53 protein-coding genes (1 of these 53 cut by a window edge) are annotated in these 57,007 nt (G+C 70.8%); 42 read left to right on the top strand and 11 right to left on the bottom strand.

Features of this window, described 5'->3' with window-relative positions; genetic code table 11:
- The 3 genes in view from IEY81_RS09485 to IEY81_RS09475 are tightly spaced (at most 15 nt apart) and all read left to right on the top strand, a layout consistent with a single transcriptional unit that may run on beyond the window.
- Positions 1–79, top strand: the end of a protein-coding gene (locus IEY81_RS09485; RefSeq protein WP_189118235.1) for a quaternary amine ABC transporter ATP-binding protein. It extends 1,181 nt beyond the left edge of the window; the window shows 79 of its 1,260 coding nt (coding positions 1,182–1,260); its start codon lies beyond the left edge, outside the window; its stop codon occupies positions 77–79.
- Positions 72–980 carry an ABC transporter permease gene (locus IEY81_RS09480; protein WP_189118234.1) on the top strand — a complete coding sequence of 303 codons (909 nt, stop codon included), beginning with the start codon at positions 72–74 and terminating at the stop codon, positions 978–980. Before IEY81_RS09485 ends, IEY81_RS09480 begins: the two co-directional genes overlap by 8 nt.
- A 15-nt stretch (positions 981–995) precedes the next feature.
- A complete protein-coding gene (locus tag IEY81_RS09475) occupies positions 996–1,943 on the top strand; it encodes a TauD/TfdA dioxygenase family protein (RefSeq protein WP_189118233.1) in 948 nt (315 codons plus the stop codon).
- Positions 1,944–1,965: 22 nt separating this feature from the next.
- On the opposite strand, the gene IEY81_RS09470 is transcribed toward IEY81_RS09475, so the two are convergent.
- Both IEY81_RS09470 and IEY81_RS09465 read right to left on the bottom strand, forming a co-directional pair.
- On the bottom strand, positions 1,966–2,514 hold the full coding sequence (locus tag IEY81_RS09470) for a uridine kinase family protein (RefSeq protein ID WP_229787607.1): 549 nt from the start codon (positions 2,512–2,514) through the stop codon (positions 1,966–1,968).
- A gap of 1 nt (position 2,515) precedes the next feature.
- Positions 2,516–3,007 carry a cellulose synthase gene (locus IEY81_RS09465; RefSeq protein WP_189118232.1) on the bottom strand — a complete coding sequence of 164 codons (492 nt, stop codon included), beginning with the start codon at positions 3,005–3,007 and terminating at the stop codon, positions 2,516–2,518.
- Between the two features lie 76 nt (positions 3,008–3,083).
- On the opposite strand from IEY81_RS09465, the gene IEY81_RS09460 reads away from it, so the two are divergent.
- From IEY81_RS09460 to pheT, 11 genes are all read left to right on the top strand, one after another.
- Positions 3,084–3,578: an SseB family protein gene (locus IEY81_RS09460; protein WP_229787605.1), complete on the top strand. Its 495-nt coding sequence runs from the start codon at positions 3,084–3,086 to the stop codon at positions 3,576–3,578.
- A gap of 330 nt (positions 3,579–3,908) precedes the next feature.
- A complete protein-coding gene (gene infC, locus IEY81_RS09455; RefSeq protein WP_189118393.1) occupies positions 3,909–4,592 on the top strand; it encodes a translation initiation factor IF-3 in 684 nt (227 codons plus the stop codon).
- Between the two features lie 74 nt (positions 4,593–4,666).
- Positions 4,667–4,879 (top strand): large ribosomal subunit protein bL35, encoded by a 213-nt coding sequence (locus IEY81_RS09450; protein ID WP_008359371.1) that lies wholly within the window; start codon positions 4,667–4,669, stop codon positions 4,877–4,879.
- A 47-nt stretch (positions 4,880–4,926) separates the two neighbouring features.
- Positions 4,927–5,310 carry a 50S ribosomal protein L20 gene (gene rplT, locus IEY81_RS09445; RefSeq protein ID WP_045550240.1) on the top strand — a complete coding sequence of 128 codons (384 nt, stop codon included), beginning with the start codon at positions 4,927–4,929 and terminating at the stop codon, positions 5,308–5,310.
- Between the two features lie 5 nt (positions 5,311–5,315).
- Complete coding sequence (locus IEY81_RS09440) at positions 5,316–6,101, top strand: TrmH family RNA methyltransferase (protein ID WP_229787603.1); 786 nt, start codon at positions 5,316–5,318, stop codon at positions 6,099–6,101.
- 203 nt (positions 6,102–6,304) lie between these two features.
- Positions 6,305–7,348: a MerR family transcriptional regulator gene (locus tag IEY81_RS09435; protein ID WP_189118230.1), complete on the top strand. Its 1,044-nt coding sequence runs from the start codon at positions 6,305–6,307 to the stop codon at positions 7,346–7,348.
- Position 7,349: 1 nt separating this feature from the next.
- The gene (locus IEY81_RS09430) at positions 7,350–8,537 is read left to right on the top strand and encodes an MFS transporter (protein ID WP_189118229.1); all 1,188 of its coding nucleotides are present in this window, start codon (positions 7,350–7,352) and stop codon (positions 8,535–8,537) included.
- Between the two features lie 104 nt (positions 8,538–8,641).
- Positions 8,642–9,844, top strand: coding sequence for an oxygenase MpaB family protein (locus IEY81_RS09425; protein WP_189118228.1), 1,203 nt, complete (start codon positions 8,642–8,644; stop codon positions 9,842–9,844).
- A 55-nt stretch (positions 9,845–9,899) separates the two neighbouring features.
- The gene (locus IEY81_RS09420; RefSeq protein WP_189118227.1) at positions 9,900–10,943 is read left to right on the top strand and encodes a sensor histidine kinase; all 1,044 of its coding nucleotides are present in this window, start codon (positions 9,900–9,902) and stop codon (positions 10,941–10,943) included.
- 116 nt (positions 10,944–11,059) lie between these two features.
- Complete coding sequence (gene pheS / locus IEY81_RS09415) at positions 11,060–12,166, top strand: phenylalanine--tRNA ligase subunit alpha (RefSeq protein WP_189118226.1); 1,107 nt, start codon at positions 11,060–11,062, stop codon at positions 12,164–12,166.
- 49 nt (positions 12,167–12,215) lie between these two features.
- The gene (gene pheT / locus IEY81_RS09410) at positions 12,216–14,705 is read left to right on the top strand and encodes a phenylalanine--tRNA ligase subunit beta (protein WP_189118225.1); all 2,490 of its coding nucleotides are present in this window, start codon (positions 12,216–12,218) and stop codon (positions 14,703–14,705) included.
- An 82-nt stretch (positions 14,706–14,787) separates the two neighbouring features.
- On the opposite strand, the gene IEY81_RS09405 is transcribed toward pheT, so the two are convergent.
- Positions 14,788–16,992 carry an acyltransferase family protein gene (locus IEY81_RS09405; protein ID WP_189118224.1) on the bottom strand — a complete coding sequence of 735 codons (2,205 nt, stop codon included), beginning with the start codon at positions 16,990–16,992 and terminating at the stop codon, positions 14,788–14,790.
- A gap of 87 nt (positions 16,993–17,079) precedes the next feature.
- Positions 17,080–18,102 carry a threonine aldolase family protein gene (locus tag IEY81_RS09400; RefSeq protein WP_189118223.1) on the bottom strand — a complete coding sequence of 341 codons (1,023 nt, stop codon included), beginning with the start codon at positions 18,100–18,102 and terminating at the stop codon, positions 17,080–17,082.
- A 208-nt stretch (positions 18,103–18,310) separates the two neighbouring features.
- On the opposite strand from IEY81_RS09400, the gene IEY81_RS09395 reads away from it, so the two are divergent.
- A complete protein-coding gene (locus IEY81_RS09395) occupies positions 18,311–21,310 on the top strand; it encodes an ATP-binding protein (RefSeq protein ID WP_229787601.1) in 3,000 nt (999 codons plus the stop codon).
- Here IEY81_RS09395 and IEY81_RS09390 read toward each other — a convergent pair.
- From IEY81_RS09390 to IEY81_RS09375, 4 genes are all read right to left on the bottom strand, one after another.
- Positions 21,292–22,110 carry an ABC transporter permease gene (locus tag IEY81_RS09390; RefSeq protein WP_189118221.1) on the bottom strand — a complete coding sequence of 273 codons (819 nt, stop codon included), beginning with the start codon at positions 22,108–22,110 and terminating at the stop codon, positions 21,292–21,294. The genes IEY81_RS09395 and IEY81_RS09390 overlap by 19 nt on opposite strands.
- A gap of 1 nt (position 22,111) precedes the next feature.
- Positions 22,112–23,122, bottom strand: coding sequence for an ATP-binding cassette domain-containing protein (locus tag IEY81_RS09385; RefSeq protein WP_189118220.1), 1,011 nt, complete (start codon positions 23,120–23,122; stop codon positions 22,112–22,114).
- An 87-nt stretch (positions 23,123–23,209) separates the two neighbouring features.
- Positions 23,210–23,764 (bottom strand): LOG family protein, encoded by a 555-nt coding sequence (locus tag IEY81_RS09380; RefSeq protein ID WP_189118219.1) that lies wholly within the window; start codon positions 23,762–23,764, stop codon positions 23,210–23,212.
- Between the two features lie 10 nt (positions 23,765–23,774).
- Complete coding sequence (locus IEY81_RS09375; RefSeq protein WP_189118218.1) at positions 23,775–24,602, bottom strand: maleylpyruvate isomerase family mycothiol-dependent enzyme; 828 nt, start codon at positions 24,600–24,602, stop codon at positions 23,775–23,777.
- A gap of 122 nt (positions 24,603–24,724) precedes the next feature.
- Between IEY81_RS09375 and argC the strand changes: the two genes are divergently transcribed.
- The 10 genes from argC to IEY81_RS09325 all read left to right on the top strand — a co-directional run bounded on the left by argC (position 24,725) and on the right by IEY81_RS09325 (position 33,694).
- Entirely contained in the window at positions 24,725–25,762 is a 1,038-nt protein-coding gene (argC, locus tag IEY81_RS09370) for an N-acetyl-gamma-glutamyl-phosphate reductase (RefSeq protein WP_189118217.1), read from the top strand.
- Between the two features lie 79 nt (positions 25,763–25,841).
- On the top strand, positions 25,842–26,786 hold the full coding sequence (gene argB / locus IEY81_RS09365; RefSeq protein WP_373292224.1) for an acetylglutamate kinase: 945 nt from the start codon (positions 25,842–25,844) through the stop codon (positions 26,784–26,786).
- Entirely contained in the window at positions 26,783–27,958 is a 1,176-nt protein-coding gene (locus IEY81_RS09360) for an acetylornithine transaminase (protein ID WP_189118216.1), read from the top strand. The genes argB and IEY81_RS09360 overlap by 4 nt, the downstream gene beginning before the upstream one ends.
- Entirely contained in the window at positions 27,955–28,878 is a 924-nt protein-coding gene (gene argF, locus IEY81_RS09355; RefSeq protein WP_189118215.1) for an ornithine carbamoyltransferase, read from the top strand. The genes IEY81_RS09360 and argF overlap by 4 nt, the downstream gene beginning before the upstream one ends.
- On the top strand, positions 28,875–29,402 hold the full coding sequence (locus tag IEY81_RS09350) for an arginine repressor (RefSeq protein ID WP_189118214.1): 528 nt from the start codon (positions 28,875–28,877) through the stop codon (positions 29,400–29,402). Before argF ends, IEY81_RS09350 begins: the two co-directional genes overlap by 4 nt.
- Before the next feature lie 24 nt (positions 29,403–29,426).
- Positions 29,427–30,863, top strand: coding sequence for an argininosuccinate synthase (argG, locus tag IEY81_RS09345; protein WP_189118213.1), 1,437 nt, complete (start codon positions 29,427–29,429; stop codon positions 30,861–30,863).
- On the top strand, positions 30,863–32,287 hold the full coding sequence (argH, locus tag IEY81_RS09340) for an argininosuccinate lyase (RefSeq protein ID WP_189118212.1): 1,425 nt from the start codon (positions 30,863–30,865) through the stop codon (positions 32,285–32,287). The genes argG and argH overlap by 1 nt, the downstream gene beginning before the upstream one ends.
- A complete protein-coding gene (locus IEY81_RS09335; RefSeq protein ID WP_189118211.1) occupies positions 32,287–32,868 on the top strand; it encodes a DNA-3-methyladenine glycosylase in 582 nt (193 codons plus the stop codon). Before argH ends, IEY81_RS09335 begins: the two co-directional genes overlap by 1 nt.
- A gap of 77 nt (positions 32,869–32,945) precedes the next feature.
- Positions 32,946–33,158, top strand: a complete 213-nt coding sequence (locus IEY81_RS09330) for a hypothetical protein (RefSeq protein WP_229787599.1) — start codon at positions 32,946–32,948, stop codon at positions 33,156–33,158.
- A 113-nt stretch (positions 33,159–33,271) separates the two neighbouring features.
- Positions 33,272–33,694, top strand: coding sequence for a single-stranded DNA-binding protein (locus IEY81_RS09325; protein WP_189118209.1), 423 nt, complete (start codon positions 33,272–33,274; stop codon positions 33,692–33,694).
- On the opposite strand, the gene IEY81_RS09320 is transcribed toward IEY81_RS09325, so the two are convergent.
- A complete protein-coding gene (locus IEY81_RS09320) occupies positions 33,691–34,851 on the bottom strand; it encodes a DUF1015 family protein (RefSeq protein ID WP_189118208.1) in 1,161 nt (386 codons plus the stop codon). The genes IEY81_RS09325 and IEY81_RS09320 overlap by 4 nt on opposite strands.
- Before the next feature lie 64 nt (positions 34,852–34,915).
- Here IEY81_RS09320 and IEY81_RS09315 point away from each other — a divergent pair, with 64 nt between their 5' ends.
- The 7 genes from IEY81_RS09315 (at position 34,916) to pyrG (ending at position 43,728) form a co-directional block, all read left to right on the top strand.
- Positions 34,916–35,965, top strand: a complete 1,050-nt coding sequence (locus IEY81_RS09315) for an HAD-IIA family hydrolase (protein ID WP_189118207.1) — start codon at positions 34,916–34,918, stop codon at positions 35,963–35,965.
- Positions 35,962–36,270 (top strand): hypothetical protein, encoded by a 309-nt coding sequence (locus IEY81_RS09310; protein WP_189118206.1) that lies wholly within the window; start codon positions 35,962–35,964, stop codon positions 36,268–36,270. Before IEY81_RS09315 ends, IEY81_RS09310 begins: the two co-directional genes overlap by 4 nt.
- An 11-nt stretch (positions 36,271–36,281) precedes the next feature.
- Positions 36,282–37,145, top strand: coding sequence for a TlyA family RNA methyltransferase (locus IEY81_RS09305; RefSeq protein ID WP_189118205.1), 864 nt, complete (start codon positions 36,282–36,284; stop codon positions 37,143–37,145).
- Positions 37,142–38,137: an NAD kinase gene (locus IEY81_RS09300; RefSeq protein WP_189118204.1), complete on the top strand. Its 996-nt coding sequence runs from the start codon at positions 37,142–37,144 to the stop codon at positions 38,135–38,137. Before IEY81_RS09305 ends, IEY81_RS09300 begins: the two co-directional genes overlap by 4 nt.
- A complete protein-coding gene (gene recN, locus IEY81_RS09295; protein ID WP_189118203.1) occupies positions 38,130–39,893 on the top strand; it encodes a DNA repair protein RecN in 1,764 nt (587 codons plus the stop codon). The genes IEY81_RS09300 and recN overlap by 8 nt, the downstream gene beginning before the upstream one ends.
- Before the next feature lie 182 nt (positions 39,894–40,075).
- On the top strand, positions 40,076–42,001 hold the full coding sequence (steA, locus tag IEY81_RS09290; protein WP_189118202.1) for a putative cytokinetic ring protein SteA: 1,926 nt from the start codon (positions 40,076–40,078) through the stop codon (positions 41,999–42,001).
- A gap of 14 nt (positions 42,002–42,015) precedes the next feature.
- Positions 42,016–43,728 carry a CTP synthase gene (pyrG, locus tag IEY81_RS09285; RefSeq protein WP_189118201.1) on the top strand — a complete coding sequence of 571 codons (1,713 nt, stop codon included), beginning with the start codon at positions 42,016–42,018 and terminating at the stop codon, positions 43,726–43,728.
- Between the two features lie 96 nt (positions 43,729–43,824).
- On the opposite strand, the gene IEY81_RS09280 is transcribed toward pyrG, so the two are convergent.
- On the bottom strand, positions 43,825–44,295 hold the full coding sequence (locus IEY81_RS09280; protein WP_189118200.1) for an SRPBCC family protein: 471 nt from the start codon (positions 44,293–44,295) through the stop codon (positions 43,825–43,827).
- 64 nt (positions 44,296–44,359) lie between these two features.
- Positions 44,360–46,798 carry an aminopeptidase N gene (gene pepN / locus IEY81_RS09275; RefSeq protein WP_189118199.1) on the bottom strand — a complete coding sequence of 813 codons (2,439 nt, stop codon included), beginning with the start codon at positions 46,796–46,798 and terminating at the stop codon, positions 44,360–44,362.
- A gap of 22 nt (positions 46,799–46,820) precedes the next feature.
- On the opposite strand from pepN, the gene IEY81_RS09270 reads away from it, so the two are divergent.
- The 10 genes from IEY81_RS09270 to IEY81_RS09225 all read left to right on the top strand — a co-directional run bounded on the left by IEY81_RS09270 (position 46,821) and on the right by IEY81_RS09225 (position 56,483).
- Entirely contained in the window at positions 46,821–47,447 is a 627-nt protein-coding gene (locus IEY81_RS09270) for an NUDIX domain-containing protein (protein WP_189118198.1), read from the top strand.
- A 142-nt stretch (positions 47,448–47,589) separates the two neighbouring features.
- Entirely contained in the window at positions 47,590–48,705 is a 1,116-nt protein-coding gene (gene ald / locus IEY81_RS09265) for an alanine dehydrogenase (protein ID WP_189118197.1), read from the top strand.
- A 136-nt stretch (positions 48,706–48,841) separates the two neighbouring features.
- Positions 48,842–49,738, top strand: a complete 897-nt coding sequence (xerD, locus tag IEY81_RS09260) for a site-specific tyrosine recombinase XerD (RefSeq protein ID WP_189118390.1) — start codon at positions 48,842–48,844, stop codon at positions 49,736–49,738.
- On the top strand, positions 49,735–52,344 hold the full coding sequence (locus IEY81_RS09255) for a DEAD/DEAH box helicase (RefSeq protein WP_189118196.1): 2,610 nt from the start codon (positions 49,735–49,737) through the stop codon (positions 52,342–52,344). Before xerD ends, IEY81_RS09255 begins: the two co-directional genes overlap by 4 nt.
- A 30-nt stretch (positions 52,345–52,374) precedes the next feature.
- Entirely contained in the window at positions 52,375–52,521 is a 147-nt protein-coding gene (locus IEY81_RS09250) for a hypothetical protein (protein ID WP_189118195.1), read from the top strand.
- 259 nt (positions 52,522–52,780) lie between these two features.
- Positions 52,781–53,773, top strand: coding sequence for a ParA family protein (locus IEY81_RS09245; RefSeq protein ID WP_189118194.1), 993 nt, complete (start codon positions 52,781–52,783; stop codon positions 53,771–53,773).
- Complete coding sequence (locus tag IEY81_RS09240; protein ID WP_189118193.1) at positions 53,755–54,120, top strand: hypothetical protein; 366 nt, start codon at positions 53,755–53,757, stop codon at positions 54,118–54,120. The genes IEY81_RS09245 and IEY81_RS09240 overlap by 19 nt, the downstream gene beginning before the upstream one ends.
- 17 nt (positions 54,121–54,137) lie before the next feature.
- Entirely contained in the window at positions 54,138–55,028 is an 891-nt protein-coding gene (locus IEY81_RS09235; protein WP_189118192.1) for a segregation and condensation protein A, read from the top strand.
- Entirely contained in the window at positions 55,021–55,719 is a 699-nt protein-coding gene (gene scpB / locus IEY81_RS09230) for an SMC-Scp complex subunit ScpB (protein WP_189118191.1), read from the top strand. Before IEY81_RS09235 ends, scpB begins: the two co-directional genes overlap by 8 nt.
- A complete protein-coding gene (locus IEY81_RS09225) occupies positions 55,716–56,483 on the top strand; it encodes a pseudouridine synthase (RefSeq protein WP_189118190.1) in 768 nt (255 codons plus the stop codon). Before scpB ends, IEY81_RS09225 begins: the two co-directional genes overlap by 4 nt.
- Positions 56,484–57,007: the final 524 nt, after the last annotated feature.

Here is a 57,007-nt window from a genome sequence, read left to right as displayed (position 1 = left end):
CGGGGTGGTGCCGCGCGGGGTGATCCTCTCGACGCTCTCCACGGTCGACGAGGAGGACCAGGAGGTGGCCCATGCCTGACCTTCACATCGGTGACATCGGTGAGGACGTCATCAACTTCCTCACCGACAACCTCGGACCGTTCTTCGACGGCATCAAGGAGGGCCTCAACTTCCTCCTCCGGATGGTCTACAACGTGCTCGGTGGGCTGCCGCCCCTCGCGATGATCATCGTGCTCGCCGTGATTGCGCTGCTGGTCACCCGCAAGCTCGTGCTGACCGTGGTGCTGACCCTCGGGCTGCTTCTGATCGAGTCGATGGATCTCTGGTACGAGACCATGCAGACCACCACCTCGGTGCTGGTCGCGACCTTCGTCGCGCTGGTGATCGGCATCCCGCTGGGCATCTGGTCGGCGTTCTCGCCACCGCTGCGGGCGGCCCTGCGGCCCGTGCTCGACCTGATGCAGACCCTGCCGGTCTTCGTCTACCTGCTGCCGACGATCCTCTTCTTCGGTGTCGGCGACGCGCCGGGCCTGGTCGCCACGATCGTCTTCGCGCTGCCGCCGGCGGTACGCCTCACCCAGCTCGGCATCAACCAGGTCGACGCCGAGACCGTCGAGGCGGCCACCGCCTTCGGCGCCGGCCGCTGGGAGATCCTGCGCGAGGTGCAGCTCCCGCTGGCCAAGGACTCGATCATGACCGGCGTCAACCAGGTGATCATGCTGGCTCTGTCGATGGTCGTCGTGGCCGGTCTGGTCGGCGGCTCCGGCCTCGGTGGAGTCGTCGTCAACGCCGTCCAGGGCCTGCAGATCGGTGCGTCGATCGAGGGCGGTCTCGCCGTCGTCGTCATCGCGATCTACCTCGACCGCGTCTCGGCCGCCCTCGGCGGCCAGCGTGGCCTGGTGCCGTCCTGGTGGCCGAGGTTCGGCCGCCGCGACGGTGCCGACGACAACGCCCCCGAGCCCGAGCTCACCGCCGCCTGAGGAGGAGAACCAACCGTGACCATCACCGAGCTGCACCGCCCCGCCGACGTCGTCGAGACGCCGTCGGGTTTGCGGGTCCGCCGCGCCGGCGCCCGGATCGGCGCCGTCATCGAGGGCCTGCGCCTGGCCGATGCCGACGACACCCAGATCCAGGACGTACGCAACGCCCTGCTGCGCCACAAGGTGCTCTTCTTCCGGGGCCAGGACGGGCTCACCGACGAAGAGCAGAGCGCCTTCGCGGCCCGGTTCGGCGAGCTGACGACCGCCCACCCGACGGTCAACACCGGCTCGGGACGGGTGCTGCGGGTCACCGCCAACGCCGGCATGGCGGCCAACGCCTGGCACACCGACGTCACCTTCGTCGACCGGGTCCCGGCGATCTCGGTGCTGCGCGCGGTCACCCTGCCGCCTTACGGCGGCACCACCATCTGGGCCAACACCGCGGCCGCCTACGACCGCCTGCCCGCGCCGCTGAAGGCGCTGGCCGACGAGCTGTGGGCGGTGCACACCAACTCCTACGACTACGCCCAGCGCGACGAGGAGCACGACCAGCCGGACGCCAACTACTCCCGTGACGACTTCGCCTCGGTCCACTTCGAGACCCGCCACCCGGTCGTCCGCGTCCACCCGGAGACGGGGGAGCGGTCGCTGGTGCTCGGCTCGTTCGTGAAGGAGTTCGAAGGCCTGACCTCCACCGAGTCGATCCACCTGTTCAACATGTTCCAGGACCGGATCACCAAGCTGGAGAACACCTCGCGCTGGGCCTGGCGGCCCGGCGACGTGGCGATGTGGGACAACCGTGCCACCCAGCACTACGCGGTCGCCGACTTCGACCACCACCCGCGCGAGATGCGCCGGGTCACGGTCGCCGGTGACGTACCGGTCTCGGTCGACGGGCGCCGCTCGGAGGTCCTCGCCGGCGATGCCCGCGCCTACAGCAGGCTGGACGAGCTGATCTCCTGACTCCGCTGGTCGAGCCGCGCGGCTAGGTCATCACCACGATGTCGGCGCGCGCCTGCGTACCGTTCGTCGCGAAGTGCTCGGCCTCGGCGGCGGCCCATGCGTCCCAGTGGGGCGCGAAGGTGTCGCCGTCGCGGCCGAGGCCACGCTCCTTGCGCTGGTCCGCGGGAGCGTCGACCCAGGCCAGCGCGGTGCGGAGGTCGTCGTACGCGGCAGCGCCGCTGCCGACGCCCTCGATGACCAGCAGGGGAGCGGGCGGGACCAGGACCTCCTCGGCGTAGTCGCCGCGGTGCCAGTCGTAGCGCCGGTAGGAGCCGGCCGCGCCGCTGGCGAGCGGGGGCAGGATCGTGTGGAACTGGGCGATGCCGGCCTCGAGGCCGTCCCAGCCTGCGTAGAGGTCGTCCATGTGGACCACCGGCGCCTGGGTCATCTCGGCCAGGGTGGTGGCCAGGGTGGTCTTTCCGGAGCCGGCCGGTCCGTCGATGCAGATCAGCCGGCCCGGGCCGAGGGTGGCCGGGCGGCTCATCGCGATCATCAGCAGGTCGGCGGCGGGCTGATCGGCTGGAGCGCTCAAGTCAGGAGATGCCGTACTTCTTCAGGATGTCGTTCACGTCGGCCATGTCCTCGTCATCGTCGTCGATCACCGGACCCTGCGAGGTCTTCTGCGCCGGGGCGCCGACGGCGGCGGGGCCAGCGCCGGGACCAGCGCCGGGACCGGTGGCTGAACCGGGCTCTCGGCGAGCCTCCCTGCGCGCGGCCCGGGTGGGCCGCTCCTTCCTGGGCAGGACACGGGAGAGGAAGATCAGCACGATCGCCAGCGCGGCGAGGCCGAAGCCGGCCCAGACCATCGGGCTGAAGACCAGCCGCGCGGCCCAGTCGGCGAGCGCGTCCACGATGCGGCTGCCCGCGCGCAGGATGCCGGTCAGGTAGGCGGCCGGGGCGAGCAGTGTCCAGCCGAGCGCCCGCACGCCGGATCCGAGGCCGCGCCTTCGGAACGCGACCCAGGTCCAGATCGCCCCCAGAACGGTGAGGGCGGCTGCTAGTGCGAGGTAGGCGCCTTGGTCCATGCCCCCAGTCTTCCACCGTCACGGTCGTCTGACACCCGGACTGTCCCCGATGTCTGCCCTGAGGTTCAATGGAGGAGTGAACGACAAGCGACTCCTCGGCACGGCATTCCCCGGAGACACCGGCGAGACCAGTGCGGAGGTCGCGACCGTGATGAGGTCGTACGCAGCGGGCCAGGCGACCCACGCCGACGTGCTCACCACGCTGTCGGCCACACGGGTGCTGGTCCCGGTCGTCGCCGTGCTCGGCGAGGTCGAGGTCGACGAGGCCGGTCTGGCCCACGACAAGACCTCCGACATGGCCACCGTCCTGCTCACCGGTGCCGACGGCCGCCAGGCGCTGCTCGGGTTCACCGGCACCGCGCCGCTGCAGGCCTGGCAGGCCGACGCCCGCCCGGTGCCGGTCTCGCTGCGCGACGCCGCTCAGGCCGCGGTCCACGACGGCGCCGACGCCCTCGTCTTCGACCTCGCCGGTCCGGTGCCGTTCGCGATCGAGGGCGACGACCTCCACAAGGTGGCCGAGGGCTGGCAGCTGGCGACCGTGGGGCCGCGTACCGCCTGGGTCAAGCCCTGAGTCCACGATTGGGACAGCGCGGAATGTTGCAGTAGTGTTCCGTGTTGACCGATCAGCCGACGTACGCGTCGGTCTGATCCGACAAGCGGAGATCACGAAAGCGTTCTCCCACCCGCATCGACCGCCCAGCAACACAGGTCGTCGGGTCCGGTCCCGAAGACTTGCCTGTGCAATGGATTCGGTGGTGCGAGCCCATGCACGGGCGAGCGTCTGACTGGCTTCCGCTTGTGACTATCCAGCGGAAGCCTTTTTTGGTTTCCGGACCGCTCGTGCACGCGGCCCGGAGGGCAAGATCCAGCGCCTCCGCAGCCACCTACCACTGGAGGACACATCAGCACTGAGCTTCGTATCAACGACCGGATCCGGGTTCCCGAGGTCCGCCTCGTTGGTCCCAACGGAGAGACGGTCGGCATCGTGCCGACCCCTGACGCGCTGCGCCTGGCCCAGGAGGCCGACCTCGACCTCGTCGAGATCGCCCCGCAGGGCAAGCCGCCGGTCTGCAAGCTCATGGACTACGGGAAGTTCAAGTACGAGAACGCCCAGAAGGCCCGTGAAGCCCGTCGAAACCAGACGAACGTGATCATCAAGGAGATGAAGCTTCGTCCGAAGATCGACAAGCACGACTACGAGACCAAGAAGGGTCACGTCGTGCGGTTCCTCAACGCCGGGGACAAGGTCAAGATCACGATCATGTTCCGCGGTCGTGAGCAGCACCGTCCCGAGCTCGGCTTCCGCCTGCTCCAGCAGCTGGCCGACGACGTCCAGGAGCTGGGCTTCGTCGAGTCCGCGCCCAAGCAGGACGGCCGCAACATGACCATGGTCCTCGGCCCTCACAAGAAGAAGGCCGACGCCAAGATCGAGGCGAAGACGGCCAAGGAGGAGAAGGCCGCCGAGCGTGCTGCCGACGAGGCCGCCGAGAAGGCCGAGCGCACCGCCGCCAACGCCGCCCGTCCGGCTTCGACCCCCAAGGTCAAGCGCCGCTCGGAGAACCTCGACCCCGACATCGACGTCTGAGCCTCCGGGCCTGACAACAGACTTCCGCCGCCGCGGCGCCCCGTGACCGGCCGGACGACGAGAGAGAGAAGAACATGCCGAAGAACAAGACCCACTCCGGTTCCAAGAAGCGCTTCAAGGTGACCGGTTCCGGGAAGATCCAGCGCCTGCAGGCCGGCCGGAAGTCCGGCGCTGCGTTCGCCTCCGCCCCGACCACCGGCTCGCGCAAGAAGCACCGCCGCAACGCCGGTCTGGTGGAGCTCGCCCCCGCCGACGTCAAGCGCGCGAAGAAGCTGCTCGGTCGCTGAGCACTGGTCACCCCGAACTTTCCCCATAGCATTCAAGGAGCACTGAAATGGCACGCGTCAAGCGCGCAGTGAACGCTGCGAAGAAGCGTCGCACCACCCTCGAGCGGGCTTCCGGTTACCGGGGCCAGCGCTCGCGCCTCTACCGCAAGGCGAAGGAGCAGGTCACCCACTCGCTGGTCTACTCCTACAACGACCGCCGCAAGAACAAGGGCAACTTCCGTCGCCTCTGGATCCAGCGGATCAACGCGGCCGCGCGCGCCGAGGGCATGACCTACAACCGCTTCATCCAGGGTCTCAACCTGGCCGGCATCGAGGTCGACCGCAAGATCCTCGCCGAGCTCGCCGTCAATGACGTGGCTGCGTTCAACGCGCTCGTCGCGCAGGCCAAGGCCGCTCTGCCGGAGGACGTCAACGCCCCGGCGAACGCCTGAGTCATATGACGCCTCTCTCCGCGGCCAACAGCCGCGTCAAGGAGGCTCGCAAGTTGAGCCGCCGCTCGGCCCGTGCCGAGCGGCGGCTCTTCCTTGCCGACGGGCCGAAGGCGGTCGAAGGCGCCCTCGGCGTCGCCGGCTGCGTGCAGGAGATCTTCGCGACCCTCACGGGTGCCGAGACGTACGCCTCGCTGCTGGCCGACCAGCCCGTCACCCTGGTCGACGACCGCGCCATGGCGGGCCTGTCCGACTCGGTCACTCCCGCTGGGGTGGTGGCACTGTGCCGGTTCCTGGACGTGTCGCTGGACGACATCGTTGGTCCGCTCGTGGTGATCTGCGCCGACGTACGCGACCCCGGCAACGCCGGCACCGTCATCCGCTGCGCGGACGCCGCCGGAGCCTCCGGGGTGGTCCTCGCCGGCGACTCCGTCGACCTCTACAACCCCAAGACCGTCCGCGCCTCGGTCGGCTCCGCCTTCCACCTGCCGATCGCCCTCGAGCGCGACCCGCTGGTGGCGATCAAGGCCGCCAAGTCGGCCGGCCTGAAGGTCCTGGCCGCCGACATGCACGGCACCGCCGACCTCTTCACCGCCGACGCCCTCCTCGCCGGGCCCACCGCCTGGCTGATGGGCAACGAGGCCTGGGGCCTGCCCCCAGAGCTCTCCGCGGCCGCCGACGAGATCGTCAGCATCCCCATCTTCGGCCGCGCCGAGTCCCTGAACCTCTCCACCGCCGCCGCCCTCTGCCTCTACGCCAGCGCCAAAGCCCACCACCGAGACGTCAAGATCTGACGCCGAGAGGTCAGAGATCGACGTCGAGAGGTCAGAGATCGACGTCGAGGCGTCGGTTCTCGACATCGAGAGGTCAGTCGGCGACTGACCTCTCGATGCCAATTTCCGACCACTCGCCGTCGATTTCTGACGTCTCGGGGTCAGAATCTGACTTCTCGGCGGGGGTTGACCTTCGGCTCGCTTGAAGGGGGAGGGTTTCGGGCATGGATGAGCCACTCTTGACGATCGGGGCGTTTGCGCGGGCTGTGGGGCTGACGGCGAGCGCGCTGCGTCATTACGACGAGTGCGGGCTGCTGGTGCCTGCGGAGGTCGACGCCGGGACCGGATATCGCTACTACACCCCTGAGCTGGCCGACCGCGCGCGGCTGATCGTGGGGATGCGGGAGGCGGGGGTGCCGATCGAGACGATGCGAGTCGTGCTCGACTCCGCGGTGCCGGAGGCTCGGGCAGCGCTGACGACCTTTCTCGAGGACCAGAGCGCGCGCACGGCGCGGGCCGAGGAGGCCGTGCGCGGCGTGCTGGCCGCCGTCGACGCGGGCCCCGCCGCGAGGCCGGCGACGGTCGAGCTGCTTGGTCCGGTGCTGGCCGCGTCGATCCGACAGGTGCGACATGCCGCCGAGTCCGACCCAGCCTCCGAGCTGGCCTCGGTGCTGATCGACGTCGGCGACGGCGGCGTGGACGTGGTGGCGACCAACCGCTACTGGATGGCGGTACGCACGCTGCCGGCCACGACCGAGGGGGACGGCGCCCGGGCGGTGCTCTCCGTCCCGGACGCCACCGCGCTGGCCGACCGGCTCGACGCGATCCCCATCGCGGAGCTGCACCTCGCCGACGGCACCCTCACGCTCGCCGGGCAGGAGCTCGGCCGCGACATCACCTACCCGGCCCACCGGCTGGTGCTCGCCGGCCTGGAGCCGGCGGTGACCCATGCGGTGCTCGCCAAGGCCGATCTCGTCTCCGGCCTCGATGCCGCGGGCTATGCCGAGGTCGACCTCTTCCTCGCCGAGAAGACCCGGCTGCGCTCACCGCACACCGCCGAGCAGAGCAGCGTACGCGGCGTGGTGACCGGCCCGACGGTGCAGCTCAGGCTCGGCACCGCTCTCTTCGGCCGCGCCCTGGCCGCGTGCTTGGGCGACGAGGTGCAGCTCGCGGTGACCGCGCCGGAGCGGCCGGTGGTGGTGACCTCGCCCTATCAGCCAGGGTTCACTGCGCTGGTCATGCCGGTGCGCCACGACCCGGCGGCCTGAGGTGCGTGCCGGGGGCTTTCGTCGCTGGCTGGCGGCCTCGACCGCCTCGGTCTTCGGTGACTCGGTGACCTTCTTCGCGGTCGGCTGGGCGGCGGCGGGCTTCGGTGCCGACGCGGCCAGCCTGGTGCTGACCATCGAGGGCATCCCGCTCGCCGTGCTGGTGCTCGCCGGGGGAGTGCTGGCGGACCGGGTCGGGATCCGCCGCACGATGGCGGCCTGCGACGCCGCGATGGTGCTGGTCATGGCGGCGTTCGCGGTCGGCGCGATCGACGGTGCCGGACTGTGGATGCTGGTCGCGGTCGGCGCCCTCTCCGGCACCATCCAGGCCCTGCGACGGCCGGCGGAGAGCGTCTTCCCGAGGCTCTTCGGCAGCGACGACCTCGACCGGCGGATGGCGATGGTCGGCTCGGCCCACCAGGTCGCTCGCACGGCCGGCCCTGCGGTCGGCGGTTTCCTGATCGGTCACGGCGGTCTGCCGTTGACCGCCGGGCTGGATGCCGCGACCTTCGCCGTCGTGCTGCTCGCGCTGCTCCTCGTCCGCCCGCCGCACGAGCCGGTCCCCAAGCCCGCGCAGGGCTCGGTCTGGCGCAGCCTGGCCGACGGGGCGAGGGAGGCGGCGAGGACGCCCGGCGTCGTGCCGGTACTGGTCGCGGTCAGCGGCCTCGCGATGACGGTGCTCCCGCTGGTCATGCTCGCCCTCCCGCTCGCCGGCCGCGAGCGTGGCTGGACCGCCGCCGAGATCGGTCTGGTCTCGGGCGCCTGGGTGGGCGGCGGACTGGTGACGACCCTTGTGGTCGCCCGGTGGGGAGCCCCGCCCGCGCGGGTCGCGGTCGCCGGGCCGGCGTTGGCTGCCGGCGGTGCGGTCCTGCTGGCGCTGCGTACCGAGATCTGGGCGGGCGTCGTGGCGATCGCCCTTGTCGGCGTCGGCACCACGATGCTCACCACCTACCTCTTCCCGGCCTACGTCGCCCGCACCCCACCGGAGATGCTCGCCCGGTTCTCGAGCCTGACCCAGCTGGCCCAGACCGGCCCGATCCTGATCGCGACACCGCTGCTCGGAGCGGCGGCAGCGGTCGACGTACGGCTGGCTCTCGCGGTCGTCGCCGTGCTCCTGCTGGCCACCGTCCCGGCGGCCGTGCGGGTGGCCCGGGTCCCTCAGCCCGGCGAGCTCGTCGACATCAGCGGGTAACGGACAGCGCGCGCGGTCGATACCCCGAGGGGTCTGATACACGGAGACAAAACCTGTTTCACTCGTGATGCGGAAGCTCTCCAGGCGTTGCGAAGGAGCACGGCATGACGAACGTGAGCAGACGGCGGTTGCTGGCCTCGGGCGGTGCGGCTGCGGCCGCGGGCGCGACCCTCCCGCTGTGGACCTGGGCACCGAGCGCGTCGGACGCGGGCACGGGCAAAGGTCTGGACCCGGAGTACGTCTGGGACGTCCTCGCCGACCCGGTCATCGAGCGTCTCTACGGCGAGGGGACCGACAAGGTCGCCGAGGTCAACGAGATCCTCAGGGGCTGGACCACCAACGACCAGCCGCTGCCCGAGGGCCTGCCGGGCTATCTGGCCGACTTCATCGAGGAGGCGCGTGCCCTCCCGGCCTGGGCCGACCAGGGCAAGCTGAAGCTGGCGGGCACCTTCAACGAGGAGAGGTACGGCTTCTTCCTCGCGCTCCTCTACACCCTCGGCAGCGGCCTGATCAGCTGCGCGATCAAGCGCGAGGCCTGGTCGGTCTACTACTCCTACGGCGGCTCGGACATGCGCGACCGGATCGCCAAGACGACCGTGCTCGGCTACGACGTGATGGACGCCCAGGGCTGGACCGCCACCGGCCGGCTGATGGTCGACTCTGTGAAAACTCGCATGGTTCACGCCGCCGTACGCCACCTGCTGCCGCAGTCGCCGCACTGGCCCCACGTCGGCGCGGGCCAGGAGATCCCGATCAGCCAGGCCGACATCCTGGTCACCTTCCACAGCCTCGGCACCTGGGTGATGAAGAAGTTCACCGAGTGGGACATCGCGCCGAGCAAGGAGCTCGCCGACGCGTTCCTGCACGCGTGGAACGTCGACCTCCACCTGCTGGGGGTGCAGGACGAGTACCTGCCGAAGGACTGGGCCGCGGCGTACGCGCAGTACGACCAGGTGATGGGGCCGGCGACGGGTGCGACCCGCGAGGGCGCCGAGCTCGGCCAGGCGCTGCTCGACTCGGTCATCGGCGAGGGCAACCCGCTGCTGCGCCACGAGCTCGAGTCGCTGGGCCGCTACGTCATCGGCGACGCGTACGCCGACATGATCGACTTCGACAAGGACCCGGTGCTCGCACAGGTCTGGGCGGGCGCGGTGCCGCTGCTGGTCAGGTCCTACCAGGGCACGGTGCCGAACATCCCGATCATCTCCAACCTGCTCCCGGAGGCGGTGCACACATTCATCAAGATCTACTTCTCGCCCGGCGACCCGGCGCCGATCACCCTGCCGTTGAGCAACCGGCCGGAGTAGGGCGCTCGGACCCACAACACCTGCCGAGCCGACGATGTCGGTCTAGGGTGTCGGCGTGGACGCCCGTGAACTCGCCGATGCCCTGCCCGACGGCGTCGTCGTCGCCGACGGGGACGGCACCGTCGTCCTGGTCTCCGCCCTGGCCGGGCGGATGCTCGGCGTCGACCCAGAGGCCGGTGTCGGGCGGCCGCTCGGCGACGTACTCAGGCTGAGCAACACCGAGGGACGGAGCTGGGCGCAGGCCAACCGGCCCTACGACACGCTCCCGACGGTCACCGGCACGCCCGAGCAGGCCTGGCTGCTGCCCGACGGCACCGAGGTGCTGGTCGTCTCCACGATCCGGCGCCCCCACCTGGGCGCGAAGGTCGACCAGGTCTCCATCTCGCTGCGCTCGGGCCGCGGCCGCAAGCGTCTCGACCGCGAACGCTCCGACCTGGTCGCCACCGTCGCCCACGAGCTGCGCTCGCCGCTCACCGGCGTGAAGGGCTTCGTCCAGGCGCTGCTGAACCGCTGGGACCGGCTCAACGACGACCAGAAGAAGCTGATGCTGAAGACGGTCGCCTCCGACTCCGACCGGCTCTCCCGCCTCATCGCCGAGCTTCTCGACGTGGCCCGCATCGACACCGGCCGCCTCCAGCTCTACCCGCGCGCAAGCGACGCCGCCGTGCTGGTCACCCGGGTGGTCGAGTCGGTGCGCTCGGCGACCTCGCGGCCGATCGAGCTCGACCTCGCGCCCGGCGCCGAGGAGCTGGAGATCCACGCCGACCCCGACAAGTTCACCCAGGTCGTCACCAACCTCGTCGAGAACGCCGTACGCCACGGCGACGGTGTGGTCACTGTCAGCCTCGGGGTGCGTCCCGAGGACGCCGACCAGGTCCTGCTCGTCGTCGAGGACCACGGCGAAGGCATCCCCACCGAGCTGCGCCAGCGCGTGTTCACGAAGTTCTGGAAGCACGGCGCCCGCGGAGGATCGGGACTGGGCCTCTACATCGTCGGCGGGCTCACCCGAGCCCACGGCGGGGCGGTCACGATCGACGACGCCGAAGGCGGCGGCGCCCGGATCGAGGTCGCCTGGCCGATGAACCCGCCGGCCTCCTGAGCCGATCCCAGCGGTCCAGATCTGGGCCGGATGCGTTCATCGGGTGTCCGGTTCGCGCGAGGGGGCCCGGGATTCCTAGACTGTCGCTCACACACTCGATGCGACGAAAGCCAGTGATGTCCGGTCCCAACACCGACTATGACCCGGTAGAGGTCACCCCCTTGAAGGCTGAGGAGGTCGAGGCTGCGCGCGAGGCTGCGCTGGCGGCGATCGACGCAGCCACCAGCCTCGAGGAGCTCAAGCAGGCACGGCTCGACCACGCCGGCGACCGTTCGCCGCTGGCCCTGGCCAACCGTGAGATCGGCGCGCTGCCGCCGGCCGCGCGCAAGGAGGCCGGCCAGCGCGTCGGCAAGGCGCGCGGTGCGGTCACCCAGGCGCTCGCGGCCCGCCAGAAGGTGCTCGAGGCCGAGCACGAGGCGCGGATGCTGGTCGAGGAGACCGTCGACGTGACGCTCCCGACCGACCGCGTCCCGGCCGGCGGGCGCCACCCGCTGACCACCGGCGCCGACTACATCGCCGACATCTTCGTGGCGATGGGCTGGGAGGTCGCCGAGGGTCCGCTCATCGAGGCCGAGTGGCTCAACTTCGACGCCCTCAACCTCGGCCCGGACCACCCGGCCCGCACGATGCAGGACACCTTCTGGACCGAGCCGGCGGAGAACCACGTCGTGCTGCGTACGCACACCAGCCCGGTGCAGGCGCGCACGATGCTGACCCGTGAGGCACCGATCTACGTCGTCTGCCCGGGGCGGGTCTTCCGCACCGACGAGTACGACGCCACCCACTCGCCGATGTTCCACCAGGTCGAGGGCCTCGCCATCGACACCGACATCTCGATGGCCAACCTCAAGGGCACCCTGGACCACTTCGCCACGCAGATGTTCGGCGAGGGCATCGTGACACGGTTCCGCCCGTCGTACTTCCCCTTCACCGAGCCGTCGGCCGAGGTCGACCTGACCTGCTTCGTGTGCCGTGGCGCGCAGGTGATCGATGGCGTGATGTGCCGCACCTGCAAGGGCGAGGGCTGGATCGAGTGGGGCGGCTGCGGGATCGTGAACCCGCGCGTCCTCGTCGCCTGCGGCGTCGACCCGGAGAAATACAGCGGCTTCGCGTTCGGCATGGGCATCGACCGCACGCTGATGTTCCGCACCGGCCTGTCCGACCTGCGCACCCTCTTCGAGGGTGACGTCCGGCTTACTACTGCTTTCGGGAGTGAACTGTGACCACCCCATTCAAATGCTCCCTTCGGTCCGCTTCGAACGGGGACCCCGCATGAAGGCGCCCCTCTCCTGGATCAAGGAGTACGTCGACCTGCCCGCCGAGCTCGGCATCGAGGAGATCACCGAGCGGCTGACCATGCTCGGCCTCAAGCTGGAGGCCATCGAGACCTCCGGCGCCGGCATCGAGGGTCCGCTCGTGGTGGGCCAGGTGCTCACCGCGGAGAAGGAGCCCCAGAAGAACGGCAAGGTCATCAACTGGTGCTCCGTCGACGTCGGCGACGCCAACGGCACCGGCGAGCCGCAGGGCATCGTCTGCGGTGCCCACAACTTCGGCCCCGGCGACAAGGTCGTGGTGATCCTGCCCGGCGGCGTGCTGCCCGGCGACTTCCGGATCTCCGCGCGCAAGACCTACGGCCACATGTCGGCCGGGATGATCTGCTCCGCCCGCGAGCTGGGCCTGGGGGAGGAGGCCGACGGCATCATCGTGCTGCCGGCCGACGCGCCCGCCCCCGGCACCGACGCCCGCGAGGTGCTCGGGCTCGGCGAGGAGATCATCGAGTTCGAGATCAACCCTGACCGTGCCTACGCGCTGTCCATGCGCGGCATCGCGCGCGACGCGGCGCTGGGCTTCGACGTACCGTTCCACGACCCCGCGCAGATCGACGCACCCCTGGCCGACGGGTCGGGCTACCCGGTCCGCCTCGACGACGAGGGCTGCGACTACTTCGTCACCCGCGTGATCAGCGGGTTCGACCCGACCGCGCCGACGCCGGAGTTCATCAAGAAGCGGCTCGCGGCCACCGGCGTACGCTCCATCTCGCTCGCCGTCGACGTCTCCAACTACGTGATGATGGAGCTCGGCCAGCCGACTCACTGCTACGACAAGGCCAAGCTGTCCGGCGACATCGTCGTGCGGCGGGCGCAGGAGGGCGAGAAGATCACCACGCTCGACGACGTCGTCCGGGTGCTGTCGGAGGAGGATCTGCTGATCACCGACGACTCCGGCCCGATCGGCATCGCCGGCGTGATGGGCGGGGCGTCCACGGAGATCTCCGAGACGACGACCGAGATCGTCGTCGAGGCGGCCCACTTCGACCCGACCACCGTCTTCCGCTCCCAGAAGCGCCACAAGCTCCCCTCGGAGGCGTCCAAGCGCTTCGAGCGGGGGGTCGACCCGCTGCTGCCGCCGGCTGCGGCCGAGCGGGTCGTCGAGCTGCTCGTCGAGCACGGCGGCGGTCAGGCTGTCGGGGTCACCGAGGTCGGTCCGACCGCCTCGCCGGAGACCCGGCGTCCGCTGACCACGATCACGATCCCGGTCGACCTGCCGGCGCGCATCATCGGGCTCGACATCGACCGGGCGACGGTCGTGAAGTCGCTCGAGCTGGTCGGCTGCGATGTCACCGTCTCCGGCGAGTCGCTGACCGCGACCGTCCCGACCTACCGCGTCGACCTCACCGACCCCTACGACCTGGTCGAAGAGGTCGCCCGGATCGTCGGCTACGACAAGGTGCCCTCGGTGCTGCCGCGCCGCGCCACCGGCAGTGGCCTGACCCGTGCCCAGCAGCTGCGCCGCCGGATCGGGCGTGCGCTGGCCGGTGCCGGCCTGGTCGAGGTCGTCGACTTCCCGTTCGTGGGAGAGGCCGACTTCACCTCGCTCGGCCTGCCGGCCGACGACCCGCGCCGCAACACGGTCAAGCTGGCCAACCCGCTCAGCAGCGAGGAGCCCGGCTACACCACGACCCTGCTCCCCGGCCTGCTGAAGGTCGCCGCCCGCAACGTCTCCCGAGGTCAGGACGGGGTCGCTCTCTTCGAGACCGCGACCGTCGCCTTCCCGGTCGACCAGGCGGCGCCGATCTACGGTGTCGACCGCCGCCCGACGACCGAGGAGCTCGAGAAGCTGCTCGCCGCGATCCCGCGACAGCCGCTCCACCTCGCCGTCGTGCTGGCGGGGGAGCGTACGCGGGGTGGCTGGTGGGGTGCCGCCGAGACTGCTTCGTGGGCCGACGCCATCGACGTCGTCCGCCGCCTGGGCTCCGAGCTGGGCGTGCCGGTCGAGGTCGCCTCGGCCTCGCGGGCGCCGTGGCACCCGGGCCGCTGCGCGGTGGTCTCGGTCGACGGCGTCGAGCTCGGCCACGCCGGTGAGCTCCACCCCAACGTCTGCAAGGCGTTCGGGCTGCCTGCCCGCTCGGCTGCGGTCGAGATCGACCTCGACCTGCTGATCTCGAAGGTGCCCGCCACCGCGGCCGGCCCGGTCTTCTCGACCATGCCGGTCGCCAAGGAGGACGTCGCGCTGACCGTCCCCGTCGACGTCACCGTCGCGGCCGTCGAGGCGGCGCTGCGCGAGGGTGCCGGCGAGCTCCTGGAGACGGTGCGGCTCTTTGACGTCTACGAGGGCGACCAGGTCGGCGAGGGCAAGAAGTCGCTCGCCTTCGCGCTCCGCTTCCGGGCTCCCGACCGCACGCTCAAGGCCGAGGAGACCGCCGCCGCCCGCGACGCCGCGGTCGCGCGGGCCGCCGAGCTGACCGGGGCCGTCCAGCGCTGAGGATCCCGACCAGGGTCTGAGACCGGACCGGGGAGGCGCTCGCACCAGCTGCGAGCGACCTCCCCGGTCTGCGTACTGCCTGCTACTCGCGGTCGCGGATGCCCAGCTCGCGAGCCAGCGGCTCAGTGAGCCGAGGTGCGTACTGCCGCGACATGTGGGTGCCGTCGTAGTGGGTGATGGTGTCGCCCACGACGGCGGGGCAGGAGCCGTCCCAGCAGAAGTAGGAGTTCATGTCGACCGCGTCGACGCCGACCTCCTTCGCCGCATCCACCTGGACGTCGATCGCCGTCTCGCGGGACTCGACCGGCTTCATCACGCAGTCGCCCAGGGTCGCGCCGGGGCGGGAGAGACAGGTGCCGGCGTTGGCGTCGAAGCCCTGGATGTCGCGGATCAGGACCGTACGCTTCGTGTGCCTGTCGACCCGCTTCAGGAAGTCGGTGTAGGCCGGGCGCATCAGCTCGTTGATCTCGTCCTTCTCGCCGACCCAGCGGTCGTCCTCGTCGAAGACACCCTTGATCGGGGGAGCGGTGGAGACGACGGTGAGGTCGGCGTCGAGCCGCTTGTACTCCTTGAAGGCCCACCGGTTGAAGTCGTCGCACTCGGTGTAGGGGTCGTGCTCGTCGCCGCCACGGTCGGTGGTGATCGAGGCGGAGACACAGCGGTTCTTGACCAGGAAGTAGACCTTGAAGCCGTGCTTCTTGCCGATCCGGTTCAGCGTCGGCACCCAGTGGAGCGCGTGGGAGTTGCCGAAGACCACCATCGTCTTCTTGCCGTCCGGGTCGCCGTCGACGCACAGGTCCCGAACGGTGTCGTCGGTGTAGTCGCACTTCGTGCGACGCGGTTTGAGCTTGTCGAGCTCGGTCAGCGCCGGGCGGAGCTCGGTCGGGATGGGGGTGTTGCCGCGCGCCGCGATGACCGATGCGCGCACCAGCGCCTGCTGCTCGTCGAGCGAGGGGTCGGCCGGGGACGCGCTCGCCAGACTGATCGCGGGCTGGAAGGAGCCGCGCGTCGCCTCGAAGTCGGCGTAGACACGGCCACCGAACGCCGTGGTCACCACCAGCGCGATGCTGACCGGGTAGAAGGTCAGCGCTCGCCAGGTCGGACGCCACACGGTGCGCTCACGGAAGGGCGCCTCGACGAACCGGAAGGAGAGGTACGCCAGGACGACCGCGGCGGTGACGGCGACGCTGCGCTCGGTCCAGATGAGGTCGCGCTGGAGGACGATCTCGGGCATCACCAGGAGCGGCCAGTGCCACAGGTAGAGAGAGAACGACCAGTCGCCGATCGCCTGCATCGGTGGCACCGACAGCAGCCGGGCGCCGATCGTGGAGTCTCCCGACGGCACCGCGCCGGCCAGGATCACGGCAGCGGAACCGAGCACGGGGAGCGCAGCCTGGTAGCCGGGGAACGGGGTGGACTCGTCGTAGGTCAGGCAGGCGAGCAGGATCGCGGCGAGCCCGCCGATGACGAGGATCTCGCGGAGGAAGCGCGCGGCGGCGAGCCGCTGCATCACTCGGCCGCTGGTCACCAGGATCGCCAGGCCGGCGCCGATGCCGAGCTCCCAGGCTCGGGTGAGCGAGGAGAAGTACGCGGAGGTCGCCTCGGCGGGGGTGTGGACCACCGACCAGAGCAGGCTGGCGACGGTGATCAGCGCGATCGCGGCGAGCAGCAGCCGGCGCGCCCGCACCGAGCTCTCACCGCCGCGCTCGGCCCCGCTGTCGGCACCTCGAGAGGCGCCGATCCGGGTCGCCAGCACGATGCAGAGCAGCGCGACCAGCGGCCAGACGAGGTAGAACTGCTCCTCCACCGCCAGCGACCAGAAGTGCTGCACCGGCGAGGGCGGCAGCTCGGCCTGGAAGTAGTCGGTGCCGGCGATCGCCATCCGGATGTTCGCGGCGAACGCGGAGGCCCAGACGGCGTCGAGGGTCAGCGGAGCCACCTGGGCCGGCCCCAGCAGGACCACCGCCGCGACCACGGTCACCGCGAGGGTCAACGTGGCGGCGGGGAGGATGCGCCGGGCCCTGCGGGCGTAGAAGCGCCGCAGGGAGATCCGGCCGCTGCGGGCGAGCTCGCCGACGAGCTGCTGGGTGATGAGGAAGCCGGAGATGACGAAGAAGACGTCCACCCCGACGTAGCCTCCGGCGAACCAGGAGACGCCCGCGTGAGCGGCGAGCACGGTGAGGATGGCGACGGCACGCAGTCCTTGGACGTCGCGACGTAACCGCGTCGCGGGGGCCTTGGTGGGAGCGGTGCGAGCGGGCGAGGGGTCCGAGATGCCTGAAGACATAGGCAATCGAGGCTAACAACCATCCCGAAGAACGTGCGCCCCCACGGGTATCGGGCGCGTCGGACCGGGCCCGGCGGTCGGCTGGGATCAGGCGCGGCCGAGCGCTGCCAGCACGGTGGAGACGTCCTCGGCGCTCGTCTGCCAGGAGGTCACGAACCGCACCTGGCCACCGAGGCGGTAGAAGAGCACCCCGGCGGCCTCCAGGCGGTCGGCGGTCTCCTCGGGCATGTCCACCCAGGCGAGGTTGGCGTCGACGGAGTTGGTGATGCGTACGCCTGCCTTCTCGAGGCCGCCGGCGAGCTCGGCCATCCGCTCGTTGGCGTTGCGGGCGTTGTGGAGCCAGAGGTCGTCGGTGAGGTAGGCGAGGAGCTGGGCCGACTGGTAGCGCATCTTCGAGGTGACGTGGCCGCTGCGCTTGGTGCGGTAGACGAGCTCGTCGGCGGGTGCGTCGGTGAAGCAGACGATCGCCTCGGCGGACAGCGCGCCGTTCTTGGTCGCGCCGAGCGAGAGCACGTCGACGCCTGCTCGCCAGGTGAGGTCGGCGGGAGCGGCGCCGGTCGCCACGACGGCGTTGGCGAAGCGGGCGCCGTCGAGGTGGACCCGCAGGTCGCGGGTCTTGGCGATCGCGGTGAGCTCGGCGATCTCCTCGACGGAGTAGACCGTGCCGTAGTCCGACGGCGAGGTGAGCGCCAGGACGGCCGGCTGGGAGTTGTGCGGGTCGCCCCAACGTACGCCGTCGAGTTGGGCCTGGAGCGCCTCCGGCGCGATCTTGTAGCCCTCGCCCGCGACGCCGGTCATCACGGCGCCGCCGCTCAGGAACGAGGTCGCCCCGCCCTCGCTGGCCAGGATGTGCGCGGTCTCGTGACACACCACCGAACCCCACGGCGGCGTCATCGCCGAGAGCGAGAGCGCGTTGGCAGCGGTGCCGCTCAGCACCGGGAAGACCCGTGCGCTCGGGTGATCGAAGACCTCCCGCACCCGGGCCTCGAGCGCGGCGGTCACCTCGTCGCCTCCGTAGGCCAGCGCGGAGCCGGAGTTGACCGCGGCCATCGCCTCGAGGATCGCAGGGGAGACGGCAGCGGCGTTGTCAGAGCGCAGTTCGACGGTCACGGCTCCATTGTGTCGCCGCCCTGGTCGGGGTGGTCACCGGGTCGGTGCGCGGTCGGTGCCGGCGGGGCCTCGGAAGGGGTAACACGTTGTTCGTCTGACTTCTCGCCCTATCTAATAGGGCGAGAAGTCCTACGAACGACGTGTTACACGTGCGGAGGCGGGGAAATACCGTACGTACGCGATATATCGCTATGACAGAATGACGGCTGTGACGACGCTGAGTGTGCTGGACGAGGTCACCTGGGCTGGCTCGCCGGTGGCGGGCGAGCGGACCCGGGCACTGCTGCGCGCCCTGGTCGACGCCGGTCCGCGAGGGGCCTCCGAGAGCACGCTCGTCGAGGAGATCTGGGGGCTCGACGACGTGCCGGCCAACCCGGCGAAGGCGCTCCAGGTGGTGGTCTCCCGGGCCCGCACCGCCACCGACGCCGGCGCGATCGAGCGCACCCCGCGCGGCTACCGCCTCCGCCTCGACCCCGCTCAGGTGGACGCCTGGTCGCTGCGGCCGGAGGGGCTGCGGCTGGCCGCGGAGAAGAGGTACGCCGAGGCGCTCCCGCTGCTCGAGCGGCTCGACCACCTCGACCCCGACGAGGAGGTCACCGAGGCGCTGCTGCGCACGATCGCCGCGGTGCACGGCCCGCCGGCGGCGCTCGAGCGCTACGAGACCTACCGGAACGGGCTCGCCGACGGGCTCGGCGTCGACCCCAGCCCACGACTTCGCGCGGTGCATGCCGAGCTCCTCGCGCGGGACCGGCCGGTGCGCTCGGGCCTGCGCCACGACGCCGATGTGCTGATCGGGCGTGAGCAGGACGCGGCCGAGGTCTCGGCGATGCTGAAGAGCTCGCGGGTGGTCACGATCCTGGGCCCCGGAGGCCTCGGCAAGACCAGCCTCGCCCAGGTGATCGCCCACCGCGCCGAGCAGCCGGTGGTCCACTTCGTCGAGCTCGTCGGCGTGACCGCGCCCGAGGACCTGGTCAGCGAGGTGGGCTCGGCGCTCGGCGTACGTGACTCGGTCGCCCGGCGCGACCGGCTGACCCCCGAGCAGCGCGCCGACGTACGATCCCGGATCGCCCAGCAGCTCGACGGCACCCCGACGCTGCTCGTGCTCGACAACTGCGAGCACATCGTCGCCGCCGTCGCCGACCTGGCCGCGTTCCTGGCCGCGAGCGTGCGCCACCTGACGATCCTGACCACCTCCCGCAGCCCGCTCGCGATCGGCGCGGAGCGGGTCTTCCCGCTCGGTCGCCTCGGGACGTACGACGGCAGCGAGCTGTTCCGCCGCCGCGCGGTCGCGGCCCGTCCCACCGCCCACCTCGACGCGACCCGGGTCGAGGAGATCGTCACCCGGCTCGACGGCCTGCCGCTGGCGATCGAGCTGGCCGCGGTGAAGGTGCGGGCGATGTCGGTCGACGAGATCGGGCGGCGGCTGGAGAACCGGTTCGAGCTGCTGCGCGGCGGCGACCGCAACGCTCCCGACCGGCACCAGACCCTGGTCGCGGTCATCGACTGGTCCTGGAACCTCCTCTCCGAGCGGGAGCAGCGCGCGATGCGCTGGCTCTCGGTCTTCCACGACGGCTTCACCCTCGCCGCTGCCGAGGCGGTCCTCGGCACCGACGCCCTCGACACGATCGAGGAGCTCGTCGACCAGTCCCTGCTGACGGTAGTCGAGTCGCCGCTCGGTCTGCGTTACCGCATGCTCGAGACCGTCCGCGAGTTCGGCCGGATGCGGCTGATCGATGCCGGTGAGGACGCCGCCGCGCGGGCCGCGCAACGCGCATGGGCAGGCGCCTACGCCGACAGCGCTGCGGCCCGGATCTACTCCCGCGAGCAGTTCGAGGCCATGGACACGCTGCGCGCCGAGGAGAGCAACCTCGCCGACATCCTGCGCCAGGTGCTGGCCGACGACGAGGCCGAGACGGCGATCCGGCTCTTCTGCGCGCTGGGCGTCTTCTGGACCGTCGCCGGCGAGCACCAGCGCGTGATCATGCTGGCCGGGCCGGTCGGTGACCTGCTCGAGGAGTGGGAGCCGCCGGGCGAGCTGCTGGAGAAGACCCGGCTCGTCCTCGCGCTGCTGCTCTTCGGCGCTGCCGTCACCGGAGGCGCCGGGCTGCCGCGGCTGACCGCCGTCCTCGAACGCGTCGGCGCCGATGCGAAGGACACCCAGCTCAGGGTCATGCTCCGGGTGATGCAGGCGATGGCCCGCGCCGCCACCGGCCGCGGCGTCGGCCGGTCGATGGCCGACGAGCTCGCCGAGCTGATCGCCGACCCGGACCCCGAGGTACGTGCCCGCGCCTACACCTTCCTCAGCCACGAGCGGGAGAACCTCGGTGATCCCGAGGGAGCGGTCGCCGCCGGGATCGAGGCGCTTCGCCTGACCGGCGCCGACGGCGGCCCCTGGCCGCGGGCCATGCTGCATGCTCAGCTCAGTGGCCTCTTCGCCCAGCTCGGCCGGCTGCGCGAGGCAGCCGACCACGCTCGCGAGGCCATCCCGGTCCTGCGCCGCCTCGGCGCCGACGACGACCTCGGCCAGGCGCAGGCGATCCTGGCGACGTACGCAGTGGGTCAGGGACGCTTCGAGGAGGCGGCCGCCATCCTCGCCGAGGTCGGCGACGAGCAGCTGGGTGGCGGCTTCGGAGCCCGCGGCGCCATCCACGCCGCCCGAGCGCAGCTCCTGCTCGCCCAGGGACGAGTACCCGAGGGTCTGGCCGTGCTGCGCGAGGTGGCGGCCTCGATGGGCGAGCTGCCGTTCCCCGGCTTCGCCGACGACCTCGACCTGGTGCCGTGGCGGGTCGCGGCCGAGTCGGTGGCTGTGGTCAGCGCGGCCCGCCACGGCGACGGCGCCGAGGGCGAGGATCTCTTCGCGGCCCTGATGGCGAAGGCGCCGCGGATGGTCGCCGACGATCGCCGTTCCCAGGACTATCCGGTCGCCGGGATGCTGCTGTTCGCGCTCGGGATGTGGGGTCTGCACCGCGAGATGCTCCCGTCCGAGGACTCCGTGCGGCTGCTGGTCCTGGGCGACAGGTTCGGCTACTCGCGCTCGTTCCTCGACCTGCGCTGGGAGCTCGCGGTCGAGGACGCGGAGCGGCTGGCCCCCGGCGTCCTCGACCGGATCGAGCAGGAGTACGGCGAACGCCGCGGGCTCGCCCTCCTGGACGAGGCCCGCGGCGTGATCGCGCGAGTGACCGGGACCGGTCAGAGCTTCTTGCTGTAGCTCCACACCGAGATCGGCGCGAAGACCGCCACGACCGCGGCGCAGCCGACCAGCGCCCACACCACGCTCAGGGTGAGGTCGCCGGCGTTCATCAGGTCACGAGTGGCGTTGATGACCAGCGTCACCGGGTTGACGTCGACGAAGTGCTGCAGCCAGGTGGGCATGGTCTCCTTCGGCACGAACGCGGGGGAGAGGAAGGTCAGCGGGAACATGATCATCATGCCCAGCCCCTGGACCCCACCCGCGGTCTTCAGGACCGTGCCGAGCCAGGTGAAGATCCAGCTCAGCGACCAGCCGGCGAAGATGGTCAGCGCCCAGCCCGCGACCACCCCGCCGACGCCACCACCGGGCCGGTAGCCCATCAGCAGGCCGACCACGATCGTCAGCGTCGCCGCGATCCCGTAACGGAGCAGGTCGGCCACCGCCGGTCCGGCCAGCGGCGCGATCCGAGCGATCGGGAGCGCCTTGAACCGGTCGAAGACGCCCTTGTCCATGTCCTCGCGCAGCTGGGTGCCACGGGCCATCGAGGCGGTCAGCGCCGTCTGGGCGAGGATGCCGGTGATGATGGTCGGCAGGTAGGACTTCACGTCACCGGAGATCGCGCCGCCGAAGATGTAGGCGAACATCGCGGTGAACAGCAGCGGCTGGATGGTCACGTCGAAGAACTGCTCGGGGTTGCGCATCATCTTGATGAACGCCCGGCGGGCCATGGTCAGGGTCTGGGCGATGGTCTCGCCCGTGCCGGGACGGGCCTTGAGCGGGCGGTCGGCGACCGCGTAGGTGGAGATCAGTGCAGCCATCTCAGGCCACCTCCTCGGTGATGTCGGTGGCGGACCGGTCGTGGTCGGCCGGGTTCGGGGTGCTCTCGGTGCCGTGGCCGGTCAGCGCGAGGAAGACCTCGTCGAGAGTCGGCTGCTGCACGTTGGCGGTGGTGATCGAGATGCCGGCGTGGCGCAGGCCGATGAGCACGTCGGCGGCGCGGTCCGCATCGACCAGCGGTACGTTGACGCCGCCCGCCTCGGGAGTCAGCACCGGTCGCTCGCCGGTGGCGTTCTCGACCACCGCCGCGGCGGCGGCGACCTGGGACCGGTCGCTGAGGCGCAGGTGGAGCGTCGAGCTTCCGACGGACGTCTTGAGCTGCTCCGAGGTGCCCTCGGCGACCTTGACGCCGCGGTCGATGACCGCGATCCGGTCGGCGAGCTGGTCGGCCTCGTCAAGGTACTGCGTCGTCAGCAGGACCGTGGAGCCGCCGGCCACCAGCGTACGGATGGTGTCCCACATCTGGCCGCGGGTGCGCGGGTCCAGACCGGTGGTCGGCTCGTCGAGGAAGATCAGCGGCGGCCGGGAGAGCAGCGAGGCGGCCAGGTCGAGGCGGCGGCGCATGCCTCCGGAGAACTTCGAGATCTGCCGCTTGGCAGCCTCCTGGAGCCCGAAGGACTCCAGCAGCTCCTCGGAAGCGGCTCGGGCCGAGCGACCGGACATGCCGAGCAGGCGACCGAAGAGCACGAGGTTCTCGGTCGCGGTGAGGTTCTCGTCGACCGAGGCGTACTGCCCGGTCAAGCCGACGAGCTGACGCACCTGGTGGGGGTGCGCCTTGACGTCGACCCCGAAGATCTCCGCCGTGCCGGCGTCGATCGAGAGCAGGGTCGCGAGCATCTTCAGGGTCGTGGTCTTGCCGGCGCCGTTGGGGCCGAGCACGCCGAAGACCTCGCCGCGGCGGATCTCCAGATCGATCCCGCCCACCGCGGTGAAGTCGCCGAAGGTCTTGACCAGACCCGAGGCCGATACGGCCAGTTCGGTGTTGGTTGTCATGCTGCCACGGTGAGGCGTCCGGGTTTCAGGACGCCTTCACCGCGGTTTCAGCGCTTCCGGTCCGGTTTCAGCGGGACTCAGCGGGTTTCAGCGGGCGGCGGCGAGTCGTTCCAGGACGTCGTCGAGATCGTCTCCGACCACGAGCGTCTCGGCGGGGGAGCCGTGCAGGAAACCCGCCTCGGCGATGCGCTCCATCATCTCCACGAGCGGGTCCCAGAAGCCGTTGACGTTGAGCACGCCCACCGGCTTGCCGTGCAGCGACAGCGTCTGCCAGGTCCAGACCTCGAAGAGCTCCTCGAGGGTGCCGATCCCGCCCGGGAGCGCGAGGAACGCCTCGGCGCGCTCGGCCATGAGCGCCTTGCGCTCGTGCATGGTGTCGACGACGACCGTCTGCATCCCCGGCGCTCCCTCGATGCGCCCCCACTCGCGCTCGACCATGAAGCGCGGGATCACTCCGAAGACCTTGCCCTGGGCGTCGATGGCTCCCTGGGAGATCTGCCCCATCAGGCCACCTCCGCCGGCACCGTAGACCAGTTCGATGTCGCGCTCGGCGAGCCCCTTGCCGACCTCGTAGGCGCTCGTGGCGAGCGCCGGGTCGTTGCCGTCGCGGGAACCGAGGAAGACCGCCAGGTGCTTGATCATGCGGCGAACGTTAGTCGTCCGTGATCGGCTCGTTCGTCAACGCGCGGAAGCGGTCGTAGACGGACGTGTCGCCGGTGACGGTGATCCGCTCGTCGTCGAGCCGGCGCCAGAGCCAGGCGTCGAGGTCGGCCGCGGTGCCCTCGACGACCACGGCCGGCTCGGTGCCGGCCGGGATCTGATCGGCGGGGAGGACGCTGAGGTCCGGCTCGTCCTCGAGCCGCTCGCCGTCGGGGCTCGTTCCGGAGACGCGACCGAGCTGGACCCAGGTCTGGGTGTCGGTGTCGACCGCGTCCACGCGGACGAAGTCGTCGCCGCCGGTGAAGCTCGCCCAGCCGGGCTTGCCGCCGTAGAAGATGTCGAGGACCTCCTCGACCCCGTCGGCCGCCAGCGCCGGGTCGAGCGGCGTCAGGGCCCCCGCGGCGAGCTCGGCGTCGATGCGGTGGATGAGGATCTCGTGGGCCTGGCGGCGGTAGGTGAACGCGGCGGTCTGGTCGTCGGACCACGACCACGTGGGCTCGTCGGGCGCGGTCTTCTCCAGCGTCTCGATGAACGTGGCGTTCATCCGGTCGAAGTTCTCCAGCAGCTCCTGGTAGTCGGCGTCCTTCGGGCGCTCGGGCTCGGGATAGGTCTCCTCGGTCGGCGTGGCGGGACGGCTCTCCAGGACGTACGTCCAGAAGTGCTGCACCTCCGCGGCGACGTGCCAGAGCAGGTCGGCGGCGGTCCACTCGGGAGCGGTCGGGACGGGTGCGGTGGGGGAGGTGTCGGCGAGGACGGCACGGAAACGCGCGGACTCCGTCCGGATGTGGTCGAGGTAGGCGGCGGGGGTGAGGCGGGTCATGGCGCGAACACTAAGCGGTCCACGCGGCGATTTCCTCTGGGTTTCTCCGATGCCGCCCCTGGGTACCGCGTCTCAGCCGTCGGGCACTCTTTTGCCGGATACATACAGCGTGACGTATGGTCATGCATATGACCAAGAAGCGCGTCGCCGTCGCCGGTGCCAGTGGATATGCCGGAGGTGAGCTGCTCAGGCTGCTGCTGGCCCACCCCGAGGTGGAGATCGGCGCCCTGACCGCCGCCTCCAGCGCAGGCAAGACCCTGGGGAGCCTCCAGCCCCATCTGCTCCCGCTCGCCGACCGAGTGCTCGAGCCCACGACCTCCGAGACCCTGGCGGGCCACGACGTGGTCTTCCTGGCTCTGCCCCACGGCGAGTCGGGTCCGATCGCGGCCGGCCTCCCCGACGACGTGGTCGTGATCGACTGCGGCGCCGACTACCGGCTCGCCGACGCCGAGGCCTGGACGAAGTTCTACGGCACCGACCACGCCGGCACCTGGCCCTACGGGCTGCCCGAGCTCCCCGGCCAGCGTGAGGCGCTCACCTCCGCCAGCCGGATCGCGGTGCCGGGCTGCTTCCCGACGGTCTCCACCCTCGCCCTCGCGCCCGCTGTCGAGGCCGGCATCGTCGACCCCGACGTCGTCGTGGTCGCCGCCACCGGCACCAGCGGTGCGGGCAAGTCCTCCAAGCCTCACCTGATCGGGGCCGAGGTGATGGGCAACGTCAGCGCCTACGGCGTCGGTGGCGCCCACCGGCACACCCCGGAGATCGTCCAGAACCTCTCCGGGCTGGTCGACGGCGAGGTCTCGGTCTCCTTCACCCCCGTGCTGGTGCCGATGCCGCGCGGCATCCTGGCCACCTGCTCGGCCAAGCTCGCCGACGGTGTGAGCGCTGCCGACGTGCGCGGCGTCTACGAGAAGGCGTACGGCTCGGAGCCGTTCGTCCACCTGCTCCCCGAGGGCCAGTGGCCGCAGACCAAGGCCGTGGTCGGCTCCAACGCCGTCCATGTCCAGGTGACCGTCGACGAGGCCGCCGGCCGGCTGGTCGTCGTCGGCGCCGTCGACAACCTCGCCAAGGGCACCGCCGGCGGCGCGATCCAGTGCATGAACCTCGCCCTCGGGCTCGAGGAGACCACCGGCCTGACCACAGTCGGGGTGGCACCGTGAACGAGCGTCAGCGAGTGAACCACGAGCCCATCACGCCGCCGCGTCCGTACTCTGGCGCTTGCGCTACGGAGGTGGCGGCGTGAACTTCGAGCTCGAAACAGTGGCCCACGAGCCGGGTCGTCCCGACCCCGCCAAGGCGCGCACCCTCGCCGGTGCGCTCCCGTGGCTGAAGGAGTACCACGGCAAGATCGTCGTGGTGAAGTACGGCGGCAACGCCATGACCGACGACAAGCTGAAGCAGGCCTTCGCCGAGGACATCGCCTTCATGCGGTTCGCCGGCTTCAAGCCTGTCGTCGTCCACGGCGGCGGCCCGCAGATCTCGAGCATGCTGGGCCGGCTCGGCATCGAGTCGGAGTTCCGCGGCGGCCTGCGCGTCACGACCCCCGAGGCGATGGACGTGGTCCGGATGGTCCTGGTCGGCCAGGTCCAGCGTGAGCTGGTCGGCCTGATCAACGAGCACGGCCCGCTGGCCGTCGGACTCTCCGGCGAGGACGCCGGACTCTTCACCGCCGAGCCGGCGAGCACCGTCGTCGACGGCGAGGAGGTCGACCTGGGCCAGGTCGGCGAGGTCGTCGACGTACGTCCCTCCGCGGTCCTCGACCTGATCGAGGCCGGCCGGATCCCGGTCGTCTCCAGCATCGCGCCCGACCTCGACGGCGCGGTCTACAACGTCAACGCCGACCGTGCCGCCTCCTCGCTCGCGGTCGCGCTCGAGGCCGAGAAGCTGCTGGTCCTGACCGACGTCGAGGGGCTCTACCTCGACTGGCCCGACCCCGAGGAGGTCATCGGCGAGATCAGCCCGGAGGCGCTCGAGGGCATCCTCCCCGAGCTCGCCAGCGGCATGATCCCGAAGATGAGCGCCTGCCTCGAGGCCGTCAAGGGCGGCGTCAAGCGCGCCACCGTCGTCGACGGCCGCGAGCCGCACGCCGTGCTGCTCGAGCTCTTCACCGCCGAGGGAGTCGGCACCCAGGTGCTCCCCGGCGTCACCACCAAGACCCGCAAAGCAAGGGAGCTGAACAGATGAGCACCTACGGAGAGCGGTACGCCGCCTCGCTGATGAACACCTTCGGTGCTCCCAAGCTGGTCCTGACCCGTGGCGAGGGTGCCCACGTGTGGGACGAGGACGGCAAGGAGTACGTCGACCTGCTGGCCGGCATCGCGGTCAACTCGCTCGGCCACGCCCACCCGGCACTGGTCTCCGCGGTGACCTCCCAGCTGACCTCGCTCGGCCACATCTCCAACTTCTTCACCTCCCAGCCGCAGGTCGAGCTCGCCGAGGCGCTGCTGGCCCGGGTGCCCGGCGGTGAGACCGGCCGCGTCTTCTTCGCCAACTCCGGCACCGAGGCCAACGAGGCCGGCTTCAAGCTGACCAGGCGCACCGGCCGCCGCCACATCGTGGCGGCTCAGGGCGCCTTCCACGGCCGCACCATGGGCGCGCTCGCGCTGACCTCCAAGGGGGCCTACCGGGCGCCCTTCGAGCCGCTTCCCGGCGAGGTCACCTTCGTCGCATACGGGGACGCCGAGGCGCTGGCCGCCGCGGTCACCGACGAGACCGCCGCGATCATCCTGGAGCCGATCCAGGGTGAGGCCGGTGTCATCGTGCCGCCCTCGGACTACCTCGCCGCCGCGCGGTCGGTGGCCGACGAGCACGGCACCCTGCTGTGGCTCGACGAGGTGCAGTCCGGCATCGGGCGCACCGGTCATTGGTTCGCCCACGAGACCTCCGGCGTCACCGCCGACATCGTCACCCTCGCCAAGGGCCTCGGTGGTGGCTTCCCGATCGGCGCCTGCATCGGTCTGGGCCGCGCGGCGACCCTCTTCGAGCCCGGCAACCACGGCACCACCTTCGGGGGCAACCCGGTCGCCTGCGCCGCCGGCCTCGCGGTGATCGAGACCATCGAGTCGGACGGGCTCCTCGAGCACGTCACCGTGCTGGGCCAGAAGCTGCGCGACGGCCTGGCCGCCGACCCGCGGGTCGCGCGTGCCGAGGGCGAGGGCCTCTTCATCGGCCTGGTCCTGGCGGGTCTCGACTCCGCCAAGGTCGCCGCGGCCGCGCTCGAGGCGGGCTTCATCCTCAACAACGCCACCCCCGAGCGGATCCGGCTGGTCCCGCCGCTCGTGCTCACCGAGGACGACGCCGAGCGCCTCCTGGCCGCCTGGCCCGCCATCCTCGACGCTGCCGAGGCCACCGCATGACCCGCCACTTCCTCCGCGACGACGACCTCACCCCGGCCGAGCAGGCCGAGGTGCTGGCGCTCGCGGCAGCCATGAAGCAGGACCCCTTCGCCGCCAAGCCGCTCGCCGGCCCGGTGACCGTGGCCACGATCTACGACAAGCCGACGCTGCGTACGCAGGCCTCGTTCTCCTCCGGGATCGCCGAGCTCGGCGGCCACTCGATGCTCGTCGACGGCCGCCTGGCCGGGATCGGCGAGCGGGAGTCGGTCGCCGACGTCGCCCGGGTGCTCGGCCGGCAGGCGGGCGAGATCGTGTGGCGTACGTTCGCGCAGGCCGACCTCGAGGCGATGGCCGCCCACTCCGGCGTGCCGGTGGTCAACGCGCTCACCGACGAGTTCCACCCCTGCCAGCTGCTCGCCGACCTGCAGACGCTGGCCGAGCACAAGGGATCCCTCGCCGGGCTGACCGCGGCCTTCCTCGGCGACGCCGCCTGCAACATGGGCAACTCCTGGGCGCTGGCCGGTGCCCTCGCCGGGATGCACGTCCGGTTCGGCGCGCCCGAGGGCTACGCGCCCGACGCCGACGTGCTGGTCCGGGCCAAGGAGATCGCCGAGGAGACCGGCGGCTCGGTCTCCGTGACCCCCGACCCGGTCACGGCCGCCGCCGACGCCGACGTGCTCATCACCGACACCTGGGTCTCGATGGGCAAGGAGAGCGAGAAGGAGGCGCGGATCGCGGTCTTCTCGCCCTACGCGCTGACCACCGAGCTGCTCGGCCACGCCGACCCCGACGCGGTCGTGCTGCACTGCCTGCCGGCCTACCGCGGCAAGGAGATCGAGGCCGAGGTGCTCGACGGCCCGCGGAGCCTGGTCTGGGACGAGGCGGAGAACCGGCGCCACGCCCAGAAGGCGATCCTGGCCTTCCTCTGGGAGCGACGATGACCACCAGCGAGACCCAGCGTCCCGCCACCAAGGGCGCGCGCCAGTCCCTGATCGTCGACATCATCTGGGGCAAGGAGATCCGGTCGCAGACCGAGCTCTCCGAGGCGCTCCTGGCCCACGGCGTCCACGTCACCCAGGCGACGCTCTCGCGCGACCTGGACGAGCTCGACGCGGTGAAGGTGCGGGCACCTTCCGGCGCGCTCGTCTACGCCGTCCCCGGCGAAGGTGGTGACCGCACCGCGGTGGCGCCGGGGGAGTCGGCCAGCGGTCGCAGCAAGCTCGGCCGGCTCGCCCGCGAGCTGTTGGTGAGTGCCGACGGGAGTGGCAACCTGGTGGTGCTGCGTACTCCTGCTGGAGGCGCCCAGTACTTCGCCTCCGCGATCGACCGCGCCGAATACCCCGACATCCTCGGCACCATCGCCGGCGACGACACCGTGCTCGTCATCGGCCGCGAGCCGAAGGGCGGCGCGACGCTCGTCAACCGCTTCCTCAGCCTCGCCGGCAAGACCACAGACATCCAGTAGTTTCAGATCAAGGAGCATCATCTCGTGAGCAAGGTCCTGACCTCCCTTCCCAAGGGCGAGCGCGTAGGCATCGCCTTCTCCGGAGGCCTCGACACCTCCGTGGCGGTCGCGTGGATGCGCGACAAGGGTGCTGTTCCGTGCACCTACACCGCCGACATCGGGCAGTACGACGAGCCCGACATCTCCGGCGTCCCGGACCGGGCGATGGCGTACGGCGCCGAGATCGCCCGCGCCATCGACATCAAGCCGCAGCTGGTCGAGGAGGGCCTGGCCGCGCTCGCCTGCGGCGCCTTCCACATCCGCTCCGGCGGCCGCGCCTACTTCAACACCACGCCGCTCGGGCGCGCGGTGACCGGCACCATGCTGGTGCGCGCCATGCAGGCCGACGACGTCAACATCTGGGGCGACGGCTCGACCTTCAAGGGCAACGACATCGAGCGGTTCTACCGCTACGGCCTGATGGCCAACCCGCAGCTGCGCATCTACAAGCCGTGGCTCGACGCCGACTTCGTCCACGAGCTCGGCGGTCGCCACGAGATGTCGGAGTGGCTGGTCGCCCACGACCTGCCCTACCGCGACTCGACCGAGAAGGCCTACTCCACCGACGCCAACATCTGGGGCGCCACCCACGAGGCCAAGACCCTGGAGCACCTCGACGTCTCCCTGGAGACCGTCGAGCCGATCATGGGTGTGAAGTTCTGGGACCCCTCGGTCGCCATCGAGACCGAGGACGTCTCGATCAGCTTCGTCGAGGGCCGCCCGGTAGCGATCAACGGCAAGGACTACACCGACCCCGTGGCGCTGGTCTACGAGGCCAACGCGATCGGCGGCCGCCACGGCCTCGGCATGTCCGACCAGATCGAGAACCGCATCATCGAGGCCAAGTCGCGCGGCATCTACGAGGCGCCGGGGATGGCGCTGCTCTGGATCGCCTACGAGCGGCTCCTCAACGCGGTGCACAACGAAGACACCATGACCAACTACTACAACGAGGGCCGCCGCCTCGGCCGGCTGCTCTACGAGGGCCGCTGGCTCGACCCGCAGGCGCTGATGGTGCGCGAGTCGATCCAGCGCTGGATCGCCTCCCTGGTCTCCGGCACGGTCACCCTGCGGCTGCGCCGCGGTGAGGACTACACCATCCTCAAGACCGAGGGCACCCACTTCTCCTACCACCCCGAGAAGCTCTCCATGGAGCGCGTCGAGAACGCCGCCTTCGGCCCCGTCGACCGCATCGGCCAGCTCACCATGCGCAACCTCGACATCGCCGACTCGCGCTCCAAGCTCGAGGTCTACGCCGGCCACCCGCTCGACCAGGGCACCGTGCTGGTCGAGAACGGCACCCTCTTCGGCGAGCTCCCCGCCGGTGGCTTCGACCGCATCGCCGCCACCGAGGCCAAGGCGCAGTCCGAGCTGGACGACACCTTCCTCGACGAGGCCGCCTTCGAGGCCGGGAACGACTGATGTCGAACACACCTGCCCACACAACCAACGAGGGCAAGCTCTGGGGCGGCCGGTTCGCCGGCGGCCCCTCGCCGGAGCTCGAGGCGCTCTCACGCTCGACGCAGTTCGACTGGCGGCTGGCGCTCTACGACATCGCCGGATCCCACGCCCACGCCAAGGCGCTGGGCGCGGCCGGGCTGCTGACCGGTGAGGAGGAGAACGAGATCCACCGCGGTCTCGACGTCCTCGCGGAGAAGTACACCTCCGGCCGACTGCTCCCGGCTTCCTCCGACGAGGACGTCCACGGCGCTCTCGAGCGGCTGCTGATCGAGGAGATCGGGCCCGACGTCGGCGGGAAGCTGCGGGCCGGGCGCTCGCGCAACGACCAGATCGCGACGCTCTTCCGCAGCTACCTGCTCGACCACGAGCGGGTGCTGCGCGGGCTCGTGCTCGACCTGATCGACGCGCTCGCCGGGCAGGCGGAGCAGAACCTGGGCGCGATCATGCCGGGACGTACGCACCTCCAGCACGCCCAGCCGGTGCTGCTCTCACACCACCTGATGGCCCACGCCTGGTCGCTGCTGCGCGACGTCGACCGGCTCGGCGACTGGCGGGCGCGGGTCGAGTGCGACTCGCCGTACGGCTCCGGCGCTCTCGCCGGCCAGTCGCTCGGTCTGGACCCGGTCCTGGTCGCCTCCGAGCTCGGCTTCACCGGCTCGAGCGCCAACTCGATCGACGGCACCGCCTCGCGCGACTTCGTCGCCGAGTTCGCCTACGTCTGCGCCCAGATCGGCGTCGACGTCAGCCGGATCGCCGAGGAGATCATCCTGTGGGCGACCAAGGAGTTCGACTTCGTCACGCTGCACGACTCCTGGTCGACCGGCTCGAGCATCATGCCGCAGAAGAAGAACCCCGACATCTCCGAGCTCGCCCGCGGCAAGGCCGGCCGCCTGGTCGGCAACCTGACCGGGCTGCTCACCACGCTGAAGGCGCTGCCGCTGGCCTACAACCGCGACCTGCAGGAGGACAAGGAGCCGGTCTTCGACTCCCTGGACACCCTCGAGGTGCTCCTGCCGGCCTTCACCGGCCAGGTCGCGACGCTCGTCTACAACACCGAGAAGATGGCCGAGCTCGCCCCGCAGGGCTTCTCGCTGGCCACCGACATCGCCGAGTGGCTGGTCCGCCAGGGCACCCCGTTCCGGATCGCCCACGAGCTGGCCGGCGCCTGCGTCCAGGCGGCCGAGAAGCGTGGCGTCGAGCTGGACGAGCTCACCGACGACGAGTTCGCCACCATCTCGCCGGCGCTCACCCCCGACGTACGCCTGGTGCTGACGATCGAGGGATCGGTCGCCTCGCGTGACGGTCGCGGCGGCACCGCTCCGGTCCGGGTCGCCGAGCAGCTCGCGGAGCTGAAGACGAAGTCGGCTGGGTACCGTCCGTCCTAGTGCTGCTCACAGATCTGCTCCACCAGCGCCCCGAGGTGACCGCTCCGCGGATCCTCGGGGCGAGGCTGTCGTTCGGCGGGGTGACGGTGCGGCTGACCGAGCTCGAGGCGTACGCCGCAGACGACCCCGGTTCGCACGCCTTCCGCGGGAAGACGAACCGCAACCGGGTGATGTTCGGCCCGCCCGGTCACCTCTACGTCTATTTCACCTACGGGATGCACCACTGCGCCAACCTCGTCTGTCACCCGGAGGGTGAGCCTGGCGGGATCCTGCTGCGGGCCGGTGAGGTGGTCGACGGGATCGAGCTGGCCCGGGAGCGGCGCGGGTCGGCTCGCGACGTCGACCTCGCCCGTGGTCCGGCCCGGCTGGCCTCGGCGCTCGGGATCGATCTGGGGATGAACGGGACGGACGCCTTCGAGCTCGACCTGGCGCCGGTCGGGGAGTGGTCGCAGATCGAGGTCGCCACCGGGCCGCGGGTGGGCCTTAGGCTCGCCCCGGACCAGCCGTGGCGGTTCTGGGTCGCGGGAGACCCCACGGTCTCGCAGTACCGGCCGGCGAAAAAGCTCCGCGCGAACGGCTGACGGCCCGCTTGGAGCGTGCCGGTTTCGCGCGGCGGCGTGCAGACCCGGGCGATCGGCGTCGGATGAGCGTGGAACCAGTGCCTGACGCGCGGCGCCGGGTCGAGGAGGTCGTTGCTCCGGCTCGTCGTCACGTCGCTGAGGTGCTGGCGCGCTATGACGCCGAGGAACGCGCGCTTCTCTTCGACTACTTCGCCCGAGCAGAGCCCGCGTTCCGAGCGGCGAGCGAGGAGATCCGGGCGAACTCGGGCGTTCGCCGGGGCGGTGGTCGGAAGAGTTTCTCGGAGGGCTGAGGGGCCGATGACTGTCCACAAGCCGGCTTGAAACACCGGTTTTCCACAGGCTCCCTTGCCCGGGCCAGAACTGTCGGCGCCGCTGACCAGGATGATGGTCGGAGGTGATCGCGATGACGGTCGCAAGAGTGGAGAAGGAGCCATCACCGGACGATGGCGGGCGGACGGGGCCGGCCGGTGGGCTGGCGACGGTCAACGAGGTGCGACTGATCGGCCGGCTCTCCCTGGCCGCGGAGGAGCGGGAGCTGCCGAGCGGCGACCAGCTCACCGCGTTCAGGGTGGTCGTGGACAGACCGCGCGACAAGCGGCGCGGGAGCAGCCGGGTGCAGATCGACGCGCTCGAGTGTCACACCTGGGTCGCCCGTGTCCGCCGGGCTGCGGCGACCTGGCGGGTGGGGGACGTGATCGAGGTCAACGGCTCGTTGCGACGGCGGTTCTTCAAGACCGGCGGCCGGCTGCAGTCGATGACCGAGGTCGAGGTCGCCTCGGCCAGACGGGTGAGCCGAGCCGCCGCGGCGACCAAGCAGGCGAGCTAGTGTCGCGACTTCTCGAGCCGCGCCGCGTCCAGGAGCCGGATGAGCACGCCCGGGTGCGGCTTGGGCTGGAACGAGGTCGCCTTCTCCGGGAGCAGCTGCCCGGTCGAGGCGGAGGAGAGGATCGTGTCGAAGGACGGCGCTGCCAGCAGCACCGCCACGTCACGACCCGGGCGGGCCCGTTTGAGTGCCGCGTCGACCTGGTGGGCGTGCAGCACCCGTGAGGGCTGTCGGCGCAGCCGGGGGAGCACCCGGTCGTGCAGGTAGCCCACGTCACCGGTGATCGGTGTGTCGGCGCTCGCGAACTCGAGCGTGGCCCAGCCGCGGCCGTCGCTGAGCGCGATCACACCCGGTCCGAGCCGGCCCAGCGTCGCCTCGCGGCCGCCCGCGGTCCAGGTGGCGCCGACGGCCTCGGCGGCGGAGCGCAGGTCGCGCAGGTTCACCCCGGCGAGCACCCGGTGGATCGCGCCGAGCTGCAGCGGGGTGTCGTCCTGGTCGATGAGCATCGCGAGCCCGAAGTCGGTCGCGGCACCGTCGCCGGGCTCGGCGAGACCCTGGAGCTCTGCGTACGCCGCGTAGCGGTGGTGCCCGTCAGCGATCAGCGCCTGCTGGGCCGCCCACGCTTCGCGCAGTTGCGCGATCACGGCCTCGTCGGTGATCGCCCAGACCCGGTGGTGCTGGCCGCCGTGGTCGTCGTACTGCTCGTCGGGCGCGCCGGCCTGCACCCGGTCCAGCAGCGCAGCGACACCTTCGGGCGCGTGGTAGGTGAGCAGGATCGGCGCCGGGTGCACGCGCATCTGTCGCATCCGAGACGCGAGCTGCGTGGCCTGCGCGGTGCGCACGCCCTCGTGAGGGAGGACGGCGGCCTGATCGGGGTCGTCGGTGCGGTGCGAGACGTCGAGGATGCCCACGACGCCGCGGACGGTGATGCCCGCTGCGGTGTACTCGTGCAGGTAGAGGGCGGAGTCGCGGTGCTCGCGCAGATCGCCGCGCGCCAGCCAGGAGCTGATCCGGGAGGCGACGCCGCGATAGGGCCGCGAGTAGAGCCGCGCCGAGGTCGGGTCGCCGATGCGAGAGGGCGCCAGCGAGAGCGCTCGGAAGGGCTCCAGGCGCAGCGGCCGCCCGAGGTACGGCGCCCTGACCACACCCGTATCGTCCACCTGCACATCGTAGGGTCACACTGGTGCCAATCGCCGCACCCCCGACTCAGAGAAGGAACTTCGTGTGCTGAACGGCCACCAGCTCAAGGGCTCAGACCAGGCGCTCGCCTCCGCCCACGACGTGGCGATGCTCGACCTCGACGGCGTGGTCTACATCGGCCGCGCCGCGGTCCCGCGCGCCCCGGAGTCGCTCGCCGCGGCGCGAGAGGCCGGGCTGCGCCTGGCGTTCATCACCAACAACGCCGCCCGGCCGCCGCAGAAGGTGGCCGCCAACATCCGCGACCTGGAGATCGAGGCGACGGCCGAGGACGTCGTCACCTCCGCCCAGGCCGCGGCGCGGGTCCTGGCCGAGCGCCTCGAGCCGGGCGCGAAGGTGGTCAACCTGGGCGCCGCCGGCCTGAGCGAGCCGCTCGAGGCGGCCGGCCTGGTGCCTGTCGCGGTCGACGAGGACGCCGAGGCGATCGTGACCGGCTACAACCCGGAGCTGCTGTGGAAGGACATCCTGCGTGCGGCGGTGCGGATCAAGGACGGGCTCTTCTGGGTCGCCAGCAACACCGACATGACCTTCCCGGCCGCCTACGGGATCGCGCCGGGCCACGGCGTCCTGGTCGACACCCTGCGCCGTTTCGCGAACGTGGAGCCGGTCGTGGCCGGCAAGCCCTCCAAGCCGCTGCTGGAGGAGACCATCAGGCGCACCGGGGCCGAGCATCCGCTGATGGTCGGCGACCGGCTCGACACCGACATCGAGGGCGGCCGCAACATGGGCATCGACACGCTTCTGGTGCTGACCGGCGTGACCGGCCTGGAAGAGATCGTCGCAGCCGAGCCGGAGCGCCGGCCGACCTACATCTCCTCCGACCTCGGCGGCCTTCTCGAGACCCATCAGGCGCCCGAGAGCGACGGCACCACGGCACGTCTGGGCGGCTGGACCGCCGAGGTACGCGACGGGGAGCTGCAGGTGAGCGGCGACGGTGCCACCGATGACTGGTGGCGGGTCGTCGCGACCAGCGCCTGGGCGCACGTGGACGCCACCGGGTCCGTGGTCTCGATCGGCGCCCTGGCCGCGCCGCCTCGTCCGGATGCCGACGGCGGGGCGGTAGTCTCGGGCACATGAGCGAGCAGGATTTCGACGCGACTCCGGCCCAGGCCGGCCCGTCGCCGCACACCGGTGTAGCCCGCGTCGATGCGGTCCTCGAGACGCTCGACCGCCTCGACGAGCTGCCTCTGGCCGAGCACGTCGGTGTCTTCGAGTCGGCTCACACCGAGCTGCGCCGGGCGCTGGACCCCGACACCCAGACCCACGACGCGATGGCGCGGATCGCCGCCGCGTCCGGGGCCGCGCCGGACGACCACCCTGCAGACCAGCCCGCAGACCAGCCCGCAGACCAGCCCGCAGACCAGCCCGCAGACCAGCCCTGAAAGGCGACCGCATGCCTCCTCGCCGCCTGCGCCTCGACGCCGAGCTGGTCCGTCGCAAGCTCGCCCGATCCCGTGAGCACGCCAGCGAGCTGATCGCCGCCGGGCGCGTGACCGTCTCGGGCAACCGTGCCACCAAGCCCGCGACCGGCGTCACCACCGATGTCGCCATCGTGGTGACCGAGGACCCGGACCGTCCCGACTTCGTCTCGCGCGGCGGGCACAAGCTCGCCGGTGCGCTGGCGGCCTTCGGTCCGCTCGGCCTCTCGGTCAAGGACCGTCGCTGCCTGGACGCCGGGGCCTCGACAGGCGGGTTCACCGACGTACTGCTCCGCAACGAGGCCCGACAGGTCGTCGCCGTCGACGTGGGCTACGGCCAGCTCGCCTGGCGCCTCCAGCAGGACGACCGTGTCGTCGTCCACGATCGCACCAACATCCGTGACCTCTCCCTCGACATCGTCGGTGAGCCCGTCGACGTCGTGGTCGGCGACCTCTCCTTCATCTCCCTTGAGCTCGTGCTGGACGCGCTGATCCGCGTGACCAGCCCTGAGGGCGACCTGGCGCTGATGGTCAAGCCCCAGTTCGAGGTCGGCAAGGATCGTGTCGGCAAGGGCGGAGTGGTCCGCGATCCGGCGTTGCGCGCCGAGGCGGTCAACGCCGTGGCCGCGGCGGCCGCCTCCCGTGGTTGGGGCGCCCGCGCGGTCACCACCAGCCCGCTCCCGGGCCCGTCCGGCAACGTCGAGTTCTTCCTCTGGCTCCGCCGAGGAGAGGCCACGATCACCGAGGCCGAGATCGAGGAGGCCGTGCGCGAGCAGCGCGGCCTGGAGAGCCCCACCGCCGGGGAAGTGTCGGCGCCGTCTGAGAAGGTGGATCCGTGACCGATGCCGATGCCGATGCCTTGAACGTGGAGTCTGCGGAGTCAACCGCCGTCCGCCGCGTCCTCATGCTCATCCACACCGGGCGTGAGGAGGCACGCGAGGTCGGACTGGCCTGCGCCAAGTCGCTCGCGGTGCACGGCATCGTGGTCAGGGTGCTGGCCAGCGAGGCCGCCGACCTCGGCATCGACCCCGCGGCGTACGAACCCGAGCTCGAGCTCGCCACCGACGAGGCCGACGCGAGCCGTGACTGCGAGCTGGCGCTGGTCATCGGCGGAGACGGCACGATCCTGCGTGCCGCCGAGATCGTCCAGCCCCACCGCACCCCGGTGCTCGGGGTCAACCTGGGCCATGTCGGCTTCCTGGCGGAGGCGGAGTACGACGACGTCGAGTCGACCATCGAGGCGATCGTCCAGCGCCGCTACACCTCCGAGGACCGCCTGGCTCTCGAGGTGAGCGTCTACGAGGACGGTCAGAAGGTCTTCCGCACGTTCGCCGTCAACGAGGCCAGCGTCGAGAAGGCCGCGCGCGAGCGGATGCTCGAGGTCGTCGTCGAGATCGACGGCCGCCCGCTGTCGCGATGGGGCTGCGACGGCGTGGTCTGCGCGACCCCGACCGGCTCCACGGCCTACAACTTCTCCGCCGGTGGCCCGGTCGTGTGGCCCGGCGTCGAGGCCCTGCTGCTGACGCCGATCAGCGCCCATGCGCTCTTCGCCCGGCCGATGGTGGTCGCGCCGACCTCGGTGCTCGCCGTCGAGGTCATCTCGCGCGCGGACGGGGTCGGTGTGCTCTGGTGCGACGGCCGGCGTTCCTACGAGCTGGGTCCCGGCGCCCGGATCGAGGTCACCCGGGGGGTGGAGCCTGTCAGACTCGTCCGCCTGCACCAGGCGCCGTTCACGGACCGTCTGGTGCGGAAGTTCGGACTGTCTGTGGAGGGATGGCGAGGCGCCGCGGAACGGCGTCCGTTCAGGATGAACGGAGGCGAGAATGCTTGAGGAGATCAGGATCTCCGGACTCGGGATCATCGAGTCCTCGACCCTGGAGCTCGGCCCCGGTCTGACCGTGGTCACCGGCGAGACCGGTGCGGGCAAGACGATGATCGTGACCGCGCTCGGCCTGCTGCTCGGCGGTCGCGGCGACGCCGGCTCGGTCCGCAAGGGCAAGAAGGCCGCCCGCGTCGAGGGCGTCATCGACGCCCGCTCGCTGCCGGGTGTCGTGGACGCGACCGAGGAGGCCGGGGGAGAGGTCGAGGAAGGCCGCGTCCTGGTCGCCCGCACCGTCGCCGCCGAGGGCCGGGCCCGGGCGTACGTCGGGGGTGCGACCGTCCCGGTCGCGACCCTGGGCTCGGTGACCTCGCCGCTGGTCGCGGTCCACGGCCAGTCCGACCAGCACCGGCTGCTGCAGCCGCGCGCCCAGCGCGACTCGCTCGACCGCTTCGGCGGGGAGACGGTCGCCGAGCTGATCGCCGCCTACGCCGACATCCACGCCGAGCTGCGACGCGTCGAGAGCGAGCTCGACGAGGTGACCACCCACGCCCGCGAGCGGGCCCAGGAGGCCGACCTGCTCCGCTTCGGCCTCGGTGAGGTCGAGGCCGTCTCGCCCGAATCCGGTGAGGACGTCACCCTCGCGCAGGAGGAGGAGAAGCTCGGCTACGCCGACACGCTGCGCACCGCGGCGGAGCAGGCGCGCGAGGCGCTCTCCTCCGAGGTCGACGCCCCCGACGCCATGGGCGCGATCTCCGCCGCCCGCCAGGCCCTCGACGGCGTGCGCGACCACGACCCCGACGCCGCCTCGCTGGCCGACCGCCTCGCCGAGGTCGCCTACCTGCTCTCCGACCTTTCCGCCGACGTCGCCTCTTACGCGACCGCGATCGAGACCGACCCGGCCCGGCTGGCCGCAGTCTCCGAGCGGCGCGCGGCGCTGACCGCGCTGACGCGGAAGTACGGCGAGACGATCGACGAGGTGCTCGCCTGGGCCGAGACGGGTGCCAAGCGGCTCCTCGAGCTCGACTCCGACGACGACCGCATCGCCGAGCTCCGCAGCGAGCGCACCCGCCTCCGGTCCGCTCTCGCGGAGGCGGGCCTGGCGCTCTCCGAGGCCCGCACCAAGGCTGCCGGGGTGCTCTCCGAGGCGGTCAGCGACGAGCTCACCGGGCTCGCCATGCCGCACGCGCGACTGGTCGTCGACGTACGCCAGAAGGAGACCGAGGCACCTGCCTCCGAGGAGGAGCCGCACGCGCCGCTGAAGGTCGGCTCCGGCAAGGCCACCCGCTGGCTGCGCTACGGGTCCAACGGGCTCGACGAGGTCGAGCTGCTGCTGGCGGCCAACACCGGCTCCGAGCCCCGCCCGCTCCACAAGGGCGCCTCCGGCGGTGAGCTCTCCCGGGTGATGCTGGCCATCGAGGTCGTGCTCGCAGCCACCAGCCCTGTCCCGACCTTCGTCTTCGACGAGGTCGACGCCGGAGTGGGTGGCACCGCAGCGGTCGAGATCGGCCGTCGCCTCGCCCAGCTGGCCCGCACCGCTCAGGTCCTGGTCGTCACCCACCTGCCCCAGGTCGCCGCCTTCGCCGACCATCACGTGGCCGTCGAGAAGACCAGCGACGGTGTGGTCACCAGCTCGGGCCTCAGCGTCCTCGACGACGAGTCCCGCGAGCGCGAGCTCTCCCGGATGCTCGCCGGCCTGACGGCCTCCGACACCGCCATCGCGCACGCCCGCGAGCTCCTCGAGGTCGCCCGCTCCGCCAAGGCCTGACCGGGCCGAGCACCCCCGCCGAGACCGCACCGCTGGCGGACGGATCCGCAGTTGTGGTGAACAGCACACGCCACAACTGCCGATTCGGCCGCCAAACGTACGCAACCGGCCGCCACAGCTGCCGACTCGCCGGAAGGGAGATCCAGGGACGGGCGGCCGGGCCGGGGGAGGATTGAGGAGCCATGAGACTGCCTACTCGCCAGATTCCGTCCGTACTCCCGGGCATCCGCGGCACGCTGCGTGCGGGCCGCCCGACCCGGGCGCTGATCCCGCGGCTCAAAGAGGGGGACATCGCGGTCATCGACCATGTCGACCTCGACCGCAGCACCGCCCTGGCGATCGCGGCCAAGGGCGTGATCGCGGTGGTCAACGCCCAGCCGATGGTCTCGGGTCGCTACCCCAACCGGGGCCCGCAGACGCTCCTCGACGCCGGCATCGAGCTGATCGACGAGGTCGGCGAGGACACCCTCGAGAAGCTGCCCGACGGTCGGAAGGCCCGCCTGCTCGACGGCGAGATCTTCGACGGCGAGCAGCTGCTGACCTCCGGCCGGGCGGTCGACCAGGAGTCGCTCACCGAGGATCTCGAGGACGCCAAGCGCGGCCTGAGCTCCCACCTGGAGCTGTTCACCCACAACAGCAGCGAGCTGCTCCGGCGGGAGGAGGAGGTGCTGCTGCACGGCAACGGCGTACCTCCGCTCGACACGCCGCTGGCCGGCCAGCCCGTCGTGGTGATCGCCGAGCATCCGGATCTGGACGGTTACCTCGCGGGTCTGGAGGGTTTCCTGCGCGAGCAGCGCCCGGTGATCATCGCCGTGGGTGCAGCGGCGAAGAGGCTGTCCAAGAAGCAGGTACGCAACGCGGTCCTCGTCCTCGGCGCCGACACCGACAGCTACCCCGACTCCTCGGTGCTCACCGGTGCGGCCGAGGTCGTGCTCGCGCCCGGTGGCTCCCCGAGCGACTACGCCGCCGACCTCCTCGAGCGCATCGGTGTGCAGCCGAAGCGGTTCGAGTCCACCCTCGCGCCCGCGGACGCGGCCCTCCTGGTCGCCTACGCCCAGCACCCGTCGCTGGTCGTCGGTGCCGGGCTCAGCACCACGCTGACCGACTTCCTCGAGGACCAGCGCCCCGGCCTGGCCGGCACCTACCTGACCCGGCTCGCCCTGGGCCCGTCCCTGGTCGACGCCTCCGCCATCCCCGCCGTGCGCCGCAGCGAGCCCCGGGCGCGCAGGTTGGTGCTGCCCGTGCTGGCCGCGGTCACGGCGCTCGCGATCGGCATCCCCGCCGGCATCTGGGCCGCCGACCACGACCTCACCGAGATCGGCGCCGGGGCGGGAGGCGAGGGCGCTGCCGCCAGCACCACCTCCGGTGAGAGCAAGGGCGACGCGAAGGACGCCAAGCCCGAGCAGACCGCCGAAGCCGAGTTCGTCGCCGAGGCGGGCGACGAGCTGATGGCCGGCAAGCTCTCGGGCCACAAGGTCGCGGTGCTCAGCCTGCCCGGAGCCGACCCGATGACGGTCAAGGCGCTGACCCGCAAGATCAAGGCGGCCGGGGGAGCGACCACAGGAGTGCTCGACGTACGTCCCAACCTGCTCGACCCGGGTCGCAAGCAGTACGTCGACAGCCTGGCCACCCAGCTCGTCGACCAGCTCGGCCGCGGCGATGCCGATCAGGCCACCTATCAGCGGATGGGGCAGGTGATCGGGGAGACCTATGCGGGCACCGACCCGGGCGAGACCTTCGACCAGCCCGCCAAGACCGCCGCTGTGGCGTTGCTCACCGGCGACCTCGTCACGGCCCAGGGACGACCGAGCGGACCGGCCGACCTGGTCCTGGTCGTCCTCGGTGACGACAGCCAGGACACCACAGCCGTCGAGGGGCTGACCGAAGGCCTCGGCGCCACCTCGAAGGGGCTGGTCGTGGCCGGAAGCGCAGGTTCTGAGGTCCTCGAGACGCTGCGCGCCAAGGACTGGGACGACTGGTTCGCATCCGTGGACGGCGTCGAGACGACTGCCGGCCAGGTCGCCGTCCCGCTCGTCCTGGCACGCCAGACCAGCCAGCAAGGTGGCGACTTCGGTGCGTCGGGTTTCGGTGGCCTGCTGAAGGATTGATAGGATTGAGGCCCATGAAGTCGGCGAGCTTGACCAAGCACATTTTTGTCACCGGGGGCGTCGCCTCCTCATTGGGAAAGGGCTTGACGGCGTCGTCCCTCGGCCGCCTTCTCCGTTCGCGTGGCCTGAGCGTGACCATGCAGAAGCTGGACCCGTATCTGAACGTGGATCCCGGCACCATGAACCCGTTCCAGCACGGTGAGGTCTTCGTGACCAACGACGGTGCCGAGACGGACCTCGACATCGGCCACTACGAGCGGTTCCTCGACACCGACCTGGTCGGTCACGCCAACGTGACCACCGGTCAGGTCTACTCCAACGTCATCGCCAAGGAGCGACGGGGCGACTACCTCGGCGAGACGGTCCAGGTCATCCCGCACATCACCGACGAGATCTCCGAGCGGGTGCTGGCCATGCACGGCCCCGAGATCGACGTGGTGATCACCGAGATCGGCGGCACCGTCGGCGACATCGAGTCGCTGCCGTTCCTCGAGGCCGCCCGCCAGGTGCGCCAGCGACTCGGCCGCGACAACGTCTTCTTCGTGCACGTCTCCCTGGTGCCCTACATCGGCCCGTCCAAGGAGCTCAAGACGAAGCCGACCCAGCACTCGGTGATGGCGCTGCGCCAGATCGGCATCCAGCCCGACGCCATCGTGTGCCGGGCCGACCGGGAGCTGCCCGAGGGCATCAAGCGCAAGATCGCGCTCATGTGCGACGTCGACGAGGACGCGGTCGTGACCGCCGCCGACGCCCCGAGCATCTACGACATCCCGAAGGTCCTCCACCGCGAGGGTCTCGACGCCTACGTCGTGCGCAAGCTCGACCTGCCCTTCCGTGATGTCGACTGGGCGCTGTGGGAGGACCTGCTCCGCCGGGTCCACCACCCCAAGGAAGAGATCACCATCGGTCTGGTCGGCAAGTACATCGACCTTCCCGACGCCTACCTGAGCGTCGGCGAGGCGCTGCGTGCCGGCGGTTTCGCCAACGAGGCCAAGGTCCACATCCGCTGGATCCCCTCCGACGACTGCGCCACCCCCGAGGGCGCCGCCAAGAACCTCCACGACGTCGACGCCGTCTGCGTCCCCGGCGGCTTCGGCATCCGTGGCCTGGAGGGCAAGCTCGGCGCGCTGACCTACACCCGCACCCACCAGATCCCGACGCTCGGCCTGTGCCTCGGCCTGCAGTGCATGGTCATCGAGTACGCCCGCAACGTGCTCGGCCTCGAGAAGGCCGACTCCACCGAGTTCGACGCCGAGACCCCCGAGCCGGTCATCGCGACGATGGAGGAGCAGAAGGCGTACGTCGAGGGCGCAGGCGACCTCGGTGGCACCATGCGGCTCGGCCTCTACCCGGCCGAGCTCAAGAAGGGCTCGATCGCGGCCGAGGTCTACGGCGACACCTCCATCGAGGAGCGCCACCGCCACCGCTACGAGGTCAACAACGGCTACCGCGACCAGCTCGAGGACGCCGGCCTGGTCTTCTCCGGCCTCTCGCCCGACAACCAGCTCGTCGAGTTCGTCGAGCTGCCCCGTGACGTACACCCCTACTACGTCTCCACCCAGGCCCACCCCGAGCTCCGCTCGCGGCCGACCCGTCCGCACCCGCTCTTCGCCGGGCTGGTCAAGGCGGCGCTGGACCGGCAGAAGGAGCAGCGCTTCCCGATCGACGAGACCAACCTGCGCCGCGAGGTCAGCGACGTCGACCTGCCCGAGACCGCCGAGGTCTGAGCAGCGCTCGCTGAGCAGTGATTGATGAGGCCCCCGAAGCCGGCTCTACGCCGACCGCGGGGGCCTCATCATCGATGACCGGCTGGTCTCAGGTGACTAGCGGTTCACCTCGCCGGACGGCTTCACCTCACCGCGCCAGGCACCGGTCTCGGTGCCGCGCTTCTCGATGAACTCCTTGAACCGCTCGAGGTCGCCCTTCACCCGTCGGTCGACGATGTTGAGGAGGTCGCCGGTCTTCTCGACGGCGCCCTCGGGCTCGTACTCCAGACGCAGTGTCACGCGCGTCGTGTTCCCCTGGTCCTGGGAGAACGACACCGTGCCCTTGTTCTGGGCACCTTCGACAGCACGCCAGGTGACGCGCTCGTCGGGGACCTGGTCGACGATCTCGGCGTCCCACTCACGGGTCACACCGCCGATCTCGGCCTTCCAGTGCAGGTGCTTGTCGTCGAGCTGGCGGACCGACTCGACGCCCTCCATGAACTGGGGGAACGACTCGAACTGGGTCCACTGGTCATAGGCGGTGCTGACCGGGACGCCTACCTCGATGCTCTTCTCGATGGTGCTCATGCCGTTTCTCCTCTCGGTTGCGTACGACATGAGCGGTACCCGGCCTCCGGAGGGCCCATACGTCTCAGCGCGATCGCGCGGCGACCTGCCGACAGTGGACGTCGGCGAGACGGATGATCGTCTGCCGCACGAACGGGACGAGAGCGTCGCCCTCACAGGCGGCCCGAGCCGCAGCCGCGACCTCCTCGCCGGCCGTCACCGGGTAGAGCCGGAGCTGGAGCCCGTAGGCGAGCAGCCCGCCACCCCGGATCGCGGTCGCGGCATCGAGATAGCGCTGGGCGTACGGCGCCAGGACGTCCTCCTGACCGGGTCGCCAGAAGGCCGAGCTCAGCGCGTAGCCGCTGTCGGTCCGGGGCAGCCGGCGCTCGACCATGGTGACCTGCCAGGCCTCCTCCTTGGCCTCGGCGAGCGGCCTGGCGGTACGTACGCCGAGCGCGCTGACCCACGACTCCGGGTCCGGGTCGCGCGCCTCGAGGGCGGCGACCGCCTCGGCGTCGTAGTCACCGGTCTCCGCACGCCGTCCCAGCAGCCGCCACGCCACCTGTACGTCCTCGGCTGCTCCCTCCTCGGCCAGCGCGAGCTGCTCGGGCGTGGTGGCGTGGGCGGCCAGGACCCGGAGTGCCGTGTCGCGGTTGGCCGGGTCGGTCGCGAGGGCCGCGGCGGCGTCCGCGACCAGCGTCCGCTGCTCGGCCACCCGCGCGGGTGGCGTCCACAGCTCGGCGGCCGCGGCCGCCATGCTCAAGAACTCGCCGGTGACCTGCGGGTTTCGCTCGTGCTCGAGGACGGAGGCGACCCGGGAGACCACGTCGGGGCCGGCGATCTCGCCGCGGAACATCGCCGCCCAGGCGCTGCTGACCGCGACCGCCCGGGCGACCGCGTCGGGCAGCCGGCCGGCGTTCTGGCCGAGCCAGGCCTCGCTGGCCTCGTCGGAGCGGGTCGCCGCGAAGGTCACGTCGGTCGCGTTGAGCAGGTGAGCGGCCGCGTCCGGGAGGTCGACCTCCACCGGACCGTCCTCCACGGTGACCGGGGTGGTCGCGAGCAGGCCGCCCTCGGCGTCGTAGGAGGCGATGTCGAGCCGGTGCGGACGTACCGTGCCGTCGGCGCTGCTGACCGAGACCTTGCCGTCGGCGAGGCTGATCACGTCGGTGCCGGCGTGGTCGAGCCACGCCGTGGTCCAGGCCGTGAGGTCCTTGCCCGCCGCGGCGCCGAAGGCGCTCATCAGGTCGTCGAGGACGGTGTTGCCGTAGGCGTGCTCGGCGAAGTAGGCCTGTAGCCCGGCGAGGTAGGCCTCCTCGCCGATGTAGGCGTGCAGCTGCTGCAGCACAGCCTGGCCCTTCATGTAGGTGATCGCGTCGAAGTTGGCCATCGCGACGTCCACGCTCGGCACCACCCCGCGGATCGGGTGGGTGGCGGGCGTCAGGTCGGTGTCGTAGGCCATCTTCTTCTCGGTCAGCGCGATGGATGCCCACACGTCCTCATAGCCGGGCACCGCCGCCGAGGCCCACACCGCGGCCCAGGAGGCGAAGGCCTCGTTGAGCCACAGGTCGTCCCACCAGCGCATCGTGACCAGGTCGCCGAACCACATGTGGGCCATCTCGTGCAGGATCACGTTGGCGCGCTCGGTGCGGTCCTCCTGCGTCGGCGGGGTCCGGTAGATGAACGTGTCGCTGTGGGTGACCGCGCCCCAGTTCTCCATCGCGCCACCCATGTCGGGCACGAAGATCTGGTCGTAGCGCCGCTGCGGGAACGGCATCGCGAACTTCGAGCCGTACCACGCCAGCCCGTGCTCGGTGATGTCGAGGATCTCCTCGCGGTCGCGCTCGAGCTGGCTCTCCAGCGACCGGCGGGCATAGAGACCCAGGTCGTAGCCGCCGCGCTCCGCACGCACCTCGACGAACGGACCGGCGTTGACCACCACGACGTACGTCGAGAGCGGGGGAGTGTCCTCGAAGACCCAGGTCCGCGCGCCGGCCTCGGCGTCGGAGACCGAAGCGGGCGCGGAGTTGGACAGCACGGTCCACTCCTCGGGGGCAGCGACCGTGAACGCGTGCACGGCCTTGAGGTCGGGCTGGTCGAAGCAGGCCCAGAGCCGGCGGGCGTCGTCGGGCTCGAAGGAGGTCCACACGTAGACGTTGCCGTCGGAGGGGTCGACGGTGCGCAGCACGCCCTCGGAAGAGGCGGTGTCGGACTGAGAGGCGCTCACGACGAGCGTGTTGGTCTCGGCGAGGTCGGTCAGCGGGATGCGTCCGGCGCTGATCGTGGCGAGGTCGAGCTCGGCGCCGTTGAGCGTGGCCGCCGAGACGTCGGCCACGCAGTCGACGAAGGTGCTCGATCCTGGTCTCGCGGAGAAGGTGATCGTGGAGACGCTGGAGAGCGTCTCGCCCTCGAGCAGTCCGGTCATGTCGAGCGCGATGTCGTAGCGGTCGACGGTGATCGTGGCGGCCCGCGTGGCCGCCTCCTCCTGGGTGAGCGAGGCTGGGGCGGCGGGGGAGGTGTCAGACATGAGCCGAGGGTAGCCTCGCGACATGACTTCGGACGCTCGATTTTCCGACTCGACCACGCCGCTCACCGAATGGGACGCCGCCGAGAGCTGGCCGGTCGTCTCGAGCGAGGACCTCCACCGCGACGGCTGGGTGATCTCGCTGCGCGCCGACCGGATCAACCGACCCGGCCACGAGGGCGAGGAGCCGTTCCGCCGCCTCGTCCTCGAGCACCCGGGTGCTGCGGTCGTCCTCGCACTCGACGAGGACGAGCGGGCGCTGGTCATCAGCCAGTACCGTCACCCGGCCGAGCGACGCTTCGTCGAGCTCCCGGCGGGCCTGCTCGACTATCCCGGCGAGGATGCGCTCGACGTGGCCGTGCGCGAGCTGCGCGAGGAGGCCGCCTACGAGGCCTCCGAGTGGACGCCGCTGCTGGCCACCTACAGCTCGCCCGGCATCTCCGAGGAGATCCACCACTTCTTCGTTGCCCGCGGCCTGACCGCGAGCGACCGCGACGGCTTCGAGCTCGACCACGAGGAGGCCGAGATGAGCCTACACTGGGTGCCGTTCGAGGAGCTTCTCGACGCCGTCCTCGACGGCCGGGCGACCGACTCGCCGCTGGTCCAGGCTGTGCTTGCGTACGCCGCGCTCAAGACGCGTGGCAGAGTCTGAGGAGAGGCCCGGCCAGGTGCGATCGATGTGATTTTGGTGACTTGCGCCACACCGGGTTAGACATGCCGCACAGGCGGCGAACATCCGGCTGACCCACCATCCACGGACCACCACGTCCGGGGCGTCACACGAAGGCAGGGCAATGAAGATCGGCGTTCCGAAAGAAGTCAAGAACCACGAATACCGGGTGGCGATCACCCCCTCCGGTGTTCACGAGCTGGTGGCCAACGGCCACGAGGTCTTCCTCGAGGCCGGCGCCGGCGCCGGTTCCTCCATCTCCGACGACGACTACGCCGCCGTGGGTGCCAAGATCCTCGGGGACGCCGACGAGACCTGGGGCAATGCCGACCTCGTGCTCAAGGTCAAGGAGCCGGTCGCGGAGGAGTACCACCGCCTGCGCGAGGGGCTGACCCTCTTCACCTACCTCCACCTGGCCGCCGACAAGCCGCTGACCGAGGAGCTGCTGGCCAAGAAGGTCACCGCGATCGCGTACGAGACCGTCGAGCTGCCCAACCGCGCGCTGCCGCTGCTCTACCCGATGTCGGAGGTCGCCGGCTGCCTGGCGCCCCAGGTCGGCGCCTACAACCTCCTCAAGGCCCAGGGCGGTCGCGGCACCCTGATGGGCGGCGTCGGCGGCGTCAAGAACGCCAAGGTCGTCATCATCGGCGCCGGCGTCTCCGGCCAGAACGCCGCCAACATCGCGCTCGGCATGGGGGCTGACGTCACCCTGCTCGACACCGACCTGGAGAAGCTGCGGATGTCGTTCTGGCGCTACTCCAACCAGGTCCACGGGCTGGCCTCCAACAAGCTCGCCCTCGAGGAGCAGGTCCTCGAGGCCGACCTGGTCATCGGCGCCGTGCTCATCCCCGGCGCCGCGGCCCCGAAGCTGGTCACCAACGAGCTGGTCTCCCGGATGAAGCCCGGCTCCGTGCTCGTCGACATCGCCATCGACCAGGGCGGCTGCTTCGAGGACTCCCGGCCCACCACCCACGCCGACCCGACCTACGAGGTCCACGACTCCACGTTCTACTGCGTGGCGAACATGCCCGGTGCGGTCCCCAACACCTCCACCTACGCGCTCACCAACGCGACCATGCCGTACGCCGTGGCGCTGGCCAACCACGGCTGGGAGCAGGCGCTGCGCGACGACGCCGCGCTCGCCAAGGGCCTCAACACCCACGCCGGCCGGCTGACCAACGCCCCGGTCGGCGAGGCCGTCGGCATCGAGTCGGTCCCGCTGGCATCCGTGCTCTCCTGATCCCGTCGCGGAATCCGTGCAGGAATACCCGGTCCGCCGGGCATTCCTGCACACCCCGGCTCGCGTCCCCTGGTTGGATGGGGACGTGACAGCCGCACCGAACGCCTCGGGCACCGCTTCAGGGGTGGAGCATGCGATGCGCACCTACCTCGACCACCTCACGGTGGAGCGGGGGCTCGCGGCCAACACGCTCTCGTCCTACCGCCGCGACCTGAGGAGGTACGCCGAGTTCCTCGCGGAGCAGCGGGTCGAAGACCTCACCGGGGTCTCGGAGGCGACCGTCTCGGCGTTCCTCGCCCACCTGCGCGAGGGCAATGACGACCACCCGGCGCTGAGCGCCACCTCCGCGGCACGCACCGTCGTGGCGGTCCGCGGCTTCCACAAGTTCGCCGTCGCCGACGGGCTGGTCGAGGCCAACCCGGCCGGCCACGTGAAGCCGCCGCGCGCGGAGAAGCGGCTGCCGAAGGCGCTCCCGCTCGCCGACGTGGAGGCGATCCTGGAGGCCGCCGGCGCGCCCGGCACCCCGCTCTCGCTGCGAGACCGTGCCCTCCTGGAGGTGCTCTACGGCACCGGCGCCCGCATCTCCGAGGCGGTCGGCCTCGACGTCGACGACCTCGACCGCGTCGACAACGTCGTCCTGCTCCGCGGCAAGGGTGGCAAGGAGCGCATCGTGCCGGTCGGCTCGTACGCCGTCGAGGCCGTGGAGGCCTACCTGACCCGCGCCCGCCCCGACCTCGCCTCGGTCCGTTCGGGCGGGGCGCTCTTCCTCAACGCCCGCGGCGGGCGGCTCTCGCGCCAGTCGGCGTGGACCGTCCTGACCCGGGCCGCCGAGCGCGCCGGGATCGACAAGGACGTCTCGCCCCACACCCTGCGCCACTCGTTCGCCACCCACCTGCTCGACGGCGGCGCCGACGTACGTGTGGTGCAGGAGCTGCTGGGCCATGCATCGGTCACCACGACGCAGATCTACACTCTTGTCACCGTGGACAATCTTCGAGAGGTCTTCGCGACCGCACACCCGAGGGCCCTGTGACGGGCACGACCGACTGGATCCCCAAGGTCGGCGCGAGTCCCGACGACGTCTACGAGGCGGTCGTGGAGTGGGCCGAGGGGAGCGGGCGCAGCCTCTACCCCCACCAGGACGAGGCGATCATGTCCATCCTGGCCGGCGACAACGTCATCCTGGCGACGCCGACCGGCTCGGGGAAGTCGCTGGTCGCCGCGGGCGCCCACGCGGCCGCGCTCGCCGAGGACAAGGTCTCCTTCTACACCGCGCCGATCAAGGCCCTGGTCAGCGAGAAGTTCTTCGACCTCGTCGAGACCTTCGGCGCCGAGAACGTCGGCATGCTCACCGGCGACGCCTCGGTCAACGCCGACGCCCCGATCATCTGCTGCACCGCCGAGGTGCTCGCCAACCTGGCCCTGCGCGAGGGCAGCCACGCCGACGTCGGGCTCGTCATCATGGACGAGTTCCACTACTACGGCGAACCCGACCGCGGCTGGGCCTGGCAGGTGCCGCTGCTGGAGCTCCCGCAGGCGCAGTTCCTGCTGCTCTCCGCCACGCTCGGTGACACCAGCGCTCTCGCCAAGGACCTGACCAACCGCAACGGCCGCGACACGGTCCTGGTCGACCAGGCGGAGCGGCCCGTCCCGCTCACCTTCGACTGGCGGCTGACGCCGCTGCAGGAGACCCTCGAGGAGCTGGTCACCACCGGGCAGGCACCGGTCTACGTCGTCCACTTCACCCAGAAGGACGCCGTCACCCACGGCACCGCGCTGCTCAACGCCGGCTGGCTGAAGCTGACCACCGAGGAGAAGGAGCAGATCGCCCGGCGTCTCGAGCCGGTCCGGTTCGCGGCCGGTTTCGGCAAGACTCTCGCCAAGCTGCTGCGCAAGGGCATCGGCGTCCACCACGCCGGCATGCTGCCGCGCTACCGACGGCTCGTGGAGCAGCTCGCCCAGGCGGGCCTGCTCAAGGTCATCGCCGGCACCGACACCCTCGGGGTCGGCATCAACGTCCCGATCCGCACCGTGCTCTTCACCGGTCTGGCCAAGTTCGACGGTCGCCGCCAGCGCATCCTCCGCACCCGCGAGTTCCTCCAGATCGCCGGCCGCGCCGGCCGGGCCGGGTTCGACACCCAGGGCTACGTCGTCGTCCAGGCGCCCGAGCACATCATCGAGAACGAGAAGGCCAAGGCGAAGTCCGAGGAGCGCCGCAAGGCCGGCAAGAAGAACTCCAAGGCCCAGCTCAAGAAGCCGCCCGAGGGCACGGTGGTGTGGACCGAGGCCACCTTCACCAAGCTCGTCGACGGTGCCCCAGAGCCGCTGCAGAGCCGGATGAAGGTCGACAACTCGATGATCCTCAACGTGGTCGCCCGCGACGAGGACGCCTTCACGGTGATGCGCCGGATCACCATGGACAACCACGAGGACCGGCGCAACCAGCTCAAGCTCGCCCGCCGCGCCCTGCGCCTGACCCGCTCACTGGTCCACAGCGGGGTCCTGACCCGGCTCGCCGAGCCCGATGCGTACGGCCGCCGCTACGTCCTCACCGAGGATCTCCCGGCCGACTTCGCGCTCAACCAGCCGCTGGCCCACTTCGCGCTCGCGGCGCTCGACACGCTCGACCCCGAGTCGCCGGAGCACACCCTGGAGATCGTCTCGGTGATCGAGGCCGTCCTCGAGCCGCCGCGCCAGATCCTCTTCGCCCAGCAGCACGAGGCCCGCGGCAAGGCGATCGAGAACATGAAGGCCGACGGGATCGAGTACGACGAGCGGATGGCGCTCATCGAGGACATCACCTGGCCCCGGCCGATGGCAGAGCGGCTCGAGGCGCTCTTCGAGGTCTACCGTGGCACCCACCCGTGGCTGCCCGAGGACGCTCTCGACCCGAAGTCGATCCTGCGCGAGATGTACGAGCAGGGGATGACCTTCACCGACGTCGTCCGCCGCTACCAGCTCGCCCGCTCCGAGGGCCTGGTGCTGCGCTACCTGACCGACGCCTACCGCACGTTCCGCCACACCGTGCCCGAGACCTACAAGACTCCCGAGGTCGAGGACCTGATCGAGTGGCTGGGGGAGACCATCCGGCAGACCGACTCCTCGCTGCTCGACGAGTGGGAGGCGCTCTCCGACCCCGACCACATCCCCTCCGCGGTCGCCCACCACGAGGCGCCACCGCCGCCGCGGTCGCTCTCGCAGCAGACCCGCGCCTTCGAGGTCATGGTCCGCAACGCGATGTGGGCGCGGGTCGACGCGGTCTCCCGCGACGACCTCGACGGCCTGATGGCGCTGGAGCGCTCGGCCGCCGACCGGGTCGAGCCGGCTCGCGAGGTCGTGATGACCCGCTCGCGCTGGGACGACGCGCTGGAGGAGTACTTCGCCGAGCACGACGACGTCGGCATCTCCGCCGACTCGCGCTCACCCAAGCTGCTCACCTGGACCGCCGAGCGCGGAGCGCCCGCCGGAGTAGACGAGGACGACGAGACGTACGACTCCACGCGGGTGTGGCGGATCACCCAGACCATCGACGACCCGGCCGGTGACCACGACTGGGTCATCGAGGCGGTGGCCGATCTCGACGCCAGCGACGAGGCCGGAGAGCTCGTCCTGGCCACGGTGGCGATGCGCAGGCTGTGACCCTGGGCCGGAGTCGGCTAGCGTTGGCGCATGCGCAAGCTTCTGAGAAACCCGATCGTGGGCGCCGTCATCGCCAAGGTGGCCAACGAGGCTCGCAAGCCCGAGAACCAGAAGAAGATCAAGGACGCTGCGAGCAAGGCGTACGACCAGTACAAGAAGCGTCGCCGCACCCGCTGAGTTCGGCCGGCACGCCGGAGATTCATCCACAGATTTCTCCACAGCGCCGGCCCCTCCTGTGGGGCTGGCGGGGCACCAAGTGCACAGGTCATCAACAGATTCGGCTCGCTTAGCAGAATCACTCGGATTTGCCTTGTGACACGCCCGGCGCGGCTCCTACAGTCGCGCAGATCCGGGTCATAGAGTCGCCGTGTCGACATATAGACCCGCACGCCGTGAACGTTCCGAGGCTCGCGGCAACTGAACCGGGGGTGGAGGAATGGAAGACAGCTATTTCGGAGCAGGTGGCGCGACTGCGCCGCAGATGCCTCCGCAGACGTCGGAGTCCTCTCCGGCGTACCCGCCCTCGGCCCGTCTGCGAGCCAACGCTCCCGAGCCCGACGCGGGCTCGTTCGACTCCCCGGGCAAGACCAAGATGGGGCCGACCGGCCGCCCCTGGCCACACCTGCCCGAGCCCGGCCCCGCCACCGGCGGCCCGGCTCGCACGGTCGCGATGGTCAACCAGAAGGGTGGCGTCGGCAAGACCACGACCACCATCAACCTGGGTGCAGCGCTGGCCGAGCACGGCCGCAAGGTGCTGCTGGTCGACTTCGACCCGCAGGGCTCGCTCTCGGTCGGTCTCGGGCTCCAGCCCAACGAGATCGAGCTGACCGTCTACAACCTGCTGATGGAGCGTGACATCACGCTCGAGGACGTGGTGGTCCCCTCCGGCATCGACGGCGTCGACCTGCTCCCGGCCAACATCGACCTCTCCGCCGCCGAGGTGCAGCTGGTCCAGGAGGTCGCCCGCGAGCAGACCCTGGCCCGAGCCCTCGCGCCGGCCGTGCCCAACTACGACGTGATCCTCATCGACTGCCAGCCGAGCCTGGGTCTGCTGACCGTCAACGCGCTGACCGCCGCCGACTCCGTGGTCGTGCCGCTGGAGTGCGAGTACTTCGCGCTGCGTGGTGTCGCGCTGCTCAAGGACACCATCGACAAGGTCCAGGAGCGGCTCAACCCGCGGCTGAGGATCGACGGAATACTGGGCACGATGTACGACAGCCGCACCATGCACAGCCGCGAGGTCATGGAGACCCTCGTCAACGGCTGGGGCGACCGGGTCTTCCACAGCGTCATCCGGCGCACCGTGAAGTTCGCCGACTCCACCGTGGTCGGCGAGCCGATCACCGAGTACGCCTCCAGCTCCACCGGCGCCGACTCCTACCGGCTGCTCGCCAAGGAGGTGCTGGCCCGATGGCAACGAGGCGAGTGAGGGTCCCCGCCGCCGACGACCTCTTCCGGCGTACGTCCGACGGTGCCGCATCCTCGGCAGCTGCCGAGGCGAAGGCGCGTCCGGTGCACGCAGTGCCCGAGCCGGCCGAAGGCGCGCCGGCCGCCAAGAAGCGGTCCAGCGGGCGCGTACGTCACGACGAGAAGATGACCGTCTACATCACCTCCGAGGAGCTGCTCGAGCTCGAGCACGCGCGGCTCAACCTGCGCGCCAAGCACGGTGTCGCGGTCGACCGCGGTCGGCTGGTGCGCGAGGCGCTGGCGATCGTGCTGGCCGACCTGGAGGAGTACGGGGACGACAGCGCCCTCGTGCACCGGCTCGCCGAGTGACGGTGACGGTCGCAGAGATGTCCGATGCCCCTGAGGGGGCCGAGGAGCAGGAATCGAGCGGGAGCGGGGGTTTCGAGGTACGCCTCGACAACTTCGAGGGCCCTTTCGACCTGCTGCTCAGCCTGATCGCCAAGCACAAGCTCGACATCACCGAGGTCTCGCTGGCCACGGTCACCGACGAGTTCATCGCCTTCGTCAAGAAGGGTGCCGCCGAGGGCGGCAAGGGTGCCTGGGACCTCGAGCAGACCTCCAATTTTCTGCTGGTCGCGAGCACGCTGCTCGACCTGAAGGCGGCGCGGCTGCTGCCGCAGGGTGACGTGGAGGACGAGGAGGACCTCGCCCTGCTCGAGGCCCGCGACCTGCTCTTCGCGCGGCTGCTGCAGTACAAGGCGTTCAAGCAGGTCGCGGCCGTGTTCGGTGACCGGCTCGCGAAGGAGTCGAAGCGCCATCCCCGGTCGGTGCAGCTCGAGCCGCGCTACGCGGGGCTGCTGCCGGAGGTGCTGATCGGGATCGGGTTGAAGCAGTTCGCCCAGCTGGCTGCGGCGGCGATGGCGCCGAAGCCGGGGCCGCCGGAGATCGGGCTGTCCCACATCCACGGCTCGAAGGTGTCGGTCAAGGAGCAGGCCGCCCTGGTCATCGAGCGGCTGCGCGCCTCCGGGCAGGTGACGTTCCGGGGCCTGTGCGCCGACTCGCCGGACACGCTGACGACCGTGGCCCGGTTCCTGTCTCTGCTGGAGCTCTTCCGCGAGGGTGCGGTCGCCTTCGACCAGGTCACCGCGCTGGGCGAGCTGACCGTACGCTGGACCGGCGAGGACGCGCTCGACGTCGATGATCTGATCCAGGACGAGTTCGAGGGGCAGCCGCCCGCGGAGGGCGGCGCCGATGATGGGGAGAAGGACGATGACTGAGGTCTCGACAGGATCTGGTGACGGCGAGGAGACCCTCGAGCTCGATCTCGGCGACCTGCGACCGGCGCTCGAGGCGGTGCTGATGGTCGCCGACGAGCCGCTCGAGGCGGCCGCGCTCGCCGCGGCGGTCGGGCAGCCGACGGCCGCCGTCGTGGAGGCGCTGACCAGCCTCTCTGCCGAGTACACCGAGCAGGGCCGCGGCTTCGACCTGCGCAACGTCGCGGGCGGCTGGCGCTTCTACACCCGTGAGGAGTACGCCAGCGTCGTCGAGGGCTTCGTGCTCGAGGGCCAGCAGGCCCGGCTCACCCAGGCTGCGCTGGAGACCCTCGCGGTGGTCGCCTACAAGCAGCCCGTCTCCCGCGCCCGGGTCTCCGCGATCCGCGGCGTCAACGTCGACGGTGTGATGCGCACGCTGCTCACCCGCGGTCTCGTCGAGGAGGCCGGCCAGGACCACGAGACCGGCGCCAACCTCTACCGCACCACCGGCTACTTCCTCGAGCGCATCGGCATCACCGACCTCGGCGAGCTGCCCGAGCTGGCTCCGTACCTCCCCGACCTCGCCGACATGGAGGAGGAGCTGACCGAGCAGGTCAGCCAGGAGGCGCTCGCCGCTCAGCCCGAGGAGGCCGGGTCCGATGTGTCTGCGGCGAATGGGGCTGGCTCCGAACATGCGGGAGAATCGAACCCGTGAGTGAGCTTCCTGAGCGAGACGATCTGCCGCTGGACGACGAGGGCCTGATCCGGCTCCAGAAGCTGCTGGCCCTGGCCGGCATCGCCTCGCGCCGCGGCAGCGAGGTCCTGATGCTCAACGGCAGCGTCGAGGTCAACGGCGAGGTCGTCACCCGCCTCGGCACCAAGGTCGACCCCACCAAGGACGTCGTACGCGTCGACGGCAAGCGTCTCCCACCGATCTCGGGCAAGGTCTACCTGGCCCTCAACAAGCCGCGTGGCGTGGTCTCCACGATGAGCGACCCCGAGGGCCGCCGCAACCTCTCGGACCTGGTCGCCGACCGCCCCGAGCGCCTCTTCCACGTCGGCCGCCTCGACACCGACACCGAGGGCCTGATCATCCTCACCAACGACGGCGACTTCGCTCATCGCCTCGCCCACCCCAGCTACGAGGTCGACAAGACCTACGTCGCCGAGGTCAAGGGCGAGGTCTTCCCCAACGTACGCAAGCGCCTCCTAGCCGGCGTCACCCTCGACGACGGCCCGGTCACCGTGACCAAGGCCCGAATCATGGAGACCCGCAAGGACAGGTCGATCATCGAGCTGGTCATCCACGAAGGCCGTAACCGCATCGTCCGCCGCCTCCTCGACAACCTCGGCCACCCCGTCACCCGCCTCACCCGCACCCGCATCGGCCCCGTCCGCCTGGGCTCGATGAAGCCCGGCGACATGCGCGACCTCTCCCGCGAGGAGCTCGGCGAGCTGCTCGACAACACCGAGCTGTAAGGACTCGAGACCCAGGCCCTCGGTGGTCGAGACCTCCCTGCCGGGAACGTGTCGCGGAGACGACCGTGGGCCGCCGACCCGTTCCTGAGGGTCTTCTCGATCTGCCCCGGAGTCAAGGACGGCCTTCGGCCGCCGGCTACGCCGGCCGCTTCGCGGTCCTGGACACCGGGACACGTCGAGAAAAAACTTGGCTGGCTATCGGGGCGGCGGCCCGGGTGCGGCGCAGGGGATTCGGTCTCCGGAGCTAGTCACCGGTGGTCGAGCTTGTCGAGACCACCTCACCCGTAACACCAACCCTCGCCGGTGATCACCGGAGGTCGAGTTTGTCGGGACCGAGGGCCTCGGTGGTCGAGCTTGTCGAGACCACCCCACCCGTGACACCAGCCCACGGCGGTGTCCACCGGAGGTCGAGCCTGTCGAGACCTCCCTGCCGGAAACGACCACCGAAGCCGACTGTGGGCCGCCGACCCGTTCGTGAGGGTCTTCTCGATCTGCCCCGGAGTCAAGGACGGCCTTCGGCCGCC

Source organism: Nocardioides luteus, from assembly GCF_014648595.1.
In the GTDB taxonomy this organism is placed as follows: domain Bacteria; phylum Actinomycetota; class Actinomycetes; order Propionibacteriales; family Nocardioidaceae; genus Nocardioides; species Nocardioides luteus.
Note: the sequence above shows the minus strand (reverse complement) of the source record. Positions and strands in the feature narration are given on the sequence as shown.

Excerpts from the sequence above, each read along its gene's own strand:
- IEY81_RS09480 (WP_189118234.1), top strand. The coding sequence starts at position 72 with ATGCCTGACCTTCACATCGGTGACATCGGTGAGGACGTCATCAACTTC.
- IEY81_RS09465 (WP_189118232.1), bottom strand. The coding sequence starts at position 3,007 with ATGGACCAAGGCGCCTACCTCGCACTAGCAGCCGCCCTCACCGTTCTG.
- IEY81_RS09450 (WP_008359371.1), top strand. The coding sequence starts at position 4,667 with ATGCCGAAGAACAAGACCCACTCCGGTTCCAAGAAGCGCTTCAAGGTG.
- rplT (WP_045550240.1), top strand. The coding sequence starts at position 4,927 with ATGGCACGCGTCAAGCGCGCAGTGAACGCTGCGAAGAAGCGTCGCACC.
- IEY81_RS09440 (WP_229787603.1), top strand. The coding sequence starts at position 5,316 with ATGACGCCTCTCTCCGCGGCCAACAGCCGCGTCAAGGAGGCTCGCAAG.
- IEY81_RS09435 (WP_189118230.1), top strand. The coding sequence starts at position 6,305 with ATGGATGAGCCACTCTTGACGATCGGGGCGTTTGCGCGGGCTGTGGGG.
- IEY81_RS09425 (WP_189118228.1), top strand. The coding sequence starts at position 8,642 with ATGACGAACGTGAGCAGACGGCGGTTGCTGGCCTCGGGCGGTGCGGCT.
- pheS (WP_189118226.1), top strand. The coding sequence starts at position 11,060 with ATGTCCGGTCCCAACACCGACTATGACCCGGTAGAGGTCACCCCCTTG.
- pheT (WP_189118225.1), top strand. The coding sequence starts at position 12,216 with ATGAAGGCGCCCCTCTCCTGGATCAAGGAGTACGTCGACCTGCCCGCC.
- IEY81_RS09405 (WP_189118224.1), bottom strand. The coding sequence starts at position 16,992 with ATGTCTTCAGGCATCTCGGACCCCTCGCCCGCTCGCACCGCTCCCACC.
- IEY81_RS09390 (WP_189118221.1), bottom strand. The coding sequence starts at position 22,110 with ATGGCTGCACTGATCTCCACCTACGCGGTCGCCGACCGCCCGCTCAAG.
- IEY81_RS09385 (WP_189118220.1), bottom strand. The coding sequence starts at position 23,122 with ATGACAACCAACACCGAACTGGCCGTATCGGCCTCGGGTCTGGTCAAG.
- IEY81_RS09380 (WP_189118219.1), bottom strand. The coding sequence starts at position 23,764 with ATGATCAAGCACCTGGCGGTCTTCCTCGGTTCCCGCGACGGCAACGAC.
- IEY81_RS09375 (WP_189118218.1), bottom strand. The coding sequence starts at position 24,602 with ATGACCCGCCTCACCCCCGCCGCCTACCTCGACCACATCCGGACGGAG.
- argC (WP_189118217.1), top strand. The coding sequence starts at position 24,725 with ATGCATATGACCAAGAAGCGCGTCGCCGTCGCCGGTGCCAGTGGATAT.
- IEY81_RS09360 (WP_189118216.1), top strand. The coding sequence starts at position 26,783 with ATGAGCACCTACGGAGAGCGGTACGCCGCCTCGCTGATGAACACCTTC.
- argF (WP_189118215.1), top strand. The coding sequence starts at position 27,955 with ATGACCCGCCACTTCCTCCGCGACGACGACCTCACCCCGGCCGAGCAG.
- IEY81_RS09350 (WP_189118214.1), top strand. The coding sequence starts at position 28,875 with ATGACCACCAGCGAGACCCAGCGTCCCGCCACCAAGGGCGCGCGCCAG.
- argH (WP_189118212.1), top strand. The coding sequence starts at position 30,863 with ATGTCGAACACACCTGCCCACACAACCAACGAGGGCAAGCTCTGGGGC.
- IEY81_RS09325 (WP_189118209.1), top strand. The coding sequence starts at position 33,272 with ATGACGGTCGCAAGAGTGGAGAAGGAGCCATCACCGGACGATGGCGGG.
- IEY81_RS09310 (WP_189118206.1), top strand. The coding sequence starts at position 35,962 with ATGAGCGAGCAGGATTTCGACGCGACTCCGGCCCAGGCCGGCCCGTCG.
- IEY81_RS09305 (WP_189118205.1), top strand. The coding sequence starts at position 36,282 with ATGCCTCCTCGCCGCCTGCGCCTCGACGCCGAGCTGGTCCGTCGCAAG.
- recN (WP_189118203.1), top strand. The coding sequence starts at position 38,130 with ATGCTTGAGGAGATCAGGATCTCCGGACTCGGGATCATCGAGTCCTCG.
- steA (WP_189118202.1), top strand. The coding sequence starts at position 40,076 with ATGAGACTGCCTACTCGCCAGATTCCGTCCGTACTCCCGGGCATCCGC.
- pyrG (WP_189118201.1), top strand. The coding sequence starts at position 42,016 with ATGAAGTCGGCGAGCTTGACCAAGCACATTTTTGTCACCGGGGGCGTC.
- IEY81_RS09280 (WP_189118200.1), bottom strand. The coding sequence starts at position 44,295 with ATGAGCACCATCGAGAAGAGCATCGAGGTAGGCGTCCCGGTCAGCACC.
- pepN (WP_189118199.1), bottom strand. The coding sequence starts at position 46,798 with ATGTCTGACACCTCCCCCGCCGCCCCAGCCTCGCTCACCCAGGAGGAG.
- IEY81_RS09270 (WP_189118198.1), top strand. The coding sequence starts at position 46,821 with ATGACTTCGGACGCTCGATTTTCCGACTCGACCACGCCGCTCACCGAA.
- ald (WP_189118197.1), top strand. The coding sequence starts at position 47,590 with ATGAAGATCGGCGTTCCGAAAGAAGTCAAGAACCACGAATACCGGGTG.
- xerD (WP_189118390.1), top strand. The coding sequence starts at position 48,842 with ATGCGCACCTACCTCGACCACCTCACGGTGGAGCGGGGGCTCGCGGCC.
- IEY81_RS09250 (WP_189118195.1), top strand. The coding sequence starts at position 52,375 with ATGCGCAAGCTTCTGAGAAACCCGATCGTGGGCGCCGTCATCGCCAAG.
- IEY81_RS09245 (WP_189118194.1), top strand. The coding sequence starts at position 52,781 with ATGGAAGACAGCTATTTCGGAGCAGGTGGCGCGACTGCGCCGCAGATG.
- IEY81_RS09240 (WP_189118193.1), top strand. The coding sequence starts at position 53,755 with ATGGCAACGAGGCGAGTGAGGGTCCCCGCCGCCGACGACCTCTTCCGG.
- IEY81_RS09235 (WP_189118192.1), top strand. The coding sequence starts at position 54,138 with ATGTCCGATGCCCCTGAGGGGGCCGAGGAGCAGGAATCGAGCGGGAGC.
- scpB (WP_189118191.1), top strand. The coding sequence starts at position 55,021 with ATGACTGAGGTCTCGACAGGATCTGGTGACGGCGAGGAGACCCTCGAG.